This is a genomic window from Rudaea cellulosilytica DSM 22992 (genome assembly GCF_000378125.1).
GTDB classification, from domain to species: domain Bacteria; phylum Pseudomonadota; class Gammaproteobacteria; order Xanthomonadales; family Rhodanobacteraceae; genus Rudaea; species Rudaea cellulosilytica.
The window spans coordinates 57,672-115,342 of record NZ_KB899244.1; the positions used below are offsets into that span (position 1 = coordinate 57,672).

At 63.4% G+C, this 57,671-nt stretch carries 53 protein-coding genes (2 of these 53 cut by a window edge); 24 read left to right on the plus strand and 29 right to left on the minus strand.

The window, feature by feature from the left end; genetic code table 11:
* Window positions 1-2,547 carry the 5' portion of a TonB-dependent receptor gene (locus F455_RS0116825; protein ID WP_018974485.1) on the minus strand. 327 nt of this gene lie to the left of the window's left edge, so 2,547 of the gene's 2,874 nt are visible here — the first part of the coding sequence; it begins with the start codon at window positions 2,545-2,547; its stop codon lies off the left edge, out of view.
* 680 nt (window positions 2,548-3,227) lie between these two features.
* Window positions 3,228-4,121 (minus strand): LysR family transcriptional regulator, encoded by an 894-nt coding sequence (locus tag F455_RS0116830; RefSeq protein ID WP_018974486.1) that lies wholly within the window; start codon window positions 4,119-4,121, stop codon window positions 3,228-3,230.
* Window positions 4,122-4,224: 103 nt separating this feature from the next.
* Between F455_RS0116830 and F455_RS0116835 the strand changes: the two genes are divergently transcribed.
* The 6 genes from F455_RS0116835 (at window position 4,225) to F455_RS0116860 (ending at window position 7,563) form a co-directional block, all read left to right on the plus strand.
* Window positions 4,225-4,551, plus strand: a complete 327-nt coding sequence (locus tag F455_RS0116835; protein ID WP_018974487.1) for a carboxymuconolactone decarboxylase family protein — start codon at window positions 4,225-4,227, stop codon at window positions 4,549-4,551.
* 49 nt (window positions 4,552-4,600) lie between these two features.
* Entirely contained in the window at window positions 4,601-5,638 is a 1,038-nt protein-coding gene (locus tag F455_RS0116840; protein WP_018974488.1) for a zinc-dependent alcohol dehydrogenase family protein, read from the plus strand.
* A complete protein-coding gene (locus tag F455_RS0116845; protein WP_018974489.1) occupies window positions 5,635-6,051 on the plus strand; it encodes a DUF2255 family protein in 417 nt (138 codons plus the stop codon). Before F455_RS0116840 ends, F455_RS0116845 begins: the two co-directional genes overlap by 4 nt.
* A 41-nt stretch (window positions 6,052-6,092) precedes the next feature.
* Window positions 6,093-6,512: a (R)-mandelonitrile lyase gene (locus tag F455_RS0116850; RefSeq protein ID WP_018974490.1), complete on the plus strand. Its 420-nt coding sequence runs from the start codon at window positions 6,093-6,095 to the stop codon at window positions 6,510-6,512.
* Window positions 6,513-6,537: 25 nt separating this feature from the next.
* Window positions 6,538-7,173, plus strand: a complete 636-nt coding sequence (locus tag F455_RS0116855; protein WP_018974491.1) for an NADPH-dependent F420 reductase — start codon at window positions 6,538-6,540, stop codon at window positions 7,171-7,173.
* 90 nt (window positions 7,174-7,263) lie between these two features.
* Window positions 7,264-7,563: a hypothetical protein gene (locus tag F455_RS0116860; protein WP_026293482.1), complete on the plus strand. Its 300-nt coding sequence runs from the start codon at window positions 7,264-7,266 to the stop codon at window positions 7,561-7,563.
* Between the two features lie 189 nt (window positions 7,564-7,752).
* Here the strand turns inward: F455_RS0116860 and aspA are convergent, their stop codons facing one another.
* The 15 genes from aspA to F455_RS0116935 form a co-directional block, all read right to left on the minus strand.
* Window positions 7,753-9,150 carry an aspartate ammonia-lyase gene (aspA, locus tag F455_RS0116865; protein WP_018974493.1) on the minus strand — a complete coding sequence of 466 codons (1,398 nt, stop codon included), beginning with the start codon at window positions 9,148-9,150 and terminating at the stop codon, window positions 7,753-7,755.
* A 7-nt stretch (window positions 9,151-9,157) separates the two neighbouring features.
* On the minus strand, window positions 9,158-10,630 hold the full coding sequence (locus tag F455_RS0116870) for an NAD-dependent succinate-semialdehyde dehydrogenase (RefSeq protein ID WP_018974494.1): 1,473 nt from the start codon (window positions 10,628-10,630) through the stop codon (window positions 9,158-9,160).
* An 82-nt stretch (window positions 10,631-10,712) separates the two neighbouring features.
* Entirely contained in the window at window positions 10,713-11,798 is a 1,086-nt protein-coding gene (locus F455_RS0116875; protein WP_018974495.1) for a tartrate dehydrogenase, read from the minus strand.
* On the minus strand, window positions 11,795-13,435 hold the full coding sequence (locus tag F455_RS0116880) for an ABC transporter ATP-binding protein (RefSeq protein WP_018974496.1): 1,641 nt from the start codon (window positions 13,433-13,435) through the stop codon (window positions 11,795-11,797). Before F455_RS0116880 ends, F455_RS0116875 begins: the two co-directional genes overlap by 4 nt.
* The gene (locus tag F455_RS0116885) at window positions 13,435-14,307 is read right to left on the minus strand and encodes an ABC transporter permease (protein WP_026293483.1); all 873 of its coding nucleotides are present in this window, start codon (window positions 14,305-14,307) and stop codon (window positions 13,435-13,437) included. Before F455_RS0116885 ends, F455_RS0116880 begins: the two co-directional genes overlap by 1 nt.
* The gene (locus F455_RS0116890) at window positions 14,304-15,260 is read right to left on the minus strand and encodes an ABC transporter permease (RefSeq protein WP_018974498.1); all 957 of its coding nucleotides are present in this window, start codon (window positions 15,258-15,260) and stop codon (window positions 14,304-14,306) included. Before F455_RS0116890 ends, F455_RS0116885 begins: the two co-directional genes overlap by 4 nt.
* Window positions 15,257-16,873, minus strand: coding sequence for an ABC transporter substrate-binding protein (locus F455_RS0116895; protein WP_018974499.1), 1,617 nt, complete (start codon window positions 16,871-16,873; stop codon window positions 15,257-15,259). Before F455_RS0116895 ends, F455_RS0116890 begins: the two co-directional genes overlap by 4 nt.
* Window positions 16,874-16,886: 13 nt before the next feature.
* Window positions 16,887-17,552 carry a haloacid dehalogenase type II gene (locus tag F455_RS0116900; RefSeq protein WP_018974500.1) on the minus strand — a complete coding sequence of 222 codons (666 nt, stop codon included), beginning with the start codon at window positions 17,550-17,552 and terminating at the stop codon, window positions 16,887-16,889.
* Window positions 17,553-17,679: 127 nt separating this feature from the next.
* Window positions 17,680-18,432 carry a cupin domain-containing protein gene (locus tag F455_RS0116905; protein WP_051084232.1) on the minus strand — a complete coding sequence of 251 codons (753 nt, stop codon included), beginning with the start codon at window positions 18,430-18,432 and terminating at the stop codon, window positions 17,680-17,682.
* 122 nt (window positions 18,433-18,554) lie between these two features.
* Window positions 18,555-19,880: an NAD(P)/FAD-dependent oxidoreductase gene (locus F455_RS0116910; protein ID WP_026293485.1), complete on the minus strand. Its 1,326-nt coding sequence runs from the start codon at window positions 19,878-19,880 to the stop codon at window positions 18,555-18,557.
* Window positions 19,881-20,146: 266 nt separating this feature from the next.
* Complete coding sequence (locus tag F455_RS0116915) at window positions 20,147-21,424, minus strand: NAD(P)/FAD-dependent oxidoreductase (RefSeq protein WP_020684098.1); 1,278 nt, start codon at window positions 21,422-21,424, stop codon at window positions 20,147-20,149.
* Window positions 21,425-21,485: 61 nt separating this feature from the next.
* Window positions 21,486-22,391, minus strand: a complete 906-nt coding sequence (locus F455_RS0116920; RefSeq protein WP_018974504.1) for a GNAT family N-acetyltransferase — start codon at window positions 22,389-22,391, stop codon at window positions 21,486-21,488.
* A gap of 3 nt (window positions 22,392-22,394) precedes the next feature.
* On the minus strand, window positions 22,395-23,522 hold the full coding sequence (locus tag F455_RS0116925; RefSeq protein ID WP_018974505.1) for an acetyltransferase domain-containing protein: 1,128 nt from the start codon (window positions 23,520-23,522) through the stop codon (window positions 22,395-22,397).
* A gap of 112 nt (window positions 23,523-23,634) precedes the next feature.
* Complete coding sequence (locus F455_RS0116930) at window positions 23,635-24,039, minus strand: RidA family protein (protein ID WP_018974506.1); 405 nt, start codon at window positions 24,037-24,039, stop codon at window positions 23,635-23,637.
* Entirely contained in the window at window positions 24,039-25,220 is a 1,182-nt protein-coding gene (locus F455_RS0116935; protein ID WP_018974507.1) for a DSD1 family PLP-dependent enzyme, read from the minus strand. Before F455_RS0116935 ends, F455_RS0116930 begins: the two co-directional genes overlap by 1 nt.
* 146 nt (window positions 25,221-25,366) lie before the next feature.
* Here F455_RS0116935 and F455_RS0116940 point away from each other — a divergent pair, with 146 nt between their 5' ends.
* The gene (locus F455_RS0116940; protein WP_018974508.1) at window positions 25,367-26,302 is read left to right on the plus strand and encodes a LysR family transcriptional regulator; all 936 of its coding nucleotides are present in this window, start codon (window positions 25,367-25,369) and stop codon (window positions 26,300-26,302) included.
* A 121-nt stretch (window positions 26,303-26,423) separates the two neighbouring features.
* Here the strand turns inward: F455_RS0116940 and F455_RS0116945 are convergent, their stop codons facing one another.
* The 4 genes from F455_RS0116945 to F455_RS0116960 all read right to left on the minus strand — a co-directional run bounded on the left by F455_RS0116945 (window position 26,424) and on the right by F455_RS0116960 (window position 31,874).
* Window positions 26,424-27,881, minus strand: coding sequence for an aldehyde dehydrogenase family protein (locus tag F455_RS0116945; protein ID WP_018974509.1), 1,458 nt, complete (start codon window positions 27,879-27,881; stop codon window positions 26,424-26,426).
* 16 nt (window positions 27,882-27,897) lie between these two features.
* Window positions 27,898-29,112 (minus strand): acetyltransferase domain-containing protein, encoded by a 1,215-nt coding sequence (locus F455_RS0116950; protein WP_018974510.1) that lies wholly within the window; start codon window positions 29,110-29,112, stop codon window positions 27,898-27,900.
* Window positions 29,113-29,208: 96 nt separating this feature from the next.
* On the minus strand, window positions 29,209-31,452 hold the full coding sequence (locus tag F455_RS0116955; RefSeq protein WP_018974511.1) for a TonB-dependent siderophore receptor: 2,244 nt from the start codon (window positions 31,450-31,452) through the stop codon (window positions 29,209-29,211).
* A gap of 221 nt (window positions 31,453-31,673) precedes the next feature.
* A complete protein-coding gene (locus F455_RS0116960; protein ID WP_157578993.1) occupies window positions 31,674-31,874 on the minus strand; it encodes a hypothetical protein in 201 nt (66 codons plus the stop codon).
* Between the two features lie 83 nt (window positions 31,875-31,957).
* Between F455_RS0116960 and F455_RS0116965 the strand changes: the two genes are divergently transcribed.
* The gene (locus tag F455_RS0116965) at window positions 31,958-32,401 is read left to right on the plus strand and encodes a c-type cytochrome (protein ID WP_018974513.1); all 444 of its coding nucleotides are present in this window, start codon (window positions 31,958-31,960) and stop codon (window positions 32,399-32,401) included.
* 6 nt (window positions 32,402-32,407) lie between these two features.
* Here the strand turns inward: F455_RS0116965 and F455_RS0116970 are convergent, their stop codons facing one another.
* The 8 genes from F455_RS0116970 to F455_RS0117005 form a co-directional block, all read right to left on the minus strand.
* Window positions 32,408-33,073 (minus strand): cytochrome b/b6 domain-containing protein, encoded by a 666-nt coding sequence (locus tag F455_RS0116970; protein ID WP_026293489.1) that lies wholly within the window; start codon window positions 33,071-33,073, stop codon window positions 32,408-32,410.
* A 55-nt stretch (window positions 33,074-33,128) separates the two neighbouring features.
* Window positions 33,129-33,737: a hypothetical protein gene (locus F455_RS0116975; protein WP_018974515.1), complete on the minus strand. Its 609-nt coding sequence runs from the start codon at window positions 33,735-33,737 to the stop codon at window positions 33,129-33,131.
* The gene (locus F455_RS21285) at window positions 33,734-34,399 is read right to left on the minus strand and encodes a HupE/UreJ family protein (protein WP_018974516.1); all 666 of its coding nucleotides are present in this window, start codon (window positions 34,397-34,399) and stop codon (window positions 33,734-33,736) included. Before F455_RS21285 ends, F455_RS0116975 begins: the two co-directional genes overlap by 4 nt.
* Window positions 34,400-34,491: 92 nt before the next feature.
* Window positions 34,492-34,860: a hypothetical protein gene (locus F455_RS0116985; RefSeq protein ID WP_018974517.1), complete on the minus strand. Its 369-nt coding sequence runs from the start codon at window positions 34,858-34,860 to the stop codon at window positions 34,492-34,494.
* Window positions 34,861-34,887: 27 nt separating this feature from the next.
* The gene (locus tag F455_RS0116990; protein WP_018974518.1) at window positions 34,888-35,634 is read right to left on the minus strand and encodes a DUF4198 domain-containing protein; all 747 of its coding nucleotides are present in this window, start codon (window positions 35,632-35,634) and stop codon (window positions 34,888-34,890) included.
* 165 nt (window positions 35,635-35,799) lie between these two features.
* Window positions 35,800-37,125 carry an NAD(P)/FAD-dependent oxidoreductase gene (locus F455_RS0116995; RefSeq protein WP_026293490.1) on the minus strand — a complete coding sequence of 442 codons (1,326 nt, stop codon included), beginning with the start codon at window positions 37,123-37,125 and terminating at the stop codon, window positions 35,800-35,802.
* A 14-nt stretch (window positions 37,126-37,139) separates the two neighbouring features.
* The gene (locus F455_RS0117000) at window positions 37,140-38,051 is read right to left on the minus strand and encodes a 2-hydroxyacid dehydrogenase (RefSeq protein ID WP_018974520.1); all 912 of its coding nucleotides are present in this window, start codon (window positions 38,049-38,051) and stop codon (window positions 37,140-37,142) included.
* 100 nt (window positions 38,052-38,151) lie between these two features.
* Entirely contained in the window at window positions 38,152-39,447 is a 1,296-nt protein-coding gene (locus F455_RS0117005; protein WP_018974521.1) for an NAD(P)/FAD-dependent oxidoreductase, read from the minus strand.
* A gap of 447 nt (window positions 39,448-39,894) precedes the next feature.
* Here F455_RS0117005 and F455_RS0117010 point away from each other — a divergent pair, with 447 nt between their 5' ends.
* The 16 genes from F455_RS0117010 to F455_RS0117085 form a co-directional block, all read left to right on the plus strand.
* Window positions 39,895-40,716, plus strand: coding sequence for a GNAT family N-acetyltransferase (locus tag F455_RS0117010; RefSeq protein ID WP_018974522.1), 822 nt, complete (start codon window positions 39,895-39,897; stop codon window positions 40,714-40,716).
* A gap of 228 nt (window positions 40,717-40,944) precedes the next feature.
* Window positions 40,945-42,321 carry an aminotransferase class III-fold pyridoxal phosphate-dependent enzyme gene (locus F455_RS0117015; protein WP_018974523.1) on the plus strand — a complete coding sequence of 459 codons (1,377 nt, stop codon included), beginning with the start codon at window positions 40,945-40,947 and terminating at the stop codon, window positions 42,319-42,321.
* Between the two features lie 78 nt (window positions 42,322-42,399).
* Entirely contained in the window at window positions 42,400-42,894 is a 495-nt protein-coding gene (locus tag F455_RS0117020; protein WP_018974524.1) for an Lrp/AsnC family transcriptional regulator, read from the plus strand.
* Between the two features lie 39 nt (window positions 42,895-42,933).
* Entirely contained in the window at window positions 42,934-44,118 is a 1,185-nt protein-coding gene (locus tag F455_RS0117025; protein ID WP_018974525.1) for a M20 aminoacylase family protein, read from the plus strand.
* Window positions 44,115-44,609, plus strand: coding sequence for a hypothetical protein (locus F455_RS0117030; RefSeq protein ID WP_157578997.1), 495 nt, complete (start codon window positions 44,115-44,117; stop codon window positions 44,607-44,609). Before F455_RS0117025 ends, F455_RS0117030 begins: the two co-directional genes overlap by 4 nt.
* A gap of 88 nt (window positions 44,610-44,697) precedes the next feature.
* Window positions 44,698-45,996: a TolC family protein gene (locus tag F455_RS0117035; protein ID WP_169337371.1), complete on the plus strand. Its 1,299-nt coding sequence runs from the start codon at window positions 44,698-44,700 to the stop codon at window positions 45,994-45,996.
* Window positions 45,993-47,231 carry an efflux RND transporter periplasmic adaptor subunit gene (locus F455_RS0117040; protein ID WP_018974528.1) on the plus strand — a complete coding sequence of 413 codons (1,239 nt, stop codon included), beginning with the start codon at window positions 45,993-45,995 and terminating at the stop codon, window positions 47,229-47,231. Before F455_RS0117035 ends, F455_RS0117040 begins: the two co-directional genes overlap by 4 nt.
* Window positions 47,232-47,241: 10 nt before the next feature.
* Window positions 47,242-50,439, plus strand: coding sequence for an efflux RND transporter permease subunit (locus F455_RS21290; RefSeq protein WP_051084233.1), 3,198 nt, complete (start codon window positions 47,242-47,244; stop codon window positions 50,437-50,439).
* A gap of 24 nt (window positions 50,440-50,463) precedes the next feature.
* Complete coding sequence (locus tag F455_RS0117050) at window positions 50,464-51,516, plus strand: DMT family transporter (RefSeq protein ID WP_157578999.1); 1,053 nt, start codon at window positions 50,464-50,466, stop codon at window positions 51,514-51,516.
* A gap of 45 nt (window positions 51,517-51,561) precedes the next feature.
* Window positions 51,562-51,759 carry a hypothetical protein gene (locus tag F455_RS0117055; RefSeq protein WP_018974531.1) on the plus strand — a complete coding sequence of 66 codons (198 nt, stop codon included), beginning with the start codon at window positions 51,562-51,564 and terminating at the stop codon, window positions 51,757-51,759.
* Between the two features lie 189 nt (window positions 51,760-51,948).
* Window positions 51,949-52,074, plus strand: coding sequence for a type B 50S ribosomal protein L36 (gene ykgO, locus F455_RS0117060; RefSeq protein WP_008215056.1), 126 nt, complete (start codon window positions 51,949-51,951; stop codon window positions 52,072-52,074).
* Between the two features lie 175 nt (window positions 52,075-52,249).
* Window positions 52,250-52,594 carry a hypothetical protein gene (locus F455_RS0117065; RefSeq protein ID WP_018974532.1) on the plus strand — a complete coding sequence of 115 codons (345 nt, stop codon included), beginning with the start codon at window positions 52,250-52,252 and terminating at the stop codon, window positions 52,592-52,594.
* Window positions 52,591-53,625, plus strand: a complete 1,035-nt coding sequence (locus F455_RS0117070) for an agmatine deiminase family protein (RefSeq protein WP_018974533.1) — start codon at window positions 52,591-52,593, stop codon at window positions 53,623-53,625. Before F455_RS0117065 ends, F455_RS0117070 begins: the two co-directional genes overlap by 4 nt.
* Entirely contained in the window at window positions 53,622-54,506 is an 885-nt protein-coding gene (locus F455_RS0117075; RefSeq protein WP_018974534.1) for a carbon-nitrogen hydrolase, read from the plus strand. The genes F455_RS0117070 and F455_RS0117075 overlap by 4 nt, the downstream gene beginning before the upstream one ends.
* A 60-nt stretch (window positions 54,507-54,566) precedes the next feature.
* Complete coding sequence (locus tag F455_RS0117080) at window positions 54,567-55,796, plus strand: TraB/GumN family protein (protein WP_033410485.1); 1,230 nt, start codon at window positions 54,567-54,569, stop codon at window positions 55,794-55,796.
* A protein-coding gene (locus F455_RS0117085; RefSeq protein WP_018974536.1) for a DUF349 domain-containing protein crosses the window boundary here: on the plus strand, window positions 55,793-57,671 show its 5' portion. 596 nt of this gene lie beyond the right edge of the window; 1,879 of the gene's 2,475 nt are visible here — the first part of the coding sequence; the start codon lies at window positions 55,793-55,795; the stop codon falls past the right edge of the window. The genes F455_RS0117080 and F455_RS0117085 overlap by 4 nt, the downstream gene beginning before the upstream one ends.

Here is a 57,671-nt window from a genome sequence, read left to right on the forward strand (position 1 = left end):
GACGTTGAGGGCATTCTTCGACAGGCCATCCGCCGGCAGGTTGCCGAATCCCGAGCCATCGGTATCCAGCGGCACCGCATCGGTCGCGTTCGGCACGTGAGTCTTGCTCTTGATGTAGGTGTAGTTCGCCGACATGCCGAAGCCCTTGATCGGCAGGAAATCGAAGAACTGGTTCCAGCCGATTTCCATGCCATCGATCGTCGCCGTGCCGACATTCACCGGACGCGTGATCAGATAGTTGTAGCTGTTGCCGTCGACGCCCGGATACGCCACCAGTTGCGACTCGCGGCGGAAGTAGTCGCGAATACCCTTGTGGAACAGGTTGATCCACGCCATGCCGCCATGATCCGGATCGAAATACCATTCCAGCGACAGATCGAACTGGTTGGCCTTCATCGGCTTCAGGTACGGGTTGCTGTAGGAATCGCCCGTCAGATCCAGTTCGTCTACCGGCACAGAGGTTGCGCCGGTCGGAGGCGTATAACCGGACTTCACGTTGGCGCTCAGCACCTGATAGGCCTGCATTTGGCTGAAGTCAGGGCGCGCAATCGCCTTGGACACGGCAAAACGCGTGATCCAGTTCGGAGCGAACTCCCACTTCACGTTGAAGCTGGGCAGGACGTCGGTGTAGCTGTTCTTGGCGTTGATCGGAGTGGTCTGGCCCGCGCCCAGATAAGGGGCCAACGGCTGACTTGGAAACACCAGAAAACCTTGGGCGGCGTTTTTGGTGGTTACCGCGCGCACGCCGACGTTGCCGCTCAGATTGGCGTCGTCCAATCCGAATTCGAGCATGCCGTACGCCGCATAGGTTTTCTCGTTCTGCTCATTGGTGTGCGCAGCGTCGAGCACCGTGTTCTGGTACGTACCGGCATAGCAGCAAAGGTAAAACGGATCGGCGGCGCCATGGATGTTCTGGTAACTGGTCGGGTAGCCCAACGCGGTCGACAGCAGCGGCGCATAGAACGCACCCGGTATGTTGGAAGAGCCCCTGTAGAAGTTGTTGAACGTGTCCAGGTGCACCAGGCTGGAGTTGACCGTGCCGTTCAAGTTCAGGCCGGGCAACGGAACGCCGCCGGGCAACGCCCAATATTGCATCCAGGTCTGGAACACCGGCTTCCAGTTGTAGCCGGTATTGATATTCGTGGCATCGCGGTCGGTAATGCGCACGCCCGCCTTCACCGCATGCACAAACGCGCCGTCGAGGCTGTGCTTGATGTCGGCGCGCCAGGCCGTTTCGCTCGCCTCGTTCTGGTCCTGGTGATCCATGGTGAACCCCCAGTAGTAATTCGCGGGGTTCGTGGTGTAGCTGGAATCGACGCCGATGCGCGGCGTGCCACCGCCCAGGGCGATGTCGATGTAGGGCACGTTGACGCCCAACGCCACCGTGGAATCCAGACTCTTGGTCGTGGCCTTGATGTGCTGCAACTCGCTCGTGATTTCCGTGCTCGTACCCAGCACCCACTTCAAGCCAGTGGAGAAGTCCGTGGTCTTGGAGCGGCGGTTCGATGCGCGGATGTCCGTGCCCATCGGCATACCGCCGTCTTGTGTGAGGCGACCGGACTGGAACACGCCGCCATTCACCTGGCTCGGCTGGCTGGCGTCCACCATCACCTTCGTCGGATCGTTCTGCACGAAGATCGCATCCTCGTACCAGACCTCGTGGTACTTGCTCTGGAACGCAGTGGCATAAAGTTCCAGATCGCTGTTGGGGCGCCACTGGAAGGCCATATAAGCACCATCGCGCTTGCGGTCGTATTGCAGCGTGCGCCAGTCGGCGCCGCGCGGCACCCAGACGCCGCTCGGGTTCTTAAAGAACGGACGCACGAACAAGCCGTCGGTGCGCGTGGCCAGTTCGGAATGGGCGACATCGACGAGGAAGCCGATTTCGCCGGCGTTGGTGTCCCAGCGATTGCTATAGAGCGCGGAGACGGACGGCTTGTACTTCTTGACGAAGTCGCCGTAGTTCTCGCTGACCGACGCTGCGATCTTCTGATCCTTGAAGTCGAAGGGCATGAAGGTGCGCAGGTTCACCGAACCGCCCAGACCGCCTTCGATCATGTCGGCCTTCTGATTCTTGTAGACGTCCACACCCGACATCAGCTCGGAAGGCACGTCCTGGAAGCTGAGGCTGCGCCCACCGTTGGCGGAAAAACTGTCGCGGCCATTCAATTCGGAACGCACCTGCGTGAGACCGCGCACCTGCACGCCATTGCCTTCGGCGGAGAAATGCTCCGGGTCGCCCACAGAGAGGAAATGGTCGATGGTGACGCCGGGAATGCGCGATAAGGTTTCGGTGACGCTGCGGTCGGGCAACGCGCCGATGTCGGTTGCATTTACCGAATCGACAAAGGTGTCGGCGTAGCGCTTGGTGTCCTGCGCCTTCTCAACCGACGCGCGGATGCCGGTAACGGTAATGGCTTCGAGGCTTTCCGTCGTCGTGCCGTCGGCCGCCGTCGTCTTCTTCGGCCTGCCGTCATCGTCCTTCGCCGCGTTGTCACTTGTCGAATCCGGCACCGTCTGCGCAATCAGGGGTGCCGAAGACAACATCAAACACATGCCGATTGCAGTCGACAGGCGAGCCAGCTTGAATCGATGGGCGGCGGATGTCCGCGCGCCAGCAAATAGGTTACTCATTGTTGAAGCCCCTCCCAGTTATCAACGGCGTCAGCACGGCTTCGCTCGTTTTTCTTTGCTGGTTGTGTGCTGCTCGGGCTTGGACGTTTTGGCTACGAATCCGAGCTTCGGCACACTTTTTCTCAGTCGTGCTTGACGGTTACAGATGCTGGATTGTCCAGCGCTGTCAGACAATTATGAAAATACCACGCGAGACTAACGTTTCTTCATATGCACTTGCCGCATTGAGCACGAAGTCCGTCCGCGCCAAACGGGGCGTGGCCTGCCGAAGGCATGACGGAAGGGAATGGCCGGTGAACAGCCATGTCGACAGGCGACGCGGCTTCATCGCTGAGAGCAAAGCAGATGCAGGCCCGGCACGGCCGCAACCCCAGCGGAGCGCCTAGCCGCTGGCCGCTAGGGGCCAAGAAGTGGCGCTACGCATGCCCGACGGCACGTGCCAATGCTACGTGAACCGCATATTCTTCGGTCCAACTTGTACTACAACACGGAATCAGCTTCGATGACCGATCACGTTGTGGATTCTCGTTTTCGGACGGCAGAGTTCGGCCCAATAGAGGACATAAACTACTTGAGTCTCGGACCGTCACTAATCAGCCCCGCCATCGAAGCGCCTCGACAAAAAGGGAAAACGCCTGCGAAGCCTGCCGTCGGCTTGGATAGTAAAGGTAGTACCCTGGAAACGGCGGGCACCAATCCTCGAGTACGCGTCGAAGCTTACGCTTCGCGATATACGGTTGCACCAGATCCTCGGGGAGGTAGCAGAGACCGAAGCCATCCAACGCAGCGTTTAGTATCTGCGTCACGCCGTTGAACGTGAGCTGTCCGTCGACGCGCACGTGCAGCTCGCGCTTATTCCTTTCGAACTCCCACGCATAAAGGCCGCCGAGTGTAGGTAGGCGCATGTTGATGCAGATATGCCTGGTGAGATCTTGGGGCATATTCGGCACTCCACGCTTGCTGAAGTACGATGGCGCCCCGATCACAGCCATGCGCAACTCGGGTCCGATCGGCACGCCGATCATGTCGCTCGCTACTTGCTCGCCCATGCGCACGCCCGCGTCATAGCGCTGCGCCACAATGTCCGTTAACGCATACTCGACGACGATCTCTACTTTGATGTCGGGGTACTTCGGCAGGAACTTGGCGAGCTTTGGCCATAGGATCGTGTTCGCCGCATGGTCGCCACTCGTGATCCTGATGGTCCCGCTCGGCGTGTCGCGGAACTCGCTCAAGGCGTCCAGTTCGGATTCGATCTCCTCAAAATGCGGCGTTAGATTGAGCAGCAGCCGTTCGCCCGCCTGTGTGGCGGAAACGCTGCGTGTCGTCCGATTCAGCAAGCGCACACGCAGACGCGTTTCCAAGCCCCGAAGCGTATGGCTGAGCGCAGACGGCGAAACGCCCAACTTAGACGCAGCTCTGGTAAAGCTGCGCTCGCGGGCGACCGTTACGAATGCCAGCAAGTCATTCAAGTTCTCGCGTGCCATTGTTGAATTCCGCTCACAAGTCCATTCGCAATTTACCACCTTATCACCCGGGCCGGTCAGGATTAGATTTGCATCCAACGAATGACTTGCAACGAGTGCCTCCATGTCTACCGAACCCACTGCAGCGCGCAAAACCTTTGGCCAGCTTGCCCCGGCGCTTGCGGACTACACCGACAACATTCTATTCGGCGATGTGTGGGAGCGCCCTGGACTGTCACCGCGCGATCGTAGTTTGATCACCGTGGCCAGCCTGATTTCGCTATACCGCACGAATGAGCTGCCATTCCATCTGAAGAAGGCGCTCGACAACGGCCTGAGCAAGGACGAACTGATTGAAACGATCACGCACCTTGCGTTTTACTCGGGCTGGCCCACCGCGAGTTCTGCCGTGCAGATCGCGCAGCGCATCTTCGATGAGCGCGCCGCGTAATTCGATCACTGACCCCACGATTCCCACTTTCAACTGACCGGAGAAAGTTATGCGCGCAACCGTCATGCATGGCGCGGGCGACGTCCGCATCGAAACTGTTCCCGACGCCTCCATCGTCAATCCTACCGACGCCGTGATCCGTGTCACGCGTGCCTGCATCTGCGGCAGCGATTTGTGGCCATATCAGTCAATGAAGCCGAGCGAAGCTGGGCAACGCATCGGCCATGAGGCAATTGGCGTCGTCGAAGCCATCGGCCGCGATGTGCGCAGCATTAAAGTGGGCGACTTCGTGATCATGCCGTTCGCGTTTTCCGATGGCACCTGCACCTTCTGCCACGAACACTTGTATACCTCGTGCGTACACGGCGGATTCTTCGGCGCTGGTGAAGTCGCTGGCGCGCAGGCCGAAGCGGTACGCGTGCCCTATGCCGACGGAACGCTCTATGCGCTGAAGGTGCACGCCGATGAAACATCGATGGCATCGCTGCTCACGTTGTCCGACGTGATGGGCACCGGCCATCATGCCGCACGCATGGCGCAAGTAGGGCCTGGCAAGATTGCGGCCGTCGTCGGCGACGGCGCCGTCGGGTTGTGCGCTGTGATCGCCGCCAAGCGACTTGGTGCGAAACAAATCATCCTGCTTGGCCGTCATCCGGACCGTATCGCGCTCGGGCGCGCGTTCGGCGTAACCGACGTCGTCAGCGAACGCGGTGAAGAAGCGATCGAGCGCGTAAGAGAACTCACTGGCGGGTTCGGCGCGCACTCGGTGCTTGAGTGCGTGGGTCATGGTGAATCGGCCAACACGGCGATCCTGATTACACGCCCCGGCGGGCACTTGGGCCGTGTGGGTGTGCCGCAGCAGGAAACTCTGCCGTCATCGCTGCCCGCATTCTTCCACAACATCACGATAGGAGGCGGACCAGCACCGGTGCGCGCCTATATCGAAGAACTTCTGCCGGATGTGCTGGAAGGCCGCATCGAACCGGGTCGCGTATTCGACCGCGTGACGAATCTCGACGGCGTGCCGCAAGGGTATCGTGACATGAACGATCGCAAGGCGATCAAGGTGATGGTAAAACCATCATGAAAGCAGTTGCGGAATCAAACGACGACACTCATGCGCGTGGGCGCTGGTGGATGGACGAACTGAGTCGCCTGGCTGCTGCCGACGATCTCCATATTTCTCCGTTACGTGCTGATGGCGTCACCTACGGCACGCCGACGTGGATATGGTCGGTAGTAGTCGACGACGATCTGTATGTGCGTGCCTACCACGGCACGCGCTCCCGCTGGTATCGAGCCGCGCTCGCGCAGCGCGCCGGTCGTATCCGCGCCATTGGCACGACATACGAAGTCACATTCGAACCCGTAGCCGGTTCGAACCAGAGCCGCATCGATGCTGCATATCGGGCGAAATACGGCGACAGTCCTTACCTCGATGCAATGATCGGCGAACAGGCGTGCGCCGCCACCGTCAAGATAACGCCACGCGCCGAATAGTCATTTCATCGGATCGATCTTTTGCATCGGAGGAAACCACAATGGAGTTGAAACGAGCAGGATCACAACCATCCGCGAAAGGGTCCGCAGAATTTTTCACGGGTAGCGTACGCATCGATCCGCTGAACGCGCCGCCGGCGCCGGCCCGCGTTTCGTGCGCCAGCGTGACTTTCGAGCCCGGCGCGCGCACGGCGTGGCACAAGCACCCGCTTGGCCAGACCCTGGTTGTGACTTCCGGTTGCGGCTGGACCCAATGTGAAGGCGAGCCGATCGTCGAGATCCGTGCCGGTGACGTTATCTGGTGTCCGCCCGGGCACAGGCACTGGCACGGCGCGACGCCAACGACGGCGATGACGCACATCGCGATCCAGGAAGCGCTCGACGGAAAGAACGTGGAATGGTTGGAGAAGGTCTCCGACGAGCAATACCTCGCAGGTTCGAAACAGGACACGGCGCAGTAATTCAGAAATTCTTGGAAGGTAAATCATGAAGGTAGGAATTCTCGGATCGAGCGACGTCGCTAAATCCCTGGCCAGTGGCTTTCTCAATGAAGGCCACCAAGTCATGTTGGGCTCGCGGGCGCCAGAGAAGTTGACGTCCTGGGTGAGCGAAAGCGGCAATAGCGCGTCGCGAGGAACGTTCGCTGAGACCGCGCGATTTGGAGAACTCGTGGTCCTCGCCGTTCATGGAACCAAATCCGTGGAAGCGATCCAGACGGCCGGTGCGGAAAATTTCAAGGGTAAGGTCGTTATGGACGCTACCAACCCCCTGGAGATGTCAGAAGGCCTTCCGAAGCTGGTCGGTGGTCTCGGCAGTTCTGCGGGCGAACTCAATCAAAAGGCACTATCTGGCGCCTTTGTCATCAAAGCGTTCAATACCGTGGGTAACGCACATTTCTACAAGCCGCAGTTTGCCGGTGGTCCACCGGACATGTTTCTTTGCGGTGACGATGGGAAAGCAAAAGAACAAGTTTCAGCGATCTGCAGAGCCTTTGGCTGGAACCCGATCGATGTCGGCGGCATTGCGCTTTCGCATTACCTCGAGGCCACTGCGATGATCTGGATCATCACCGCATTCACCGGTGGACACTGGAACCAAGCGTTCAAGCTGCTGAGAAAATAACAGCTATCTGAAGTAACGCCGGCAGCGACTGGCGCGCGACATCCCTCTTCACCGTTTAATCGCAACTCAACTCCAACAGGATATACATCAATGAAACTTCTCTGCCTCGACGTTCCCCAACCCGGCGCCGCGATGGAAAAATACGCGCCACACATGCAGGCCGAGGTGCGCCACACCTGGAAGGCCTACAAAGGCGGCCTGGTGCGCGACATCTACTTCCGCCAGGACCGTCCCGGTGTCGCTATCATCGCCGAGGCCGACTCGGTGGAAGCCGCGAAAGCCACGCTAATGGAGTTTCCGCTGGCGAAGGCTGGCCTCATTGGCTGGGACGTCATCCCGCTGGGAGCGTTCGCCAACTGGGAACTGCTATTCGCTACGAGCAACGCCTGACGGACTTCATCAGTGCGAGTGCTGGCCGCTTGTATTCGGCAGTCTCGGAAGATGACTGGCGATGTCGGTCTCGCAATACGAGCGAGACCAAAAAATAGCGATTTGTGGCGATATGAAACGGGTAAATGGCCGCGCGCAGATTGATTCGGATCAAATCGGCGTTTCTTTCACGCCAAGTTCGCGGATCGCTCAGGGGCCGTGTGGCCGTGCGAGCTTTTCTGGGCTGAGAATTCCTTCCAGCGCTTCTTGCGTCAGTAATCCGCGTTGCAGAACGATGTGGCCGACGCCGGCGCCGGTCGCTTGTGCTTCGACTGCCACTTCCGTCGCCGCCACGTAACCAATATGCGGGTTCAACGCCGTGGCGATGCCGATGGAGTTTTCGACCTGCTGACGCAAGCGATCCTTGTTCGCTGTTATTTCCACCACGCAATTCTTCGCCAGGGTTTCACAGCCGCGGCGAAGGTGAGAAAGGCTGCGGAATAGACTCAACGCAATAATCGGCTCGAACGCATTCAACTGCAGCTGTCCCGACTGGGCGGCAAAAGTGATGGTGACATCGTTGCCGATGACTTCGAAAGCAATCTGGTTGACGACTTCGGGAATCACCGGATTGATCTTGCCCGGCATGATCGACGAACCCGACTGCCGCGGCGGCAGGTTGATCTCGCCGAGTCCCGCGCGCGGCCCCGATGCTAGCAGGCGCAGGTCGTTGCAGATCTTGCCGAGCTTCACCGCGACGCGCTTCAACGCGCCGGACAGATGCACGAACACGCCGCAGTCCTGAGTTGATTCGATCAAATCAGGAGCGGTGATGAGGTCGATGCCGGTCAACTCCGACAGCTTGCGCCGAACGAGGTCTGCGTAACCCGGATGCGAGTTGATGCCCGTGCCGATCGCGGTCGCGCCAAGATTGATCTCGCGCAGGAAGGCCATCGCCTCGACAAGGCGCAGCATGTCCTCGTCCATCATCACCGCATAGGTACCGAATTCTTGGCCGAGCGTCATCGGCACGGCGTCCTGCAGCTGCGTGCGTCCAACCTTGAGCACGTCGGCGAATTCCTCACGCTTGGCGAGGAACGCATTGCGCAATTCGGCCATCGCGACGAGCAGCGCCTGTGCCTGCGCCCACGCGGCAAGCTTCAACGCGGTCGGATAGACGTCGTTCGTGCTCTGGCCAAGGTTGACGTGCTCGTTGGGATGTAGATGACGGAAATCGCCTTTGCTATGCCCCATCCATTCGAGCGCACGGTTGGCGACGACCTCGTTCGCATTCATGTTCGTCGATGTGCCCGCACCACCTTGGATCACGTCGACGACGAACTGGTCGTGCAGCGCGCCGGCGCGGATCTCGGCACAGGCGCGAACAATCGCATCCGTCCGCGGCGCATCGAGCAAACCCAGCTCGTTGTTGGCCAGCGCCGCAGCTTGTTTGATTGCGGCGAGCGCGGCGATCAGCTCAGGGTTGTGGCCGATACGCTCGCCGCTGATCGGAAAATTTTCGATCGCACGCAGCGTATGCACGCCCCAATAGACATCGGCAGGCACCTCGCGATCGCCGAGCAGATCGTGTTCGACTCGAAAGGTCATCGCAGGCTCAGTCCAGGCCGCCCTGGCACAGATATTTGATGTGCATGTATTCGTCGATGCCGTAACGCGAGCCTTCGCGGCCGTAGCCCGACGCCTTGATGCCGCCGAACGGGGCGGCCTCGGCGGCAACGGCGCCCTCGTTGATGCCGATCAGGCCCGACTCGAGCGCTGACGCGAGCCGCGCAATGCGGCGCACATCGCGCGTGTAGAAATACGCGGCCAGTCCGTATGGCGTGCCGTTGGCTTCGGCCACGACCGCGCCTTCGTCGTTGAAACGGGACACGGGCACGACCGGGCCGAACGTTTCTTCGCAGGAACAGTCCATCGTCGCGGTCACTCCGGTCAGCACGGTCGGTTGGAAATAGTTCGGTCCGAGAGCGGGCAATGGTTCACCGCCGCTAACGACCTGCGCGCCTTTGGACAACGCGTCGCGCACGTGGCGCTCGACCTTTTCCACCGCACGCGCATTGATCAGCGGCCCGATCTGCGAAACGGGATCGCTCGCCGGGCCGACCTTGAGCGCAGCCACGCGCTTGACCAGGCGCTGCACGAAGTCGTCGTGCACTGCGTCGTGGACGTAGACGCGGTTCGGACACACGCAGGTCTGTCCGCCATTGCGGAACTTCGACGCCATCAGTCCGTCCACGGCGGCGTCGAGATCGGCGTCCTCGAAAACGATGAACGGCGCGTTGCCGCCGAGCTCCAACGACAGCTTCTTCAGCGTATCGGCGCTGGCGCGCGCGAGATGCCGGCCGACCGGCGTGGAGCCGGTGAAGGTCAGCTTGCGCACGCGCGTATCGGCCAGCCAGACGTCGACGACTTCGGGCGCATGCGCGCGCGAAGCAGTGACGAGGTTGAGCACGCCAGCTGGCACGCCGGCTTCTTCGGCCAGCTTCGCCAATGCGAGCGCGGTCAGTGGCGTGTCCTCGGCCGGCTTGGCGACCACCGTGCAGCCGGCGGCCAGGGCCGGCGCGATCTTGCGCGCGATCATCGCCGCCGGAAAATTCCACGGCGAGATCGCGGCGATCACGCCGACCGGTTCCTTCACCGCGAACATCTGCCGTCCGCGCACCGGCGGCGGGATCACGTCGCCGTAGCTGCGTACCGCCTCGGCGGCGAACCATTCGACGTAGCTGGCGGCGTAGGCGATCTCGCCGATCGCCTCGGCGAGCGGCTTGCCCTGCTCGCGAGAGATCAGCTTGCCGAGATCTTCCTTGTGTTCGAGCAGCAGCGCATTCCAGCGCGCGAGGATGCGCGAGCGATCACGTGCGGGCACGGCGCGCCACGCGGGGAACGCCGCGTGGGCGGATTCGAGCGCAGCGCGTGCGTCGTCTGCGCCGCCATCCGGCACGCTCGCGAACGCCCGTGCGAGCGCGGGATCCTCGACGTCATAGCGCGCGCCACTGGCAGCCTCGCACCAACGACCGCCGATGAAATGCTTGGAGCGCAACAGATCGTCACGTTGCAAAGTCAGAGACATGGTGAATGCCTTAATTGTGAGTCAGTGAAGAATTTCGCTTTGTTCGTCATTCCCACAAAAAGCGGAAATGACACCCCGTTGCTCAGCCCGCCGCAACGAGCCGAGCGATGGCCTCGCCTACTTCGCTCGTGGTTGCATTGCCGCCCAGGTCGGCCGTGCGCGGGCCGTCGCGCAGCACCTGTTCGATCGCGGCGAGGATCGCATCATGCGCGGCGCGGCCTGCACCCTGCCCTTTGCCGAGGAAGTCGAGCATCAGCGCGCCCGACCAGACCATCGCGATCGGGTTGGCGATAGCCTTGCCGGCAATGTCCGGCGCGGACCCGTGCACGGGCTCGAACAGCGAGGGAAACGTACGATCGGGATTGAGATTGGCCGACGGAGCCAGACCGATCGTGCCGGTCGTCGCCGGGCCGAGATCAGAAAGAATGTCGCCGAACAGATTCGATGCGACGACGACATCAAAGCGACCCGGCTGCAGCACGAAGCGTGCGCACAGAATGTCGATGTGCTGCTTGTCCACCGCCACCTGCGGATAGCCGGCGCCGATCGCGTCGGCACGCCCGTCCCACCACGGCATGCTGATCGCGATACCGTTGCTCTTCGTCGCCACGGTGAGGTGTTTGCGCGGACGCGAATTGGCCAGCTCGAACGCATAACGCAGCACACGATCGGCGCCGAAGCGCGAATACACCGACTCCTGGATCACGATCTCGCGCTCGGTGCCGGCATACATGATGCCGCCGAGCGAGGTGTACTCGCCTTCGGTGTTCTCGCGCACCACGTAGTAGTCGATGTCGCCCGGCTTGCGCCCGGCGAGCGGGCACGGCACGCCCTCGAACAGGCGCACCGGCCGCAAGTTGATGTACTGATCGAATTCGCGGCGGAACTTGAGCAGCGAACCCCACAATGACACGTGGTCTGGCACTGTCGCCGGCCAGCCGACGGCGCCGAAATACAGCGCATCCATGCCTTGCAGTTGCGCCTTCCAGTCGTCGGGCATCATCTGCCCGTGCTGTGCGTAGTAGTCGCAGTGTGCCCAGTCGAAATGGACGAAATCCAAATCGATACCGAAGCGCCGTGCGGCGGCCTGGAGCACGCGCATCCCCTCGGGCATGACTTCCTTGCCGATGCCATCGCCAGGCAGGAAGGCAATGCGATATTTGCTCATGGTACGAAAACTCCTGTGGGCGCGGGCCTGGCGGCCAGCACTTCGTCAAGCCAGCCGGTGCGCAATTCGGGAACCGAGCGCGCCAGTTGTTCGTAATAGGGATGGTGAGGACCGCGTGCATAGTCTTCGCGTGCGATCTGCGCGAGCTTGCGCCCGTAGCGCATGACCACGATGGCGTCGCACACCGCACGCACGCTGTGCATGTCGTGGCTGATGAACAGATACGACGCCTTGACTTCGCGCCGCAACTCGCAAATCAGATCGAGAATGGCCGCGGCGACGACGGGGTCGAGCGCGGAAGTCACTTCGTCGCAGAGGATAAGGTCAGGCTGCGCGGCGAGCGCCCGCGCAAGGTTCACGCGTTGCTTCTGGCCGCCGGACAAGCCCACGCAGCTGCGCTCTGCGAGCGTCGCCGGCAGTTTGACCAAGTCGAGTAATTCGGCAACGCGACGCCGACGCGCGTTCGCGTCCATGTCGTGAAAAAAAGCGAGCGGTCGTTCGAGAATCTTCGCCACCGTATGCGCGGGATTGAGCGCGGTGTCGGCATGCTGGAACACGATCTGCACGCGACGCAGCGTCTCGCGGTCGCGCTGCGCCAGCGTCGCGGGCAATGGATGCCCGCCAAAGCGGATCGTGCCGGCAGCGGGCGCGATCAACCCGGCGATGCAGCGCGCCAGCGTCGATTTGCCGGAACCGGATTCGCCGATCACACCGATGGCCTGCCCCGCATACAACTGGATCTCGACGTCTTCGAGCACCGGGTGTTCGCACTTGCCGTCGCGCACGCGGCCATAGCCGGCCGACAGTGCGGTGACTTCGAGCAGCGGCATCGCAGAGGGTTGGGCGGACACGTCCGGCGCGCGCTCGCCGATGCGCGAGGCTGCGAGCAGGCTGCGCGTGTAGTCGTCTGCGGGCGAGGCAAGAATCTGCACCGTGCTGGCACATTCGCGCATGCGGCCATGGCGCAGCACGAGAATACTATCCGCCATCTGCGCGACGACGGCGAGATCGTGGCTGACGTAGATCGCGCTGACGCCACGCTCGCGCATGGCGCGGCGGAATGCGGCGAGCACTTCGACCTGAGTCGTCACATCGAGCGCCGTGGTCGGCTCGTCGAAGATGACGACGTCCGGATCGGCGATCAGGGCCATCGCCGCCATCAACCTCTGCAACTGGCCGCCGGAAACTTCGTGCGGATAACGCTGACCAATCGTCTCGGCATCCGGCAGCGCCAGTTCGCGGAACAACGCGATTGCTTTGCGTTCAGCCGCAGCGCGCTCGAGCACGCCGTGCAGCAGCGCGGGTTCGACCACCTGATCGAGAAGCCGCCGCGAGGGATTGAACGAAGCCGCCGCGCTCTGCGCGATATAGGCGATCTTACGGCCGCGCAGCGCACGCTTGCCCGATTCGGCCAGCGTCAATACATCGACCTCGCCCACCCGCACACGGCCGCTGGCAATACGGCAGCCGCGACGCGCGTAACCCATCAGCGCAAGCGCGATGGTGGTCTTGCCGGAACCGGATTCACCGATCAGTGCCAACACCTGCCCCGGCTCGACCGTGAAGCTGATGTCGTGCACGAGGCCGACGTCGCCCGCGACGATACGCAGGTTCTCCACTTCGATGCGCGCGCCCATCAGCGCACCGCCTTGCGCGCATCGCGCCCGGGCAACGCGTCGACGACAAGATTGACCGCCATCGTGAGCGTGGCGATCGCCAGCGCCGGTGCGACGACGGCGAGGCCGCCTTCCCACAATGCGCCGAGGTTTTCGCGCACCAGCGTGCCCCAATCCGCCGCGGGCGGCTGCACGCCGAGGCCGAGGAAGCTCAGGCTGGCGAGCAGCAGCACGACGTAGACGAAACGCAGGCCGAGGTCGACAAGCATCGGCGCCGCAATATTCGGTAGCACCTCATGCAGCATCAGATACCAGCGCGATTCGCCGCGCGTGCGCGCAACCACCACGTAGTCGAGGGCGGCAACATTCACGGCGAGCGCGCGCGCGATTCGGTACGCGCCGGGCACGTAAATGACGGCCGCGGTCGTCACCAGCAGCGGAACGGACGTGCCAAACGCGGCGACCATGATCAGCGCGAACAGCTTGCTCGGAATCGAAATCAGCGTATCCATGCCGCGGCTCAGCACGGTGTCGAGCCAGCCACCGCTGACCGCGGCGAGCAGCGCGAAACCGGTGCCGACGGCGCTGGCGCCCACCGCGGCGACCAACGCCACGACGACGGTGTAGCGTGCGCCGAGAAGCACACGTGCGAGCATGTCGCGACCGAGATAGTCGGCACCGAGCCAGTGCCCGATTTGCGCCGGCGCAAATACCGGTAATCCGCCGATGTCCTGTGCACCCGCCGATATCCACGACGGGGCCGCAAGTGCGACCAGCAGCCACGCCAGGATGACGAGCAGCCCGAGTGTGCCGGGCACGCCGAGGCCGAACACGCCCGAGCGGCGGCGTGCAGACGCAGCGGAAGCGGACCGGGCAGGAACCGATGCGTTCATCGGGCGTGGCGCAACCGCGGGTTGGCCAGGATGCCGATCACGTCGGCGATCAGCACGAGCAGCAGATAACCGGCACAGAAGATCATCGTGCAGGTCTGCACCAGCGGCATGTCGCGCTGGCTGACGCCGTCGACCATCAGCTTGGCGACGCCGGGATAGTGGAAGATCGTCTCGACGATGATCACGCCGCCGAGCAGGTACGACGTGCTCAGGGCAACGGCATTGGCGATCGGCCCGATCGCATTCGGCATGGCCTCACGCAGGACGAGGCGCAGCGGCGGCACGCCCTTCAGCCGCGCCATTTCGATGTACGGCGCATCGAGTTGGTCGGCAAGCGCCGCGCGCGTCATGCGCATCATCTGCGCAACGACCACGCAGCACAGCGTCAGCACCGGCATCACGAATACGCGCGCGGCGCCGGACAGCGAATCGATGTCGCTGGCATAGGACAGCGCCGGCAGCCAGCCGAGCTTGACCGAAAGCAGCAGCACGGCGAGCGTGGCGATGAGGAATTCCGGCACCGAGACGAGCACGACCGCGCCATTGTTGAGCAAGCGATCGAGCCAGCCGCCGCGGAACACTGCCGCGAGCGTGCCGAGCAGCAGTGCGAGCGGCACTGCGATCACCGCAGTTACCGCCGCGAGCAGCAGCGAGTTCGGCAAGCGGTTGCCGATCAACTCCATCACCGGCGCATCGCTGACCAGCGAACGACCCGGATTGCCGGTGACGAGTCCGCCAAGCCAGTGCAGGTAGCGCAACGGCAGCGGTTGATCGAGGCCCATCTGCGTGCGCAGCGCGGCCAGCGTTTCCGGCGTTGCGTCCTGGCCGAGCAGTTCCTGCGCGGCATCGCCGGGTAGGACCGCGGTGATCAGGAACACGACGACCGACACGAGCAACAGCGAGATCAGCGCGAGCCCGAGACGTTGCAGTATCAGACGCAGCAGCGGGCTCATGCGTCCCACCATACGTGTTCGGCGAACTCGTAGCCCATCAGCCCGCCGACCGGAATCGTCGACAAGCCCTTCAGACGCGCGTTGTGCGCGTCGAGCGAAGAAAGGAACAGCGGAATCGCCACGCCACCCTTTTCGTGGATCATCATCTGCATGTCGGCGTACATCGCCTTGCGCTTGGACTCGTCCACTTCGGAACGTGCGGCCACGAGCAACTGGTCGAACTGCGGATCCTTCCAGTGCGCGTCGTTGTTGACCGCACGGGACTCGAAGAACTCGGTCAATACCGCGTCGGCGTTGGGCCGTGGATTGACATTGCCCCAGCCCACCGCGCTCTTGCCCCAGTAGTGGGACCAATAGCCGTCCGGCGGCATGCGTTGCAATTGCAGATTCATGCCGATGCGATTCGCGCTTTGCTGCAGCGCCAGCGTCATCTCGACGCTGAGATTCGCCACGGGCGAGGCGACGACGGGAATCGGCGTATTGCCCAGGTCGCTGCGCTCGAAGTGATAGCGCGCCTTGTCGAGATCGAGTTCGCGCTGCGGCAGGCCGGCGAAGTAGAAACGGTTGGACGGATGGATCGGCTGATCGTTGGCGACGATGGCATTGCCGAGCGCGACCGACTCGGCGATGCGCGCGCGATCGAACAGCAGCTTGATCGCGATGACGAAATCCGCGTTGCTGCCGGGCGCCATGTCCTGACGCATCGCGAGATCGCTGTACTGGCCCGACGACTGGCGGAACACGGCGAATCCCGGCGCGCCTTCCACGCGCCGCACCGAGCGCGGATCGAGCGCGGCGACGAGATCGAGGTCGCCCGACAGCAGCGCGTTGACGCGCGCGCCTTCGTCGCCTAGGCCGGCAAGTTCGACCTCGTCCACGTACGGGCGACCTTCGCGCCAGTAATCGCGGTTGCGTACCACGATCGAGCGCAGGCCGCGCTTGAATTCCTTGAGCTTGAACGGGCCGGTGCCGATTCCAGAGTTGAAGTCGCGCGTGCCGGCGGGAACGATGGCGAATGGGAACGTCGCCAGCGTCGCCGGCAGGTCGGCGTTGGACTGGTGCAGCAGGACTTCGACTTCGCCGGGCGCGGACGCGCGCACGCTGTCGATCTGGTCGGCGAGCACTTTTGCGCGCGAAATCGTTGCCGGATCCTTATGCCGCATCAGCGAGAACACGACGTCCTCCGCGCGCAGCGCGCGACCGTCGTGAAAATGCACGCCGCCGCGCAGCTTGAACGTCCAGCGCTTCGCATCGTCGCTGTCGAAACGCTCGGCCAGCGCGGGCTGCGGAGCGAGACTGGCATCGAAGCTCGTCAGGCAGTTGTAGAGCATGCGCGAACGCGCATAGTCGGTCTGATTCGAGAGGCGTGCAGGATCGAGCGTATCGGCGATCGACGAGGCAGCGCTGGCTACGCGCACACGGCCGCCGTAGCGCGGCTGTGCCGCCGCGACGCCTTGCGCAAGCGCGGCGATGCGATGCGACGCGGCCAGCGCCATGCCGGCACCGGCCAGCATCTTCAACACATCGCGACGCGAAGCGCCGCGCGCGAGCGCATCGAGGACACGACCACTGTCGGCCGTTCCGAGAAGATCGCGCAGGCGTGGATCGCTCATGCGCCGGCGCCGTTTACAGGCCGACGAGCGCGGCCAAACCGCCGGCGTCGGCGATCTCGGTGTAGCCGTATTCGGGATTGCCGGGGCCATGGCCGCGGTTGATCCAGGCCTTGTCGCGAATGCCGATGTCGAACGCAGTCATCAAGTCGTAGCGCAGGCTCGAGGACACGTGCAGCATGTCTTCCGGATTGCAGCCGAGCGCATCGATCATATACTCGAACGGGCGCATGCGCGGCTTGTACGCCTGCGCCTGCTCGGCGGTGTAGACGCGATGGAACGGCACGCCGAGCAACTTCACGTTTTTCAGAATGTCTTTATCGTCGGCGTTGGACAAGATCACGAGCGGAATCTTGTCGGCGATCTTGGCCAGACCCGCTACGACATCCGGATGCGGCCCCCAGGTCGGCACCGCGTCGCAGATGCGCTGCGCTTCGGCGTCGATGTACTGAAATTTCCATTTGCGCGTGAGCCGGCGCAGCGAGTTTTTCAACACGTCGCCGAGCGGCTGCCACGCACCGAGCACTTCGTCGAGACGATAGGCGGTGAAGTCGACGAGGAATCGCGGCATGTCCTCCGCCTTGACGCGGTCGGCGAAGATCTCGCGCGCCATATCGTTCGGCTTGTAGTTGATCAGCGTGCCGTAGCAGTCGAAGGAGATGTACTTGGGCCTGAAGGTCATCGCAGCGCACCTGTCGCGAGTTGGAATCGGAATTTCTGAGATTGAAGCATGCGCCCAGTCGCGCGTCATCGCGTTGTCGAGGCCGGCCTCGTCGAAAACTGCGGTTTGGCCCCCTGCGCTCAGCAGATCAAGCTGGCCGGTAGATCGCGTAGACCTTCTTTACGTATTCCCGGCTCTCCCAACTGCACTGCGCCCCCTGCTCGACGAGGAAGATGTCGCCCTTCTTGAACGTGCCTTCGCGGCCTGCGCCATCCACGAACGTCACGCTGCCAGCCAACAGGTACATCAGTTCGAAATGACGGTAAGGCATGGCCAGGCGATGATAGGGAGTCGAATCCCAGGTTCCGCAGACGAATTCGCCATCGGGCGAACGGTAGTCGCTGTAGTTGCGGCAGCTCGGCGTCGGCCCCACCAGCAACTCGGCTAGCGGTGCGCCGGACGGCGTGAGCTGTGGGCTTCCCTCGACTGGGATCATGGCCGCCTTGTCGTCCGGGCCGCCGCTGCGACGCAGGAAGATAAGAGTGACCGCCTCATCGGCCGACCAGGCAATGCTCGCGCCACGGGTCAGCACGACACTGGCGTCAGGCTCCAGCGCTAGCGCACGCCCATCCGCTTCCAGCGTCACCCTGCCCTTGTGCACGATCAGGAATTCATCCGCCGGCATCGAGGCGACCTTACCCCAACCTGGCGGCAGCTGCAGCACCCCGACTGTCACCGGTCCTTCCGTCGTGGGAAGCAGGCTGCGGCAGACGAGAAAAGGATCTTCGCCTCCTGCCAGGGCAACCGGCACTGTCGCTGCTTCGCTGTCCGCAAACGCACGAAGATCGACGAAGGATCGCACCACGGGCGCCGCTTTCGGAACAGGTTGAGGACTGCTCATTGCTTGGATTCTCCTCTATGAAATCGGATTCGATCATCAAGATGGTTTTCGACCGAACTCGCCGCTCGTCATTCCTGCCTAGAGCATGCGCGAATGACCAGCGAGAGCACGGCGACGCAATATCAAAACTCCGACACCTTGCCCCATTGCGATTTGTCGAAGCGGGACAGGCGGTATTGCGAGGTTTCGGCGATGGGCTTGCGCCCCAGCACCAAATCGGCGACGAGGTGCCCGGCACCGGGACCAATGCCGAAGCCGTGTCCGGAAAAACCCGCCGCCAGAAGCAGCCCTTTCACGCCGATATCACCGTCGATCACCGGAATGCCGTCCGGAGTGGAATCGATATAGCCGGCCCATTCCGCCTGCACCGGTACGTTTTGCAATTCCGGCAGCAAGGCGCGTGCACGTTTCAAGATCAAGTCGAGCGTATTGCGCGAGGGTCGCGGATCGAGGATGCGCATGGCTTCCATCGGTGTCGGACGATCCATCGCCCAGCGTTGGCGCGTTTCGAAACCGGCTTGCCATGCCTGCAATCCACCCGGGGAAAGTAGCCGCCAGCGTTTGGCGAACATCGGCAGGAAATGTTTCGCGGCGCCAATCATGCCCGGAGTGGGATCGACTTTGCCGAAACCGGAAATGGCCAAGGTATGCGCGCCGTCACTGCGACGCGTCACGGAGACGGCCGATGTGTGCAGTGCCGCGGGCAGCCCTTTTGCACCGGGTGCGACGGACAATATCGAACTGCGTATCGCCGCCTGTGGAAACGCGATGCCGAGCTGACGCAGGAAACTCGCTGCCCATGCCCCGCCCGACAGGACGACCTGCCGCGTGCGGATGACGCCGCGCTCGGTGATCACGCCACAAACCGAGCCCGCTTGTCGTTCGATGCCGCGCGCGGCGCAGTTCTGCACGATCATGCCGCCGTGCTTGAGCACGCCCCGTGCGATCGTCGGAGCGGCGCTCGACGGGTCCGCGGTCCCGTCGGTCGGTGACCACACGCCGCCCCTCCATGGTTTGCCCGTTGCCGCACCGCGTTCAGTGGCCTCCGCCGCGCTCAGCATGTACGTGACGACGCCTTCGCCGCGGGCGAACTTTCCCCAGGCCGCCCAGGTTTCGATCTCCTTCTCGTCGTTGGACAGGTAGAGAAGACCGCAACGCGAGAATCCGGGATTTTCACCGATGTCCGCGGCCATCTCCTCCCATAGCGCAAGGCTTCTGGTAGAAAGCGGCAATTCGCGCGCGTCGCGGTTCTGCTGGCGGCACCAGCCCCAGTTGCGGCTCGATTGTTCCGCGCCGACGCGGCCTTTTTCGAGCAGGACGACGCGCTGGCCCGCGCGAGCCAGCCAATAGGCCGTACTCGTTCCGACGATGCCGGCACCGATCACCACGGTATCGGCACTGGCCGGCAGCGCATCGGCGGTAACGACGGTCATCAACGGGGGAGACATCGATTTTCCTGTTCTCAACAATCTTGGTTCGCGCATGTTTGGCCGAGCGCGGCGTGGCTATGGATATCGCGTCGCACAGGGAGTTGCAGTTGCTCTTTCAACCCGAGCCGTGCCGGTGAAACTAAGGGGAAAATGGCGGCATAGGGTTCTGCATCCGCGCTGCAAATGATGTTGCGCAATTGCGAAGCGGATGACCACGACAGTAAATGCCGCCGCATGCCTCCCTACCGCTGATCTGCCCGAAGTCGGCCACACGCCTCTCCGCGTCAATGCAGCATGTCCTGCAGTTTGTAATAGGCGCCCACGAGCGGAAGAAACCAGGTCGGGCCGAAATGACCTGGAATGGCCGGCCAGTCGAAGTCCTTCCAGGGGTTCAGAGAGATGTTGCCGTCCATCACTTCGGCCATGACCTTGCCCATATAGGTCGACATCTGGGTGCCGTGCCCGCTGTACCCCATCGAGTAGAACAGGCCGTCGTGCTCGCCGGCGCGCGGCAGGCGATCGGCAGTCATGTCGACCATGCCGCCCCAGCAATAGTCGATGCGCACGTTCGTAAGCGAGGGGAAAACTTGCAACATCGAGCGTTGCAGAATCTTGCCGCTCTTGATGTCCGATCGGGCGCCGGACTTGGCAAAGCGGGCACGGCCGCCGAACAGCAGGCGGTTGTCGGGCGTGACGCGGAAGTAGCTGACGAAGTTCATCGTGTCGGCTGCGTTGCGGCGGCGAGGCAGAAGCCGATCGAGCAGGTCGATCGGCAGCGGCTCGGTGACGATGAGGAATGCCCCCACCGGCACGATGCGGCGCCGGTAGTACGAGAGCGGACCCACGGCCGAAGTGCCGGTGGCCAGCAATACCTGGCGCGCGCGGACAACGCCCTGCGGCGTCGACAGCTCGTGCGCATGGCCGTTCAGCCGTTTCAACCCTGTGACCGGCGCCGATTCGTGAATCTTCACCCCGCGCCGCGTGGCAGCGGTGGCAAGGCCATGGACGAACTTGCCCATGTGCATGGCCGCGCTTTTTTTGAAGATCATGCCGCCGAAATAACGATCCGAGCCGAGTTCGGAAGCCAGTTCCTGTCGTGAAACCATGTAGGTTTCGGGGTCGGCGCCGCGCGCGAGCATTTCCTGCGAACGCGCCAGCTTGTCGTAGTGGGCGGGTTTGGCGGCGAGCTTGAGCTTGCCCACGCGATGGAAATCGCAATCGATTCCTTCTTCGCGAATGATGGTTTCGACCGTATCGACTGCCGTGTCGAAGCTCTGATAAAGCCTTTTCGCCACAGTCTCGCCAAACCGGTTCGCCATGCCGAAGTAATCCTGGGCGAAACCGTTGTTGCACATGCCGCCGTTGCGGCCCGACGCGCAGCCGCCCACCATTCCCGCTTCCAACAGCATGACGCTCGCACCTTTTTTGGCCAGGGCGATCGAGGCGGACAAGCCAGTGAAACCGCCGCCGACAACGGCGACGCCGACTTCGCCTTCGACGGGGCCTTTCGCGCCGTCGCTGAAGCGCGGCGCCGTATCCAACCAATAGGGAGTCAGTTTCATGAGGTTGTTTTTTCGAATCGGATGAAGGTTGCCGAATGCGTCGTCGCGGAATGTTTCATCGCTAGCCGAGAGATTGGCTGGCCAGCGCAAACATGCGCGCTGCGGTTGAAGGATCGGGTCTATGCCCGCGGATCATCGTCGTGACGCTTCCGACCTCGGCAAGGCCGACAGCCGCCAACCACGAAGACAAACCGCTATCGCCCGGCGTATCGACGCGCAGGAATTCTCCGGCCTTGCGTCGCATGAAGTGAAGTATCAGGGCTTTCGCATCGTCGACGCTTTTTGCTGCGACGGGTCCGATCGTGTACCCGAGACCGAAGCGGCGGCAGACGGCAAAGCCCTGGATGTTCCCGTTGCGCTCGATTACCGCGGTTGCACCCACCCTGGTGAGTTCCGTGAGCAGCGACCGGCGAACGACAGCGGAAGTGCACCGATCGAGTTCGAGTATCGCGCGCAGGTCGAACGGAGCCGCCGGCCTGATGTCGCCGACCTCGCTCATCGAAACGGCCGTATCCGCCGACGTCGTTGCCTGATGCTGGTGAACGGTTCCGACACTTTCGAACCCGAGCGCCTCGTAAAGACGGAGCCCTTCCCGTGTGGAATTCAGCAGGATGGTTCGCTCGCCCATGTCGCGCAGCAGATTCGTCGTCAATGCGCGTCCCAATCCACGGCGCTGCATCGAAGAGGAGACGATGATCATGCCGCAGGTCGCGAACGCGTCGCCATACGGCCACCACAGGGCCGATGCGACGAGGCGCCCTGCGCATTCCGCGACGATTCCGTGCCCCAGATCCAGCGCAAAGCGCCAGTCCTCGCTTCGATAAGGCCAGCCCATTTCGGCTGACAGTGCGGTGGCGCGGTCGGCATCGGCATCGCTCATCGCACGCAGCGAAATGGGCCGAATGGCTGCGATGTCGTCACCCTCCCCGACAATGTTTCCCTGGAAATCGGCGCGCTTCATTTCCATGCCTCAGAAATACTTCAGCCAGCCAATGTCGCGACGGCGCTTCTTCAGCCGCGAGAACCAGACCGTCGGAATGTAGAGCGGTACGATCAGTGCGACATACCAGACCAGCACCCAGGCATAGCTGTCGACTCCGAAGGTCGGCCCGTGATTTGGGCCCCAGATTGCCAGCGCGCTGTGATAAAGGATCCGCAGCAGACTCAGGTGGAAAAGGTAGAAGAACATCGGCGCGCCGCCAAAGACCGCCAAAGCAGCAGCGAGGCCCGACCCCTGGATCCGATCGAACAAGACGAGCAACAGCGCACCAAGGCCCAATGTCGGCAGCAGGAACAACAGCGACGGAGGATATTTGGTCATCGAGATGAAACTGTAGAAGCTACGCAGCGCATCGCCATCGACCACGAACCAGGGCTTGTCGCCGTAGATGTTGAGCGCGCGCAGCACAACGAAAGCGATCAGCATGCCGCAACCCAGCACGAGCAGACGACGCTGCCGCGTCTTGGGTGCCACGGAAGGCAGAAACCAGGGACCGATGCCATAGCCGAGCAAGATGACGCCGATCCAGGCCAGGATCGGATAGGTCGTCTTCACCGTCACGCCGAACGGCAACGTGAATGAGCCACGCTGGTGTATTTCCGCCCATAGCGGAAACAGGGGATCGCCCGTCTGAAGCTGGATCGGATCGAGCAGGTTGTGGCCGCAGACGATTACCAAACCGATCGCGACAAGCATGTAATGCGGCAACCGGATGAGTCCTGCCAGCACGATCATGCACACGCCGATGCACCAGATGACCTGGAGCCACAGAGTCAGCGGCGCAAAACCCCAGTAAAGCGGCGACAGGAAAAGGACCTCGATCGCCATCAGCAGCAGGCCGCGTTTCAGCAGATACGATGTAGCTTCCCGAAGCGTATGGTTGCTGCGGAACAGAAATACGCCGAGCCCGGTCAGCGCCACGAAGATCGGGGCGCAAAGGCTCACTGCGAATCGCGCAAGGATCAGCGCAGGCATGGCCGTTCGCGCATCGACAGGATCGGAGACCCCGACATAGACAAACCATGTCTCCCGAACATGATCGAGCAGCATGAGGACCATTACGAATCCGCGCAGCGCATCGATCGCGGTCAATCTCATTCGCGTCTTCGCTTGGTCCGTGGAGGAAGACAGAGTTTTCGCAGGTGCCTGCTGTCGATATGCAACGCTTGCCATGATTGCTCCCTCACGTGGAGCGGAGTTGCAGTAAAGGTCAGTCGGAATTGCTTGCCGCGATGGCGTCGATTTCGATCAGGCAGCCGTAGTGGAGTTCGGGGACTGGAACCACGGAACGGGCCGGCCGCGCGTCGCCCAGCGCCGCGGTGTAAATCGCGTTGAACTTCGGCCAGTTTTCGATGCCGACGATATAGGCCGTCACTTTCAGCAGCCGCTGCGGATCGCTGTTCGCCGCACGCAAGATGGCGAACAGGCTGTCCAGCGCCATCTTCGCTTGCTCTTCAAAGTTGGCGTCGATCTTGTGCGTTCCGTCTGGACTCAGCGGAAGCTGCCCGGACACATAAATCAAGCCGCCGTGCCGGATCGCCTGCGAATAGTGACCCTTAGGAGTGGGCGCACCCTTCGTCGAAATGCTCTCGATGACTGCCCCATCCGCGTCCATCACCAACCTCCGAAACGATGCCATTCTGCTTCGACGATGTCGGATGCACCGCGAACCACGTGATAGCTCCCATGCTGCGCGCCCGTGGCGCAGGCATGGTTGGGCAGGATGCGCACGCGATCGCCGATCGCGAGATCCGGCAACTTGTCATTCGAACCAGGGCGAAGCGCGATGATGCCGTGCTCCTGGTTGGCGTCGGCGACGATCAGGTCCGCATACGGATTTCCGGCCATGTCGCACACGACGCCATAGCCGTGATTCACGTCCTGCTTCGAGGTTCCGCGGTCCTGCGACATTGCCATCCAGCCGGCATCGACGAGGATCCAACCCTTGTCGCGCTGGTGCCCGATCACGGTAGCCAGTACCGACAGAGCAATATCTTCGATGCGGCACACACCGACGCCGGCCATGAACAGGTCGAAGAATACGAAGACGCCGGCACGCACTTCGGTCACACCCGTGAGGTCGACCGCGTTGTGCGCGGTCGGCGTGGAACCGACGCTGACGACGGGACAGGCAAACCCCGCTTCACGCAGAACGGCGGCGGCTTCGACCACGCTGCGCCGTTCGACTTCCGCGCATTGCCTGAGCGCATCGCTGCCGCGCGCGGCATAGCTCGCGCCGGCATGGGTCATCACGCCGCGCAGCTCCGCGCCGTCCGCGAGGCGGCGGCCGATGTCGATCAGGCGGTCCCTGTCGGTGGGAGCGGCGCCGGAACGATGGCCGTCGCAGTCGATTTCGATCAGCGCCGGAATGCGCACTCCTGCGTTGCGCGATGCGTCCGCTACCGCCTGCGCCTGCTCCGCCGTATCGAGGATCACGGCGATGTCCACGCCCTGTGCACGCAGCTCGAGAACGCGCGCCAGCTTCGCAGGCGCAATGCCGACGGCATAGAGAATATCGCGCACGCCCGCTTCCGCGAACCGGGATGCTTCCTGCAACGTCGAGACGGTCGCGGGTCCGGCAGGCGAGGCCATGACGCGCCGCGCCACCTCGACGCACTTGGTCGTTTTCAGATGCGGGCGCAATGAAACGCCGAGGTGATCGAGCCGCGTCCGCAATCGCGCGATGTTGCGCTGCATGCGCTCGGCATCAAGGATCAGGCAAGGCGTGGCCAGTTCGCCTAGCTTCGACGCACCCGTTGCCGATGCGCGCTGTTCGATGAAAGGTTCTTTGTCCACTCACCGTATCTCCGTAGCCGTACCGCCTGGGTTTCTCCCGTACCGGTAGCGGGAATCGCACTCGATCAGGATTGGCTTGCATCTTGAGCGATAGTTATGAAGACTACAATTAATCTGAGATGCATATTTTCTTAAGGTATACATTAATGATTACGTCGGAAGATCTGTTGTTCTTCAACGTGGTGGCCAACTCGATGTCGCTTGCGGAAAGCGCACGCAAACTTGACGTCACACCACCGGCCGTGACCCAACGCTTGCGCGCGTTGGAGAAACGCGTGGGCATGCGCCTCGTCGATCGTTCCGGCCGCGGGCTGAGCCTCACCGACGAGGGCGCGCTGGTCGCAGCGCACGGCATGGCAGTGGTCGATGCGATCGAAACTCTCTCCGATACGCTGGCGAGCCGCAGGAACGCCGTCAGCGGTCACCTGCGTATCGTCGCTCCACACGGTTTCGGTCGTCTGCACGTAGCACCCGTGGTGGATGCCTTCGCCAAGGCGCATCCCGGCGTCACGGTCACGCTGGATCTGTCCGACAACCCAGCTGCGGGAATGCTCGAGAGCAGCGACGTCACCGTCCACATCGGGCCGCTTGGTCCGCTGGACCAGATCGTGACCACGCTCGCTCCCAACCGTCGGATTCTCTGCGCCAGTCCCGAGTATCTGGCCGGGGTTTCCCCTCTCCGTTCACCTGCCGATCTGATGCGGCATCGCTGCCTCGTCGTGCGCGAGAACGCGGAAGACGTGACGCTTTGGCGGTTCCGCCACGCGTCCCGGGGTCAGACCACTGTACGCATCCATCCCACGATGTCGAGCAACGACGGCGCCGTCGTGCGCGAATGGGTCATCGCCGGCCAGGGCATCGCGATCCGATCGGAATGGGACGTCGCCGGTGATCTAGCGCGTGGCCGGCTGAAACAAGTGCTGCCGAGCTGGGAGCCGCCTGCCGCCGCCGTGGTGGCGATGCTGGGGACGCGCCACGGAAGAAGCGCACGGACCACGGCATTCCTGACCAGCCTGCGACAGTCACTCACTCCCCCACCGTGGCGGCAGAGAGATTTCGCAGAGCCATCGAGGAAACGCTGAAAACTCTTTATCAACGCGCTTGCGGCGACGGGCGAAGCATGAACAGCGACGCAGCCCGAACGACGCGCGCGCAGTCAAGCCAAGGGGAAATTGTTTTGCTTCGCCTCAAAGGATTGAAGGGCTAGCCGAAACCAAGAATTGCTTTGGTCTCGAGAAACTCGCCGAGTCCGTGCTCGCCGTATTCGCGTCCGTTGCCGGAGCGCTTGTAGCCGCCGAACGGCGCCTGCGGGTCCCACGCGGGGTGGTTGAGATGGACCTGTCCGCTGCGGATGCGCAACGCGACGGCACGCGCTTGTTCGATATCCGCGCCCTGCACGTGTCCGCCGAGGCCATAGAGCGTGTCGTTCGCGATCTCGACCGCCTCGTCCACGCTGTCGTAGGGCAGGATGCACAGCACAGGGCCGAAAATTTCTTCCTGCGCGATGCGCATGGACGTGGTCACTTCAGAGAAGATCGTCGGCCGCGCATAGAAACCACGAGTCAGACCGGCAGGCCGCCCCTGGCCACCGCACAAAAGCTTCGCGCCTTCGCCGATGCCGACTTCGATCATCATCTGCACGCGCTCATACTGTGCGCGATTGGCGAGCGGCCCAAGTATCGTTTTCTCTTCACGTGGATCGCCGACGACAATCGCGCGCGCTGTTGCTGCCGCGATCCGTTCTATTTCATCCAAATGCGCTCTCGGCACGAGCATGCGCGTCGGCGCGCTGCACGACTGGCCGACGTTGCGGAATGCGGTCATCACGCCGAGCGGAACGACGCGGGCGAAGTCGGCATCGGGCAACAGCACGTTGGGCGACTTGCCGCCGAGTTCCTGGGTCACGCGTTTGACCGTCGGCGCCGCCGCCTGCGCGACGAGCACGCCGGCGCGGTTCGAGCCGGTGATCGAAATCATATCGACACCCGGATGTGTCGCCATCGCTTCGCCGACCTCGGGGCCGGTGCCGTTGACCAGGTTGAACACCCCGGCCGGCAAGCCGGCATCGTGCAGCACCTCGGCGAAGAGCAACGCGCTGAGCGGCGACAGCTCGCTCGGCTTGAGCACGATCGTGCAACCCGCGGCGAGCGCCGGCGCGACCTTGGCGGTGATCTGGTAGAGCGGCCAGTTCCACGGCGTGATCAGCGCGCAAACGCCGATCGGTTCGCGCACGATGGCCGTCGTGCCCTTCTTCGTCAGGAACGGATAGTCCGCAAGCAGATCGCGCGCGACGCGCACGTGTTCGACGGCGAGCGGCACCTGCGCGCTGCGCGCGTAGCTTATCGCCGCTCCCATCTCGCGCGAGATCGCCTGCGCGAAAATTTCCGCGCGTTCCAGTATGAGCGTGCGGATGCGATCGAGGAAAGCAGCACGCTGCTCGACGGGCAGTGCCGAGAAAGCCGGAAACGCGGCGCGTGCCGCGGCGACCGCGCGATCGACATCGCTCGCGCTGCCTGCGGCGATTTCACCGATCATCGTCTCGCTCGCCGGATCGATGATCGACAGCATGGCACCGTCCACGGAAATCCATTCGCCGTTGATGTAGGCGCTGCGCCGGATCTGTGGATCCGCGAGAAGCTGGTCGAGCCGGTCTGGCGTCATGGTATGCGAGGCGAGATTAGAAATACTTCACCCAGCCGATCGTCGTACGGCGCTTGAAATCGCCGAACCACTTTGTCGGGGCGTACAGAACGAACCACAAGGCGATCGTGACCACCCATACCGCCCAGAACTGGTCGGGGCCGACGCCGAAGCGTTGCACACCGGTCGGGCCGGTTTGATTTGCGCCGAAGATCGCGAGCAGAAGTTTGTAGCCGAAGATCAGCACCGCGAGATGAACGAGGTAGTAGAACATCGGCGCGCCACCGAACGTCGACAGCACGCGCGTGAATGTGTTGTTCGCCGTATCCAACGTCGCAAGTACGAAGAAGCCGCCGCCGAGCGTCATCAGCAGGAAGTCGAGCGAGGGCGGATATTTGGTGTAGTTGAGAAAATCCATCAGCGTCTGGATCGGCGTCGCCTGTTGCGTCCACGACGCGTTCTCGCCGTAGATGTTGAAGCCGCGCAGGATCAGCAGCGCGAGCCAGCAACCGATGCCGAACATCACGAGCAGCTTGCGCCGACGCGCGCCGTCGAAATCGCGCGCGAATATCGGCCCGCTGTACCAGCCGAGCAGGATCACGCCGACCCACGGCAGCGCCGGATAGGTCACGCGCACTTGCGGCATCGTGTCGAACAACACACCACGATGCAGGAACATTGTCCACAGTGCGTACAGCGGATGCTCGCGCGGCAGGTCGATGCCGGCGAGCGCGTTGTGTCCGCAGACGATGACGAGGCCGGCCACGAGCAGCCATTTGCGCGGCAGGCTCGATGTGAACGCCAGCACGACCATCGAAAAGCCGATCGCCCACAGCACCTGCAGCCAGATCACTTTGGGCAGTTCACCCACCCAAAGAAAACTCATCAGGGTGATTTCGAGGAAGATCAGCAGCGCGCCGCGCTTGAGCAGGAAGTCGCGCGCCGAGCGTGGCGCCGAATCCGGCGGGTTGGCATAGAGCCAGGCGCCCAAGCCGGTCAGGAACACAAAAATCGGCGCGCAGAAATGCGCGGCCAGGCGCGTGAAGAACAAGCTCGGCGGGGTGTCGGCGATGTTCATCGGGTCGGTGACCTGATGATGCAGGTACAGCGTCTCGCGCACGTGGTCCATCATCATGATGCACATGACCAGGCCGCGCAGCGCGTCGATGGAATAAATGCGCTTGCTGTGCGCCGCGGCGGCGGAGGCGGAGGCGGAGCCGATACCGGAAAGAGATTGGACGCTGCTCGACATGTGAGACCCTGCGCGAACGGTAAATCTTAGGATGCAAAAAACCGGCGGCCCCTACAAAACGCTAGCGCGGCCGCCGGGTCCCATCCATGCGGCACGTCAAAGCGAAAGGCGCGCCGTCAGTGTGACCTTGCGCTCGGTGCCCGGGAACACCCAGTACTGGCTGTAGGAACTGACGTAGTAAGTCTTGTTGAACAGATTTTGCACGTCGAACGAGAAGCTGAGTTTCTTGTTAAACTGCCAGGAGCCGAGCAGCGAGGCGACCGTGTAGGACGGCAGCGTGAATAGATCGCTCTGCACGAACGGCGCGACTTCGCCCTCGCGGCTGCCGGTGTATTGGAAGCCGCCGCCGAATGTCGCGGTGCGGCCGGCGAGTTGGAATTCCTTGATCAGCAGCAGACTGGCAGCGTTCTTCGGCACGTCGGCCGTTTGCTTGCCGATCAGGCTGACGCCGGTCAGCGCGGAGTTGTCCTTCGTCACCTTGGCATCGGTATACGCATAGGACGCGGAAACGCGCAGGCCGGGGACGATCTGTCCGTTGATGTCCAGTTCCACGCCCTTGCTCTCGACCTCGCCGGCGGCGCGGTTGTAGTTGCTCGGATCGAGCGGATCGGGAGTGAGCACGTTGTTCTTCTTCAGCTTGTACAACGCCAGTGTCGTGGTCAGGCGATTGTCGAAGCTGTCGAGCTTGGCGCCGATCTCGTAGGACTTGCCTTTCTCCGGAGAGAATGCATGTTGGACGCCGCTGGCGTCCGGACGACTGGCGCCGCTGTTCGGGCGGAAGCTGGTCGCCGTCGTCGCGTAGAGGGCCAGTTCGGGAATCGGTTCGTAAACCAGGCCGACGCGCGGACTGGTCGCGCCCAGCGTCTGGCCGATCTGATTGCTGGAGAGGTAATTATTTACCGTCTGCTCGTAGTGATCGCGGCGAACGCCTACGAGCGCCTTCCATTTCTCGCCCAGATCGATTTGATCCTGCGCGTAATACGACCACGAGTCCTGAGTCTCGAAGGTATTGATCGACGTAGATCCCTTTGGCTTGGGTGCGCCATAGACCGGGTCGAGCAGATTGATGCCGTAGATGCCGCCGGCCGGATTGGCGGCGGTTTGGAAGCGCCAATTATTGAATTTGTAGCCATCGACGCCGAACAACAGATTGTGCGTCAGGCTGCCCGTCATCACCTTGCCGAGAACTTCGAAACGGCCGCTGCGATCCAGCGCGTGATAGCTGCGATCGATCAAACGCCGTCGCAGCGTCTGGCCGTCGCTGAGCAACGCCGAGTACGGCCGAACCTCGGTGCCGGCTCCCTCCATCGAACTCTCGCGATAGGTCACGCCGGACTGCACCGACCAGTTCTCGTTGAAGTAGTGGGTGAAGAAAACCTGATGCCCCACCGATTTGGTCTCGGTGTTGCCGTCGTTGGGCTCGCCGTAGAAATTGCTGGTAGGCACCACGTTGAGTTTGCCGTTGACTGCAACCACGCCGCGGTCGAACGGCTGCCTCTGGTTCACGATCTCGGCTTCATACGAGAGCGTCGTGTCGGGATTGATCATCCACAGGAACGACGGCGTGATCAGCGTGCGCTGGAAATGGATCTGGTCGCGGAAGCTGTCGCCTTCCGAATAGGCCGCGTTGAGGCGATAAGCGACGGTCTGTGTGATCGGGCCGGTCAGGTCGATCGCGCTGCGCATCGAATTGAAGCTGCCACCGGAAAGTTCGGCGCTGAAAGCCGGCAGGAACAACGGCTTCTTGGTCGTGATGTTGACGATGCCGCCGGGCTCGCCGCGGCCGTACAGCGCTGACGACGGGCCTTTGAGGATTTCGACCGACTGCGTGTCGGCGTTGTCGCGCAGGCCGTTGTAACCGCGGCTCGCGTTGAAGCCGTTGACCATGAAGTCCGAGCCGAAGTTCGGATCGCCGGTGAAGCCGCGCATCGCATAACTGTCCCACATGCCGCCGAAATTACTCTGCCGCGACGTGCTGCTGGACAGATCGAGCGCGGTGGCGAGACTGGTCGATCCGGCATCCTTCAAAAGGTCGGCGCCGATGATCTGAATGTTCTGGGGGGTGTCGTGGATCAGCGCTTCCGTCTTGGTCGCGCCGGTCACGCTGAGGTTGCGATAGGGGCGCTTCTGGTCGCGCACCTCGACGGTTCCCATCTCCTGCGTCTTGTCCTTGTCGGCGGAAGACTTGGCAGCATCCGGCTGATTCGCGTCGGTATTGGTGGCGGCACTGGCCGTCGCATCGACGGCTGCGGATTCGGCCGCATCCGCGGCGAAAGCGAGCTGGATGGAGCAAGCCAGGCAGGTGGGAATCAGCAGACGAGAAACGGAGCGACGGAGCATAGACGGTTCCTGCAACGATTGGGTTGGCATCGGGAAGGGCTTGCAACGCACGATTACATGACTGCCGGAATCTATCGAGTTGCTCCGGATGTCTTGTGCGAGACATATTGCCGTCATCGGAACGACATTAGCCGCCGTTCCATGCTTCCCCGCCAGTTCATTTCTGCTGTGATTTGCGCGGCGCCGGTAGATCACGCTGTCGCCTATTGACGTCGAGTTTGTCAGCCGGCGGCTTTCTGTGTGAGGCGCGCAGTTGTCAAACCGGGTGAATCTCTACGGTCTTCAGTTGAAGTTCTGCGCAGCGTGCCCTTGCGCGCCGCCGAGCACTCCAGCGAAGCAGGCGTTTCGTCGGAACCGCCCTCGAAAAACAGAATGATGTGCGGAAAATAAAGGCCGATGTGCAGGTTGATTTTCTTCTTCACGGCAGCGCTGCCGCCGCCGCTACCGGGGTTATCGCTGTTGATAAACTCGCACCACGATTTCGCCAACCGCAATTGAAGCCCCCATGCTCAAATCCCGCCTGCTTCTCGCCGCTTCCGCCCTCACTCTTTCTGTCGCCGCCTTTGGCCACGGCAAGAAAGACGCTGTCGATTATCGTCAAAGCCTGATGACCATGATCGGCTGGGACTTCGGCCATCTCAGCGACATGGTCAAGGAAAAGAAACCATTCGACGCAACGGAATTCTCAATGCGGGCCAACCGTGTCGCCGCCATGAGCGACCAGCTCGGCGAAGGCTTCCCGAAGGACTCGATGCGCCAGGAAAGCTACGCCAAAGCAGAGATCTGGACGGACTGGGACGACTTCCAGTCCAAAGCCAAGGATTTCACCGCGCAGGCCAAGCTGCTCGCTGACATCGCCAAGGTGAACGACGCGGCAAAGAACAAAGAGCAGTTCAAGAAGGTCGCGGCGACCTGCAAGGCCTGCCACGACAAATACACCCGGGATTGATCGCGCCTAATCGCCGAACCGACTCAACACGGCGACGACAGCCGCCACGAGCGCGAACCAGATCAGCGCACGCCAGCTGCTGACGAAACGCAACGGCGCGGACGCGTCGCTCTGTTTGCGCCCCGTGATCATCGCGCCGATCAAGTTGTCGCGTTTGAGCAGCCAGTGCAGCAGCACTGCGACGACATGCAATGCGATCAGCGCGAGCAGCACGGTCTCGCCGAGATGATGCAGCTTCGTCGCGAACCTGACCGTCGCCGCTGACACCGAACCAACGAACGGCCCTTCCTCGTCGATGTCGTCCGTCGTGAACAGGCCGCTGAGCGCCTGCACGAGCACGCACACGAGCATCGCGATTACCGACCAGCCGCCGAGCGGATTGTGGCCGAGCTGCGTCTGCGGCTTCTTTGCCATCGCCGCGACGTAACGCGCAACGGCTGCCGGGCCGCGCACGAACTCGGCGAAGCGGCTGGTCTGCGAACCGGCGAAGCCCCAGACGATGCGGAATGCGATCAGCGCAATCGTCGCCCAGCCGAAGCGGGCGTGCCATTGCATCGAAAGAAAGCCGAACTCGGCCGTCGCGAATTGCAGTGCAATCAGCGCGACGAGTGTCCAGTGGAACAGGCGCGTCGGCAAATCCCACACGCGTGTCGAAGAGGATTGGTCCTGCATGTCGTTGTCCTCGCCGGTCAATATACGGCGACAGTTCCGAATTGACTCTGTTGCGCTAGTGCTTCGGCTCGAACAGATCTTCGTAAAAGCCCCAGGTTTTTACTTTCACGGTCAGCGGTACTTCCCCTTGGTTGCGAAAATACCAGCCGTGAGTGCCTTCGAACGGTGCGGTCAGCGCGCCGCGGTCCTCGCTCAAGCCCTTCTCTTTCCAATACTGGGTGAAGTCGCCGCTAGTGTCGCCTTTCTTCTCGCCGTGCATGTCGGCCTTGACCGGCGCGCTGGCCGTCCAGGTGTAAATGAAGTGATCGCCCGTCTTCATGTGCGCTTTGATTTCCAAGCCCTCGTGCGGCGCAATCGTGATCTCCTTTTCGTCGCTGCGGAACGGTGTGGTCTTGACGATGGATTCCTTGGTCTGCGCCGGTACCGCGTAGGCCGCGACTTCCGACGACGACGTCGCCTTGGGCGTGTCGTCGACAGTGTCCTCGCCTCGCGCCATCTGAGTCAGCCCGATGCGCTTGCCGAGTCCGGTGAGATCGATGCCCCGCTCCGCCGGCAGGACGAACAACACGAGAATGACGATCGCGACGGCGAAGGCCATCGCCGATACCTTGACGAGGACGGGCGCCGACACCTGATACGGCGTAACCGATGCAATGCTGCTCATGTGGATGTGACCTGTAACAAACCCGACAATTGATAGCCGATAAGAATGAAGCCCGCGCACATCAGTGCGCCGTTGGCGAAGACCGCGCTGCGGCCGAACGATGTCGTCTGCCGCCAGAACGTCATCGCGATGAGGATCATCGACAGCGCCAGGAACTGGCCGATTTCGACGCCGACATTGAAGCTGATCAGATTGCCCAGGAGCCCTTCGCGCGAGAAAGCCAGTTCCTGGATCTTGGTCGCCAGACCGAAGCCATGGAAAAACCCGAAGATGAGGACAGCCGCCTGCGGATTGGGCTCGAATCCGAGCAGGCGTTGGAAACCACCCAGATTGTCGAAGCCCTTGTAGACGACCGACAGACCGATGATTGCGTCGACGATGTACGGACTGGCGTGGAGGTTGAGCAGCACGCCGAGCAGCAGCGTGACCGAGTGGCCCACGGCGAACAGGGTCACGTAGCGCACCACATCCTTCAGCCGGTAGAGGAAGAAGATCACCCCGAACAAGAACAGCAGATGATCGTATCCGGTCACCATGTGTTTGGCGCCCAGATACGCATACGGCAGCGCATGCACTCCCGATACCGACTGGATGTAGAGCTTGTCCTTGTCGGATACGCCGTGAGCGAACGCCTCCGGCGCTGCCAGGGCGAGCGCGGCCATTACAACGACCGTGCCGAGAATCCAGGCCGCGCGCGACCAATCCCGCCTCGACGGCGGACACCGGGTGCTCATACGTATCTCCGGAAAGCTGCTTACTTCAGCGTGTAGGTCGTGAACGTCTTGCTGCCGTTCTTGTACTTCACCACGACGCCGACACTCGCTCCCTTCGACAACGTCGTCTGCGCGACGAAGCCGTTGTTCGCCCCCGCGCTCATCGGCACATCGGTCTCTTTCCCGCCAACGGTGATCACGAGATTCGCGGTCGCGTCCGCAGGCGCGACGGCATCGTCGTCCTCGCTGACGTACAACTCGACGGAAGCTGGCTTCACGACGAGTTCGAAAACCGTCTCGCCCGACATCTGCACGATGCCGCCGTGCTGCGGTTTCATGTTGCCGTGGGCGAAGCTCGCCGCGGGAACCAGGGCAAGCATCGCGATCAGGGCCAGAGCGAATTTACGCATGGGAATATCTCCGGATTTTCACGACGGTCATTCGGGCTTGTGCGGCAGCGCGAACGACAGCGTCGCGCGATATTCGATCTTGTCGTACTTCGCCTTGTCGTCGGTGGGACCGACATAGATCGCGGCGAGTACATTCGGACCCTGATTGCGGATATTCACTGTCACCGTACCGTCGGCGGCGGTGACTTGCGGCGTCTGATCGGGATCGTTGACGTAGTCGTGCATGATCTGCACGCCGGCCTGCGGTTTGCCGTTGAACAACACCTTGAACTTGCCCGGTTTGCCCATCTGATCCGGGATCGGGCCGATCGGCACCAATTGCAAAGTCTGTCCGGCCAGCGCGGGCACCGTCGCCGTCAGCGAATTCAGGTACACACCGAATTTGTAGTTGTGCTCGACCATGACGGCGTCGGGCATTTCCACGCGCGTTTTCTTGTAGAACTCGCCGTCCTTGGCCCGCGCCCAGACGCCGTAATCCATCACTGCGGTGACCGCCGTCAGAGGGACCTCGCTGTCGACCGTCACGATGGGGCCGTTGGCCTTGAACGAGACCGGAACCTCTTTCCATGCCGCGTCGTAGCCTTTCGACGCATTGATCAACGGCAGGCGCTTGACCGCATCCAGATCGTCGGCACCCACGCCGTAGATCAAGGCCAACTGCTTAGAGCGCTGGGCAAACCAGATCGCATGCGCGGAAGCGTCGACCGATGCGAGCAGAACACATCCCGCCGCGACGGCGGTGATTGCTGAAACGAACAACTTCGAAGCTTTCATACGCCGGCTCTCTGCATGGATTGAACGTATTGGAACGCTAACACGGACATTCCGCCGAAACAGGACGAAAGGCGCGCCGCGCGCAGGCGTTAATACGGAATTGCACTGGCGTTTCAGCACAAAACCCAAAGCGCGCGTTCAACCATGACCGCGCGCGGCCAAGCATCAGAACTCCGACACCTTGCCCCATTGCGCCTGCCCGAAACGCGACAGTCGATACTGCGACACGTCCGTGATCGGCTCGCGGCCAAGCATCAGGTCGGCCACCAGATGACCGGCGCCCGGGCCGATGCCGAAGCCGTGTCCGGAAAAACCCGCCGCGAGGAACAAACCCTGCAGGCCGATGTTGCCGTCGATCACCGGGACGCCGTCCGGCGTCGAATCGACATAGCTCGCCCACTCGGCCTGCACTGGCACCTCGCGCAATCCGGGCAGCAGGTTGCGTGCACGTTGCAGCGTCAGGTCCAGCGCCTTGCGCGAAGGACGCGGATCGAGGATGCGCATCGCTTCCATCGGTGTCGGCCGATCCATCGCCCAACGCTTGCGCGTCTCGAAACCCGCCTGCCACGCCTGCAAGCCTCCGAGGGAAAGCAAGCGCCAGCGCTTGGCGAACATCGGCACGAAATGCTTCGCGCCATAGATCGCACCCGGCGTGGGGTCGAGCTGGGCGAAACGGGAAATTGCCAGGGTGTAACCGCCGTCGGCCCGGCGCGTCACCGAAGCGGCAGATGTGTGCAGCGCCGCTGGAAGGCCGCGCGCACCCGGCGCCACGGACAGAATGGAGCCGCGTACCGAAGCCTGCGGAAACCCGATGCCCATCTGATACAGGAAACTCGCCGACCAGGCGCCGCCCGACAGAACCACCTGGCGCGTGCGGATCACGCCGCGCTCGGTGATGACGCCGCACACGGCTCCCGCCTGCCGCTCGATACCACGCGCGGCGCAGTTCTGAATGACCATGCCGCCGTGTTTGAGTACACCCTTGGCTATCGTGGGGGCCGCGCGCGAAGGATCCGCGGTTCCGTCGGTCGGCGACCATACGCCGCCTTTCCACGGCTTGCCCGTTGCCGCGCCGCGTTCAGTCGCCTCCGCAGCGCTCAGCATGTCGGTGACGATTCCCTCGCCGCGAGCGAACTTTCCCCACGCCGCCCAGGTGTCGATCTCCTGCTCGTCGTCGGACAGATACAGCAGGCCGCAGCGCGAGAACCCCATATCCTCGCCGATGTCCGCAGTCATCTCTTCCCAGAGCGCAAGGCTCTTGGTGGACAGCGGCAATTCGCGCGCGTCGCGATTCTGCTGACGACACCAGCCCCAGTTGCGACTGGATTGTTCGGCGCCGATCAACCCCTTTTCGAGCAATACGACGCGCCGACCGGCGCGTGCCAGCCAGTACGCCGCGCTGACTCCGACGATGCCGGCGCCAATCACGACGCAGTCGGCACTCGCCGGCAGGGTATCGGGCGTTTCCATCCTCAACAGAGGCGCAGGCATAAGTTCTCCAATTCCTAATAACCGCGTTCGCGCGCGACCAGGCCCGGAATCGGCCGGCCTTCGCGCACCGCACGAATCACAGCCAGCGCATGCATCGCGCCCTCGCGCGCATCGGTCTGCGCGGCGACGTGCGGGGTGATGACGATGCGCGGATCGTTCCAGAACGGATGTTCCGCAGGCAGAGGCTCCGGCTCGGTCACATCGAGAATCGCCGAGGCCAGTTGTCCGTCGTCGAGCGCACGTGCAAGCGCGGTCATGTCGAGATGGCCGCCGCGCCCGGCGTGAACGAGGCGTGCGCCGCGCGGAAGTTTGCCGAACAGCGCATCGCCGAGAATGCCGCGCGTCCGTTCGGTGAGCGGCAGCAAGCAGACGAGGATGTCGACGCCAGCCAGGAAGACGTCGAGATCGTCGGCGGCAAACATCTCGATGTCGTCGACCGTCGCACCGGACAAGCTCCAGCCACGCACGCGAAAGCCAAGCGCGAGAAGGCTGACCGCAGCCAACCGCCCGATTCGCCCCATGCCCAAGATGCCGACCGTACGCTTGCCGGTCGCCGCGACACTGCCCGCCTTCCACACACCCTGGCGGGCCTGGGCGATGTACATCGGCATGTCCCGGTGCGACATCAGCGTCGCCATCACGACCCAGTCCCGCATCATGGCCTCGAGGCCGGGAGCGATCGTGCGCGACAGAGCAATGCCCTCGGGCAACGCCGGCAGATGATCGACGCCGGCGCCGACCGAGATGAGGGTCTTGAGCTGGGTGTAGACCGATAAATCTTTCGGCGGATACCAGCAGGCAATGTGTTCGATCGCAGATGGATCATGTACCGCCTGTTCGCCGACGAGGATGTCCTCGCCGGCTTCGGCAAAGACGCGTGGCCAAATCTTGCCCCGTTCCGGCGTCGACAGAAGAAGTAGTGTCATCGTCGGATCTCCGGCCGTTTTCCCAATGACGGTGTCGTTTCAATCATGAGCAGGCCGCGGCATCCAGCATTCGCAATGCAGATCGGACGGACTGCCGATCTCACGAAAACCGGTCCTTGGCCCGGTAGTACGCACCGACCAAAGGCAGGAACCACGGCGGGCCGAAGTGACCTGGAATCGCCGGCCAGGGACGGCCGCCCCAGGGATTCGGCACCGCTTCGCCGGCGATGAGCCGCGCCATGATCTGGCCCATGTGCACCGACATCTGCGTGCCGTGGCCGCTGTAGCCGGTGCTATACCACACGCCATTGCGCTCGCCGGCCTGCGGCAGGCGGTCGCGCGTCATGTCGACGACGCCGCCCCAGCAGTAGTCGATTTCGACATCGGCCAACTGCGGAAAAATGCCGAGCATCCCTTCGCGCAAAATCGGCGCGCTGCGCGCATCCGAAGTCGGTGAGGACACGCCGAAATGCGCACGCCCGCCGAGGATCAAACGATCGTCGTCGGTGAGACGAAAATAATGATGGATATTGGCGACCGTGGTGCATGTGCGCCGTCGAGCGATCAGGCTTTGCGCGCGCTCGCGCCCGAGCGGCGCGGTGGCGAGGATGAAACTGCCGACCGGCACCATGCGTCGCCGCAGCCAACCGAATTCGCGATAGCTGCCGTGGCGCCCCGCGCCATTGGCGAGCAGCACCTGGCTGGCGCGCAGTGGGCCGCGCGTCGTGTGCAGGGTCGAAGGCTTGCCGCTGCCGCTACGTTCGATGCGCTCGACGGTGGATTGCAAAAAAATCTTTCCACCGTGCCGTTCGACCGCGGCGGCGAGGCCGTTGGCGAACCGCCCCATGTGCATCTGCGCGCTGCGTTTGTAGACGAGGCCGCCGGCGAAACGTTCGCTCGCGATTTCTTCCTCGCGCACGCGTCCGCGATCGAGCAGTTCGATGTCGGCGTCCACGCCGTCGCTGCGCAGGCGCTCGGCGCTGCGCGCGAGCGCGTCGTAGTGCGCGGGTTTCGTCGCGAGCTTGAGCTTGCCGTTGCGCGCGAAACCGCAGTCGATCGCCTCCTCGCGCACGATTCGCTCAACAGTGTCGACTGCAGCATCGTAGGCGCCATACCACGCACGCGCCTGTTCGACGCCGACCTTGTCGGCAAGTTCGCCATAGTCATGGGCGAGACCGTTGTTGACGTGACCGCCGTTGCGCCCCGAGGCCTCGAAGGCAACGCGATCGCCGGCCTCGAGCACCGCAACCTGCGCGCCGCGCGCGGCCAGCGCCAGCGCGGCCGACAACCCGGTGAAGCCCGCGCCGACGACGGCGACATCTACGGCCGTCGGCCATTCGCCGGCCTGCGGCGCGTAGCGCGGCACGGTGTCCGTCCAGTACGACTGCAGCTTCATCGCCCCACCTTCACAGCACCTCGATTCGTGATTCGAAACAGATTGGAACATACGTCCCGATCGACGACATCCGCGAATGACCGCGCCGACGAGGCGCGCGTGCCTTTTTTGCTCACATCCGCAGCACACCATGCCGCGGGCGCGCGCAGACGATTTGCTCAGAGACGCAGAGCCGTATCGGAAAATGTCATCCGCATACTAAGCGGCAGTAGTCGGGATTTGCTTCGTTTACTCCCCACTGACGGCGCAGCAAATTCCGCTCCACCCCCCGCTCGCAGCGGAAGCTGCTGCTTTTTGGTGCAATCAGTAGAGAACAAGATTGCACTGGAGATTGCAGCGTATATTTGCGCCGGAATCGAACCCACACCGTCAGACCGACTTGTTTTCACAATGAGCACAATACGCAAAACCTCCATACCGACAGAACAAGGCGTCGCATACCGAGCCATGAAATCCAGCGACCTCGATGCGGCTTGGGACCTGTCGATGGATCAGCACTGGCCACACCGTCCGGGCGACTGGACATTTGCGTTTTCTCTTGGTGAAGGCATCGTCGCCGAAGCCGACGGCCAGCTCGTCGGTACGGCAATGCGCTGGCTTTGGGGTAAGACGCATGCCACCGTGGGCTTGGTCATCGTCTCCGAAGTCATGCGCGGGCGGCGCATCGGCAGTGAACTCATGAACCGCATCCTCGCGGGCCTGGAAGGCCGCAGCGTCTCGCTGCACGCCACCGAAGTCGGGCGCGGCCTGTACGAACGCCTTGGCTTTGTGCGTACCGGCGAGATCCGCCAGCACCAGGGCATCGCGGCAAACGCGCCGCTGGTCGCACTCGACGAAGGCTGGCGCCTGCGCCCGTTCGATCGCAGCGACGAGGCGGCTGTCATCGACCTCGACGCGCGCGCGCGCGGCTGGTCGCGCAGCAAAATGCTGCGGCGATGGATCGACAGCGCCGAGCGCGTGATGGTCCTCGATCACAGCGGCGCGCTCGATGGTTATGCCATCCTGCGTCGCTTCGGCCGTGGCGTGGTCGTCGGGCCGGTCATTGCTTCGAACGATATCGGCGCGCGTGCGCTGATCGCTCACCTCGTCAGCCTGGCCGCAGGACGTTTCGTGCGCATCGATCTCGATTTCGACTCGGGCCTGACCACTTGGCTCGAAGAACTGCAACTGCACCGCGTCGGCACGGTGACCGCGATGACACGCGGCAGCGTGGCCGCCGTTGACGAAGGCCCGCGCCTGTTCGCACTGGCAACGCAGGCGATGGGCTGAGCGCGAAACGGTTCGCATAACGCTACGGTGCCGCAGCTTCAGCGCATCTTCTTCCGGCACAGACGCAACAACGGCATGCGCCGGCGCGAACGACCGCCGCGACGGCATCTAACGCGGCGGGCTCGCGCCTAGACTGATTTCCCCTTCGCTATCCGATTCGGCGCCATGCAATCTCTTTCCTCCGTCGCATCCGACGCGGCAGAATCCGCCCAATCCACGAACTCCTCCTTGAGCCTGTCTTCGCTGCGCAAGCAGGACCGCGAGCATCTGATCCACCCGGTCTCGGCCTGGCGTGCGCACGAGCACCGCGGCGTGACCATCCTCGACTCGGGCCACGGCTGCACGCTGCGCGATGCCGACGGCAACGAGTTGCTCGATGTCTTCGCCGGCTTGTGGTGCGTCAATGTCGGCTATGGTCAGCAGAGCGTGGTCGATGCCGCGGTCAAGCAGTTGAACAAGCTGCCCTATGCGACGGGATATTTTTCCTTCGGCAGCGAACCGGCGATCCGGCTCGCCGAAAAGCTTGTGGAGATCAGCCCCGCCTCGCTGCGCCATGTCTATTTCAGCGGCGGCGGTTCGGACGCGGTCGATGCCGCGGTGCGCTTGATCGTGCAGTACTGGAACAGCGTCGGCCGCCCGCACAAGAAACACTTCATCACGCTCGAGCGCGGCTACCACGGCTCGTCGTCGACCGGCGCGGGCCTGACCGCGCTGCCCGCGTTCCACCGCGGCTTCGACCTGCCGCTGCCGACGCAGCATTACCTGCCTTCGCCGAATCCGTACCGCAGCGCGAACGGCAATCCGCAGGCGATCATCGACGCCTCGGTCGCGGCGCTGCGCGCGAAGGTCGCCGGACTGGGCGCAGACAACGTCGCCGCGTTCTTCTGCGAACCGATCCAGGGCTCCGGCGGCGTCATCATTCCGCCGAAAGGCTGGCTCAAGGCGATGCAGGATACGGCGCGTGAACTGGATGTCCTGTTCGTCGTCGACGAAGTCATCACCGGTTTCGGCCGCACCGGCCCGATGTTCGCCTGCGATTCCGAAGGCGTGGAGCCGGACTTGATGACCTTGGCCAAGGGCCTGACTTCGGGTTACATCCCGATGGGTGCGACGCTGCTTTCGGAAAAGGTCTATGCTGGCATCGCCGACAACACGCCCGCCGGCGCGGTCGTCGGCCACGGCGCCACTTACTCGGGGCATCCAGTCGCTGCAGCCGTGGCGCTCGAGGTGATTCGATTGTATGAAGGCGGCTTGCTCGAGCACGGCCAAGCAGTGGCGAAACACTTCGCCGCAGCGCTCGATGGCCTCGCCGATCATCCGCTCGTCGGCGATGTGCGTTATCGTGGCCTGCTCGCGGCGATCGAACTGGTCAGCGACAAGGCGGCGAAGCGCGGCTTCGATCCGAAACTCGGCCTCGCCGACAAGATCAGCGCGATCGCCTATGCGAACAAACTGGTGTTCCGCTCGTTCTCCGACCAGATCCTCGGCTTCGCGCCGGCGCTGTGCATTACCGAGGCGGAGTGCCAGCTGTTCGGTCAGCGCCTGCGCAAGACGCTGGACGAGGTACTGGCGCTGCCTGAAGTGCGCTCCGCAATGGCTGCATGAGGCGGCTGTACAGAAGACATTGACCCGCTGCGTCCGCTTCCACAGAATCCAGAAGGTCCATCCATCCAGGCAATCACCGTGGTCACTCCCTTCAAACTAGACCGCATCGACCTGCGTATCCTGGCCCATCTGCAGAAGAACGGGCGGATCACCAACGTCGAACTCTCCAACGCCGTGTGCCTGTCGCCGAGCCCGTGTCTCGTGCGGGTCAAGCGGCTGGAACAGGCCGGCTACATCACCAGTTATTCGGCGCAGATCGACCTGGCCAAACTCGGCGACGTCCTTACCGTGTTTACCGAAGTCACCCTGTCTGATCACCACGCCGAGGATTTCAGCCGCTTCGAGAAGGCGATCCGCCAGGTCGACGAGATCATCGAATGCCACCTGGTCAGCGGCGGCTACGACTACCTGCTCAAGTTCGTCGCACGCGGCGTCAACCACTACCAGTCGCTGATGGAAGGGCTGCTCGAACGCAACATCGGCATCGAAAAATATTTCAGCTACATCGTCATCAAGACGCCCTTCATCAAGAACCACCTGCCGATCGAGCAGTTGTTCAGCCAGCATCTCTAATCGGCAGCGCTTCTTTTCGACAACGCCTCGCCATCCATTGTGACCGCCACCCTCACTGCCGTCGCCGACCTGCTTCCCGACCTGCAAACGCTGCGGCGTGATCTGCATGCGCATCCCGAACTTGCATTTGCCGAGCATCGTACGTCGATCCTAGTCGCCGACACGATGCGGGATCTCGGTCTGGAGGTCGCGACCGGCATCGGCGGCACCGGGGTCGTGGCGACGCTGCGCCACGGCGGTGGCATGGGCAGCATCGGACTGCGTGCGGACATGGATGCATTGCCTATCGTCGAGACCAGCGGACTTACGTACGCCAGCAAACACCGCGGCGTTCATCACGGCTGCGGCCACGACGGCCACACTGCGGCGCTGATCGGCGCCGCGCGTCATCTGGTGCGCACGTGCAATTTCGACGGCACCGTGCACTTCATCTTCCAACCTGCGGAAGAGGGTCAAGGCGGTGCGGCCGCGATGATTCGTGATGGCTTGTTCGAGCGCTTCCCGTGCGACGAGGTCTACGCGCTGCACAACTGGCCGGCCTTGCCTCTGGGCTCGGCGCAGACGCGAGCGGGACCGATCATGGCTGCGGCCGATCGTTTCGAGATCGAAATCCATGGTCGCGGCGGACATGCCGCATTCCCTCAACTGACGCCCGATGCGATCCTTGCCGCCAGTCATTTGGTGTTGCAGCTGAACACCATCGTTGCGCGCGACATCGATCCGAACGAATCGGCAGTGCTGTCGGTGACAAAGATCGAGGGCGGCCACGCGCACAACGTACTACCCACAAAAGTCGTCGTCGTCGGCACCGTGCGTAGTTTCAATCCGCAGGTGCAAGACCGCATCGAGGCGCGCTTGCGCGAAGTCGTTGCGGGCGTCGCTTCTTCCACCGGCACGCGCATGACCATCGATTATCTGCGTTACTACCCCGCCACGATCAACAGCCGCGATGAAGCTGCGGTTGCACTGGCTGCCGCCAAAATCGCGGGACTGCATGCAATGGAGGCACCCGCGCCCGCATTCACTTCCGAGGATTTCGCTTTCATGCTGCAGGCGCGGCCGGGCGCTTATCTGTGGCTCGGTCAGGGGCGCGCCGATCCGGGAGCGGATGGCGAGCGGCCACTGCATCATCCCAGTTACGATTTCAACGACGCCGCGCTGCCGTATGCCATCGCCTGGTTCGCGGCATTGGTCGAGCGACAATTGCCCGCCTCCACTCGATGACGGTGGCACAAACGATCGTGTTCTCGCGGGAGCGTTTGCTTACTGCGTCCACGCCGACTACCATTTCGACGATGTCCTCCGGCGCTCGCCAGCACTCGCCCTTCTCTGCACCGCTTTCTTGCGTATGTGGTTGGCTCGTGGCGTTCTTTGTGGTGATGACCGGCGGGTTCGGCGTCGCCGACTTCGCCAACGACTCGCAGCCCCGTTCGATGGTTGTCGCCGCGCAGGCAAGTCCGTCACTGATGGCCATCCCTGCTCCAACGGCGCAAGAACTGGACGAAATCCGCAACCACGGCCACCATCACAGCGGCAACCCGCTGGAAGATCTGCTTACGTTGGGCCATGCACATTTCGGCTGCCAATGCGCCAGTCTGTCCGTGGACATCTTTGCGCTTGCCGTCGTACCCAACGCCGCCTTCGTCGTGATGCGCAAACCACAGCGCGAACACGACAGCCCGCCGAACAACCCCTTCCGACCTCCGATCGTTTGATCGACGACGCTAGCCGCGCCTGACGCGGCTTTTCGTGCTGCACGCCACTGGCGTGCAGTGGCTTGTCCGTCGATCGGAGGATTCTTCCGTGTTTCGTCATTCTTTTCTGGCGCTGGCCCTCGCGGCCATGACGCCAATCGTGGCTGTTGCCGAAGCGCCACAGCCCGGTAATTCTGCCGTACCGGCAACACCGTCTTCGCTCACGCTCACCGACGCCGTGGACCGCGTACTCCGCAACAACCCGGCGTTGCAAGCCGCCGTGTATTCGCTGCGCGCTCAGGAGGCGCGACGCGACCAGGCCGCCCTCAAGCCGGCCTGGCATGCAACCCTCGAAGCCGAGAATTTTCTCGGCAGCGGCAGCTTGCGCAACGGCCGCGGACTCGAAACGACGTTGCGTCTGGGCACCGTCATCGAGCGCGGCGACAAGCGCACGCGCCGCATCGATGAATCCGACAGCGAGCGTGCTTTGCTCGTCGCCGACCAGGACGTGGCTCGCCTGGATCTGCTCGCCGAAGTCGCGCGCCGCTTCATTCACGTCGTTTCGGATCAGGAAAGCATCGCGCTGACCGAGCGTGCGACCGCGCTCGCCCGACGCAGTGTCGAGCTGGTCGAGCAACGCGTGCGCGCGGCAAAGGCTGGCGATGCCGAACTCGGCAAAACGCGCGTCACGCTGGCGCGCGCGGAGATCGCCGCCGAACACGCAGAGCACGAACTCAAAAGTTCGCGCATCGCGCTTGCAGCTACCTGGAACGCGCGCGAGGCAGGCTTCGACCGCGTCGACGCTGCGTTCTACACGTTGCCCGAACCGGAATCGTTCGACGCGCTGATCGCCGGGCTCGAGCGTAATCCGAACCTCGCCCGCTTCGCCTCCGCGCAGCGCCTCGAAGACGCACGCATCGCCGTCGCTCGCGCCAATCGCAGCGCCGATATCAGCTTCAATGCCGGCATCCGTCGGGTCGAAGCGCAGAGCGATCAGGCCTTCGTGCTCAGTGTGACCGTGCCGTTCGGCTCCGCCTCGCGTGCTGCCCCATTCGAACGTGAGGCAGAACAGCGCCGCGAAGCCGTCGACGCCGAAGCGAGCGGCGTGCGCACCGATCTTTACCGCACTTTGTACGCGGTCTATCAGGAACTGCTGCACGCACGCACCCAGGCCGACACCTTGCGCACGCGCGTGATTCCCGAATCCGAACGCACACTGAAACTCACCGAGCAGGGATTCGCCGTCGGTCGCTATTCCTATCTCGAACTGGTCGACGCGCAGCAGCAACTGCTGACTGTGCAGCGCGAAGCGATCGATGCCGCGCGCGAATACCACTTGCTCTACGTCGAGCTCGAACGCCTGGTCGGCCGCAGCGTCGACACCGCCGCCATGGAGAAAAATTCATGAACCGTCTGTATTCCTTTCTGCGCCTGTCGGCGCTCTTCGTTTTCGCCGCGGTGGCGTGGCATACACCGCTTTCCCATGCTGCCGAAAGCGAGGCGGCGAAAGAAGAATTCGAACGCGGTCCGCATCGCGGCCGCCTGCTGCGCGACGGCGATTTTGCGCTCGAAGTGACGATCTTCGAAACCGGCGTGCCGCCGCAGTTTCGCCTCTACACCTACGCGAAAGACAAGCCGCTTGCCACCACAGACTTGCAGGCCACGATCGAAGTTGCGCGCCTCGGCGGAGTCGTCGACCGCTTTGCGTTCGTGGCGCAGGCCGATCACCTGCAGGCGAATGCAACCGTGCACGAGCCGCATTCGTTCGACGTCAAGGTCAGTGCGACGGCGAACGGAAAATCACACCAGTGGAGCTACGCCTCCTACGAAGGCCGCACCACGATTCCGGCAGCGACCGCCGAAACGGCCGGCATCAAGACTGCCGTCGCCGGGCCGGCGACGATCCGAGATCGCGTGCATCTGCTCGGCGTGGTCGCGGTCGACGAGAACCGCCTCGCCAAGGTGCGCGCGCGCTTTCCGGGACCGGTGCGCGAAGTGCGCGCCGGCCTCGGCGACACGGTCACGGCCGGTCAGGTGCTCGCTGTCGTCGAGAGCAACGAAAGCCTTAAGTCCTACGCGGTAACGGCGCCGATCGGTGGTGTCGTCACCGCGCGCGCAACCAACGTCGGCGACGTTGCCGGCGAGTCGGCGCTGTTCGAGATCGCCGATCTCTCGAATGTATGGATCGATCTGCATGCGTTCGGCGCCGGCGCAGCCAGGCTCAAGCCGGGGCAGCCGGTCACTGTGCGCTCGACATTCAATGAGACGAGCGCAGACGCCGCGCTCGATCGCCTGCTGCCGATCGCCGCAGTCGACAGCCAGAGCGTGGTCGCGCGCGTGCGCCTGCCGAATCCCGACGGCGCCTGGCGGCCCGGCCTCGCGGTCAGCGCCGACGTGACCGTGGCTACGCACGAAGTGCCGCTCGCGGTCGACGTGGCCGGCTTGCAGCGGTTTCGCGATTTCACCGTCGTCTTCGCCCAGGCCGCCGACACCTACGAGGTGCGCATGCTCGAACTCGGCGCGCGCGACGAGAAGATGGTCGAAGTACAGGAAGGCTTGGCGCCCGGTACACGCTACGTGACCGAGCAGAGCTTCCTGATCAAGGCCGACATCGAAAAGTCGGGCGCAAGCCACGACCACTGAGAGGCCGATCATGCTCGAATCCATTATTCGCTTCGCGATCCGACATCGCTGGCTCATGGTGCTGGTCGCGCTCGGCCTCGCCGCGCTCGGTGCGTGGAACTACACCCGCCTGCCGATCGATGCGACCCCCGACATCACCAACGTGCAGGTGCAGATCAACACCGAAGGCCCCGGCTATTCGCCGCTGGAGGCCGAGCAACGTCTCACCTATCCGGTCGAGACCGCACTGTTCGGCCTGCCCAATCTCGACTACACGCGTTCGATCTCGCGCTACGGCCTGTCGCAAGTCACCGTTGCGTTCAAAGACGGCACCGATCTCTACTTCGCCCGACAACTCGTCGCCGAACGCCTGCAGCAAGTGAAGAGCCAGCTCCCGACCGGCGTCGAGCCGCAGATGGGGCCGATCGCCACGGGTCTCGGCGAGATCTTCATGTACACCGTCGAATCCGAACCCGGCGCGAAACGCCCCGACGGCCGACCCTGGGACGCGATGGACATGCGCACCCTGCAGGACTGGGTCGTGCGTCCGCAGATGCGCCACATCGACGGCGTCACCGAGGTCAATACGATCGGCGGTTACGTGCGCCAGTTCCACATCACGCCTGATCCGGCCAAGCTCGCCGCCTACGGCCTCACCCTGCGCGATATGCTCGACGCGGTCGCGCGCAACAACGCCAACGTCGGCGCGGGCTATATCGAGCGCTCGGGCGAGCAATATCTCGTGCGCGTGCCCGGCCAAGTCGGCGACATCGCCGGCCTGCGCGACATCCTCATCGCGCATCGCGACAGCCTGCCGGTACGCGTGGGCGACCTCGCCGAGGTCGTCGAAGGTCACGAGTTGCGTTCAGGCGCGGCGACCGAGAACGGCCGCGAGGTCGTACTCGGCACGGTGTTCATGCTGGTCGGCGAGAACAGCCGCGCGGTCTCGCGCCGCGCCGCGGACAGGCTCGCCGAAGCCAACCGCAGCCTGCCCACAGGCGTGCAGGCGCGCACGCTGTACGATCGCACTACGCTCGTCGACCGTACGATTGCCACCGTGCAAAAAAATTTGCTCGAAGGCGCCCTGCTCGTCATCGCCGTGCTGTTCCTCTTGCTCGGCAATGTGCGCGCGGCGCTGATCACCGCCGCGGTGATTCCGCTGGCGATGCTGATGACGATCAGCGGCATGGTGCAACACCGCGTCTCCGGCAATTTGATGAGCCTCGGTGCGCTCGACTTCGGCCTGATCGTCGACGGCGCGGTGATCATCGTCGAGAACTGCCTGCGCCGATTCGGCGAAGCGCAGCATCGGCTCGGCCGCCTGCTCACGCGCGAGGAACGCTTCGAGACCGTAGCGACCGCGACCACCGAGGTGATCACGCCGAGCCTGTTCGGCGTCTTCATCATCACCGCGGTGTACCTGCCGATCTTTTCGCTCAGCGGCGTCGAAGGCAAGATGTTCCATCCGATGGCGATCACCGTGGTGTTCGCGCTGCTCGCGGCGATGCTGCTGTCATTAACCCTCGTGCCCGCCGCCGTCGCATTGTTCGTCAGCGGACGCGTTGCGGAAAAGGAGAACCGCATTGTCATCGGCATCAAGCGCTTGTATGCGCCGGCTCTCGAACGCGTGCTCGCCGCGCGCGTCGTCGTCGTCGCCGCGGCGGCAGCATTCGTCTTCGCCTGCGGGTTGCTGGCAACGCGTCTGGGCACCGAGTTCATCCCCAATCTCGACGAAGGCGATATCGCGTTACATGCGCTGCGCATTCCGGGTACGAGCCTGACCCAGGCGGTCGGCATGCAGACGGCGCTCGAGGCGCGGATCAAGCAGTTTCCCGAGGTCGACAAGGTCGTGGCCAAGATCGGCACCGCCGAGATCGCGACCGACCCGATGCCGCCCTCGGTCGCCGACACCTTCATCCTGATGAAGGATCGCGCCGACTGGCCCGACCCGCGCAGACCGAAAGCGCAGCTCGTCGCCGAACTCGAAGCCGCGGTCAAAACGATTCCCGGCAACAACTACGAGTTCACCCAGCCGATCCAGATGCGCATGAACGAACTGATCGCGGGCGTGCGCGCCGATGTCGCGATCAAAGTTTACGGCGACGATCTCGACCAGTTGCTCGAACTCGGCAAGAAAGTCGAGGCAGTAACCAAGAAGGTATCAGGCGCAGCCGACGTCAAGCTCGAACAGGCGACCGGCCTGCCGGTGCTCTCGGTGTTGCCCGACCGCGCGGCGCTCGCGCGCTACGGACTGGCGATGGCGGATTTGCAGCAGACCGTCGCGATAGCGTTCGGCGGCGAGGTAGCTGGCCAGGTGTTCGAGGGCGATCGTCGCTTCGATATCGTCGTGCGTCTGCCCGAGGCCTTGCGCACAAATCTCGACGGACTGGCCGCGCTGCCGGTGCCGCTGCCGCGCGAGGCGCGCAGCGATGACGCTCACGGTGATGCCACACGCATCGCCGCGCGCTCGGCGGCGTACATCCCGCTCGGCGAGGTCGCCAAGATCGAAGTCGCTCTCGGTCCGAACCAAATCAGCCGCGAGAACGGCAAACGGCGCGTCGTCGTGACGGCAAATGTGCGCGGTCGCGATCTCGGCTCGTTCGTCACCGAATTGCGTACACGCGTCGGCGATCAGGTCGGTTTGCCGGAAGGATATTGGCTCGAATACGGCGGCACGTTCGAGCAGCTCATTTCGGCGAGTCAGCGCTTGCAGATTGTCGTGCCGGTGGTGCTGGCATTGATCTTAGGCCTGCTGTTCATGGCGTTCGGCTCGGCCCGCGACGCAGCGATCGTGTTCAGCGGCGTGCCGCTCGCGCTGACCGGCGGCGTGCTTGCGCTGTGGCTGCGTGGCATTCCGTTCTCGATCTCCGCCGCGGTCGGATTCATCGCCTTGTCCGGCGTCGCCGTGCTCAACGGCGTCGTGCTGATCAGTTTCGTGCGCAGCCTGCGCGCGGCCGGCGACCGGCTCGAGGACGCGATCCGCGACGGCGCGCTGATTCGCCTGCGCCCAGTGCTGATGACTGCGTTGGTCGCGTCGCTCGGTTTCGTGCCGATGGCGCTCAACGTCGGCACCGGTGCGGAAGTGCAGCGTCCGCTCGCAACCGTGGTGATCGGCGGCATCGTCTCCTCGACCTTGCTAACCTTGCTCGTGCTGCCGGCGCTGTATCGTCTGCTGTATCGCGACGACGACGGGCCGAACGGTGTCGGCAATGCCGCTGCAGCGTCGTAGAAGTCATCGATGTCGGAGAACCTGATGGACGCGTCCCGAGGGGTGCTGTACGCAATCGCCGCCGCCGTTCTGTTCGGCGCCAGCACGCCATTCGCCAAAGGGTTGTTGGGCAGCATCGACCCGGTCCTGCTCGCCGGCTTGTTGTACGCGGGATCGGGAATCGGCCTCGGCGTGTGGCTGTTGCTGCGCAGACTGGCAGGGCCTCGATCGACAGAAGCTGCTTTGCAGAATCGCGACCTGCCCTGGCTCGCCGGTGCCGTAGCGTTCGGCGGCGTTCTCGGGCCGATGCTGTTGATGCTCGGCCTGCGCAACACGCCGGCGTCATCGGCGTCGCTGTTGCTCAATCTCGAAAGCGTGTTGACGGCGGTGCTGGCGTGGACCGTGTTCCGCGAGAACGTCGATCGCCGGGTGTTCCTGGGTATGGTCGCGATCGTGGCCGGCGGCGTGGTGCTGTCGTGGCAGCAGCAAACTGCCGCGGGAGTGCCATGGAGCGCGCTCGCCATCGCCGGCGCCTGCTTGTGCTGGGCGATCGACAACAACCTGACGCGAGTCGTTTCGAGCGGCGACCCGATCCACATCGCGGCGATCAAAGGCGGCGCGGCCGGCGCGGTCAACATCTGCATCGCCTTGAGTCTCGGCAGTCATTTTCCGGCTGCGAGCGCAGCGCTCGCGGCCGGCGCGATCGGCTTGGCGGGATACGGCGTCAGCCTGGTCTGTTTCGTGCTCGCCTTGCGCCATCTCGGTACGGCGCGCACCGGCGCGTATTTCTCGACAGCACCATTCGTCGGCGCCGCTTTATCGCTGCTGTTGTTTGCCGAACGACCCGACCCGGCGTTCTGGATTGCCGGCAGCCTGATGGCGATCGGCATCTGGCTGCACCTGAGCGAACGCCACGAGCACACGCACGAGCATGAAGCGCTCGAGCACGAGCATCGGCATCGTCACGACGAGCATCACCAACACGGGCACGATTTCCCGTGGGACAGTGAGGAGCCGCACAGCCATCCGCACAAACACGACGCGGTCGTGCACTCGCATCCGCACTTCCCCGATATCCATCACCGGCACGGCCATTGAAGCGCACATTCTCAATTTCCTTGACGGTCGGGTTCGCCTCGCGGCGTGAACGTCGCCGCGGCTGCGCGGCGACAGACGCGAAAGCGGCTGGACAAGTCCAGCAGCGACAAAGCCAAGGCCATGCCGAACGGGTGGTTGAGCAGCCGGTTCCGCGATCCCGAATTGCCACGTATCCTAGCCGCGGTGACCGCCACCAATCATGCCGCCGTCGAGGCAGCCCTGACGCGCTGGGCCGATACCTAGGTGTCTGTCGGCCGGTCAACGGCGTGTCTGGCTGATGAGCCGCGACCGTCGGACTGACCCGCGCGGCGGCCGAGCACCATACGGGGCCCGTGTACGGATAATTGCTCAAGGGGCTATACAAATGTGGCGGGTTTCGGTTAAAATCGGCGGCTGAATTTATTTACAGCCCTGATAAATACGGAAATTCCCATGAAAGTCCTGTCCTCGCTCAAATCCGCCAAGCAGCGTCATCGCGACTGCAAAGTCGTGCGCCGCCGCGGCAAAGTGTTCGTGATCTGCAAGAGCAACCCGCGTTTCAAGGCGCGTCAGCGCTGAGCCGGTCGCTCGGCTTCGCTAGCCGATCGTTGCTGTGAAGGCCGCCTTGGGGCGGCCTTCACGTTTTTGGACCGATCGATTTCCCAACCGCGCCGTTTGCCGTGTGCAATCTTGCAACGGTCATGCTGCCTTGGCACCATCGACTGCGTAGATTCGCCAACTTGGAGAATGAGCCATGCCGCTGCACCGTTCTTCGCTCGCCGCCGCGTCCGCCCTGCTCGCCCTTGGCGCGCTCGGCAGCGCACACGCCGATACCTTGCTGATCGATCGCGTCCAGCAGGAGCGTAGCCACGCCACGCCAGCACGCGGCCTGTCGATGGCGCAGGTCGAAAGACAGTACGGCGCGCCACTGAGCAAACTGTCGCCGGCCGGCGGCGATTCCCGCTGGCATCCGACGATCAACCGCTGGGCCTACCCGAACTACACCGTGTATTTCGAACGCGACCGGGTAATCGACACGGTGATCAATCGCGTTTCGGCGGACGAGATCGGGCCCAAGGGCGCCGCGCCGAACCGATGACGCCGTCCATCTTCCGCCTGCCCGCGGAGTGGGAAGCACAGGATGGCGTACTGCTCGCGTGGCCGCACGCCGAAACTGACTGGGCACCGCGGCTCGAACAGGTTGAAGCCACCTGTGCCGCGCTGATTTCCGCGATTTCCCGCCATGAACGCGTCGTGCTCTGCGTCGCCGGCGAGTCCGTCCGGGCGCACGCCGAGCGACAGCTACATATTGCCGGGGCACATGCCGAGAACGTGCACTTCGTCGCCGTCGAATACGACGACACCTGGTTGCGCGATTCCGGGCCGATCACCCTCGCCGACGGCAAGCGTTTTCGCCTGACCGACTTCCGTTTCACCGGTTGGGGGGGCAAGTTCGGCGCGAGTCGCGACGATGCGCTGATCGGCAATCTGATCGTTCGCGACGTATTCGCGCCCGCCGAGCATGCACGCGTCGACTGGGCGCTCGAAGGCGGAGCGATTGAATCGGATGGCAAGGGCACGATCCTGACGACCTGGCGCTGCCTGCACCAGCGCCATCCGGAACAGAGCCGCGAGGAAATGTCGCAACTGCTGCGCGACAAGCTAGCCGCGCAGCGCGTGCTGTGGCTCGAACACGGCTATCTGCAGGGCGACGACACCGACGCACACATCGACACGCTCGCGCGCTTCGCGCCGGACGATGCGATCGTGTTCCAGGCCTGCGACGACGCAAGCGACACCCATTACGGCGAACTCGCGCGCATGCGCGACGAACTTGCTGCACTGCGCACGATCGACGGCCGGCCGTATCGCCTGCATGCCCTGCCCTGGGCCAAACCGATTCTCGACGATGGCCGCCGCCTGGCCGCGTCGTACGCGAACTATCTGATCGTCGACGGCGCCGTACTGGTGCCGGCCTACGGCGATGCCGCCGATTCGGAAGCTGCGCAAATCATCGGCGCCGCGCATCCGGGTCGCGAAGTCATACCCATCCCTTGCCGCCCGCTGATCTGGCAGAACGGCAGTCTGCACTGCATGACCATGCAGTTGCCGCGAGGAGTGCTGAAGTGAGCAAGACACTGCGGGTTGCATTGCTGCAGGAAACCGACCGCGGCAGCCGCGAGGCAAATCTCGACGCGATCGAGGCCGGTTTGCGCGAAGCAGCCAAGGCCGGTGCCGCACTCGTGCTGCTGCAGGAACTGCACAACGGGCCGTATTTCTGCCAGCACGAAAGCGTCGCCGAATTCGATCGCGCCGAACCGATTCCGGGGCCGAGCACCGAGCGCCTCGGCGCGCTCGCGGCCGAACTCAAGCTCGTCGTCGTCGCTTCGCTATTCGAGCGGCGTGCGGCCGGCCTTTACCACAACACCGCTGTCGTCTTCGATGCTGCAAAGGATATTTGTGGAAAATACCGCAAAATGCACATCCCAGACGATCCGGCGTTCTACGAAAAGTTCTACTTCACGCCCGGCGACCTCGGCTTCGAGCCGATCCAGACCTCGGTCGGCAAGCTCGGCCTGCTCGTCTGCTGGGACCAGTGGTATCCGGAGGGTGCGCGCCTGATGGCGCTGGCCGGCGCCGACTTGCTGCTCTACCCGACCGCGATCGGCTGGGATCCGGGCGACGACGACGCAGAGAAATCGCGCCAGCGCGACGCCTGGATCACCGTGCAGCGCGGCCACGCCGTAGCCAACGGCCTGCCGCTGCTCGCCTGCAATCGCACCGGCTTCGAGGCCGCTCCCGACGCCGCGCGCGGAATCCAATTCTGGGGATCGAGCTTCGTCGCCGGCCCGCAGGGCGAATTCCTCGCGCAGGCATCGACCGACAAACGCGAGTTGCTGATCGTCGACATCGACATGCAGCGCAGCGAAAACGTGCGTCGCATCTGGCCGTTCCTGCGCGACCGACGCATCGATGCCTATGCGGATCTGCTCAAGCGTTTCCGCGACTGAACCATTCTTTCGTCGTTTCGGCGGTTGAAAGCCGCGCGAATGGCGACAAAAAAGCAAGCAATGAACGATCTGGCTTCCCTCACTCCGTCTGTCACCGACCAGCCGCTCGCACGCATTACCCGCGACGGCGTCGAATACACCCTGCTTGGCACCGCGCACGTCTCGCGCGCCTCAGTCGCTGCCGTGCGCGAACTGATCGAATCGGAAAATTTCGACGCGATCGCGGTCGAACTCTGCGACACGCGTTACCGCGCGCTGCGTGACCGCGAGGCCTGGCGCAATCTCGATCTGCTGCAGATCATCCGCCAGGGCAAGGCCGGCATGGTCGCGGCCAATCTCGCGTTGTCGGCCTATCAGCGCCGCCTCGCCGAGCAATTTGGCATCGAGCCTGGCGCGGAGATGAAGACCGCCGCGGAACTCGCCGAGGCGCAGCACAAGCCGGTGTGGCTGATCGATCGCGAAGTGGCGACGACGCTCAAGCGCGCCTATCGCAGCGTCGGTTTCCTGCAGCGCTTCGGCCTGCTCGGCGGTCTCGTGGCGAGTCTGTTCGAGCGCGGCGAAGTCGCCGAGGCCGACATCGAGAAGCTCAAACAGGGCGACATGCTGCAAAGCGCGTTCAGCGAATTCGCCGAGCAATCGGAGCCGTTGTTCCGCAGCCTGATCGCCGAGCGCGACAGTTTCATGTCCGCGCGGCTGCGCGAGGAAAGCGCGAAGGCGCAGGTGCTCGGCGCACCGGTCAAGCGCGTGCTTGCGGTGATCGGCGCCGGGCACCTCGCCGGCATGACCCGCGAAATCGAAGCGCAGCATGACGATCCGGCTACGCTCACGCAATCGCTCAACGCGTCGCCGCCGGCGTCTTCACTGCCGAAGTGGATCGGTTTCGGCGTGCTCGCCGTCATCATCGGTGCGATCGCCTATACGTTCACGCGCGGCGCGCACTTCGGCGTCGAGGCGATCAAGGTGTGGGTATTGTTCACCGGAGGATTCGCCGCGCTCGGCGTGCTGCTCGGCGGCGGCCATATTCTGAGCGCGCTGACCGCATTCGTGGTCGGGCCGCTCAAACCGTTCCGTCCGTTCGTGCCGGTCGGCGCGGTCGCAGCGGCGGTCGAAATGTCCCTACGTCGGCCGCGCGTAGCCGATTTCGAATCGCTGCGCGACGATGTGATCGACTGGCGCGGCTGGTGGAAGAACCGCGTCTCGCGCACCCTGCTGGTCTTCCTGCTGGGTAATTTCGGCATGATCCTCGGCGAATACCTCGCCGGTATCCGCATTCTGAGCAAGCTCCTATGAATCTCGCGCGTCTGCTGTTCAAACCCAAGTGGCAGGACAAGAAGGCCGAGGTGCGCCGCGCTACTGTCGCTTCCGCCGATGATGCCGAACTGATCGCCGCGCTGCCGCAGCTCGTGCGCGCCGATGCCGATGCAAGCGTGCGCCTGGCCGCGCTCAAGCGCCTCGGCGATTACGAGGCCTGGCGCGAACGCTCGACCGGCGACGCCGATGCCGGGGTGCGCCGCGCGGCCCGCGATGCTTACCTCGCCCTACTCTGTTCCAACAATGCGCGCGTGCCCGCATTGTCGCGGCGCATTGCCGAACTCGAGACGCTGAGCGCGGACGAACTCGAACGGGTTGCCAGCCAAGCGGCCGACCGCGATCTGCGCGCCAGCGCGCTCGCGCAAGCTAGCCGCCCGGCCCTGCTTGCCGAGCGCGCGGTCGCCGATCCTGATGGCGCGATCCGCCTCGCAGCGCTCGAACGCGTCGTCGACATTGCGACTCTCGAGCGCATCGCCGAACGCGCGCGCAAAACCGACAAGGCCATCAGCCGGCGCGCGCGCGAATTGATCGAGGCACGTCGCATTGGCAGCGGCGACGCAACCGCCGTCGCGCAAAAGGCCCGCGTCCTGTGCGAACGCATGGAGGCACTGGTGCGCGCGCCCAGCGGCGACGACACGGTTTACGATGCGATCGTGCGCGATTGGAATGCGCTGGGCAGCGCGGTGCCGACCCATCTGCTCGCCCGCTATTGCGGCGCCGATGCGCTCGTGCGGCAGACAAAGATCAACGCTCAGAATCCGGCGCCTCGCGTGACCGCAGCCGACACCAAGGAAGCCGAGCCTGAAGCGCATGTCGCCATATCCGCCGCAGCGAGCGCCGAAATGTTGGCATCGCAGGCACGTTTCGACGCTGCGCTCGCGAACGCGGCCAGCGAAGCGCAACGCGAGCGCGAGCTACGCCGCGCGCATCTGCACGAAATGGAACAGACCCTGCCGCGCTACGCCGCCGCACTCGAAGCCGGCACGGTTTCGGCAGCGCATGCGCTGCATGATCGACTGCTCAATCTGGGCGCGATGGTCGTGCCATTGCCGGCTGCACTTGAAGCCAAGCTGGCGCCGCTGCACGCGCATTACGCCGCGCTCAAGCAACAGCAGACCTGGGCCAACCGGCGGCGGCGCGAGATGCTCTGCGACGACGTCGAGCAACTGGCCCAATCCGGCTTGCATCCCGACGCGCTTGCGCTGCGCGTGCGCGAGGCGCGAGAGGAATGGCAGCGCCTCGATGCCGCCGAGGGCATTTCCGGCAACGCCGAAGCGGGGCCGACGCGGCGCTTTCACGCCCTCTGCCATCGCGTGCTGAAGCCAGCGAAGGTGTATTTCGACAAGCGCGACGAGGTGCGCAAGTCGCACGCCGGCGAGATCGACAAACTGCTGCAGGAGACCGCCGCACTAGCGGATGAGATCGTCGATTGGAAAGCGATCGGACAACTGCGCCAAAAGCTCGGCGATGCGCTGCGTTCGCTCGACGGCGTCGATCCACGCACGCGCACGGCGCTTGCCAAGCAACTCAAGGCGGCGATCGATCGGCTCGCACTGCGCCTCGACGCACATGCGGATGAAGTCGAAGCGGTCAAGCGACGTTTGATCACGCGCGCCACGGCCTTGCAGCAGCACAGCGACGGTCGCGCTGTTGCGCGTGACGCGCGTGAACTGCAGGCGCAATGGACCGCGCTGGGCCAGGGTCGCCGCGGCAGCGACCAGCGCCTCTGGAAAGAATTCCGCGCTGCTCTAGATGCCGCGTTCGGCCAGCTCGACGCAGCACGCAAGCAGCGCGACGAACAGTCGTCGGCGACGCGCACGCAGGCAGAAAATCTGCTCGCCGAAATCGAAACCT

Coding starts and splice junctions, on each gene's coding strand:
- F455_RS0116840 (WP_018974488.1), top strand. CDS start 4,601: ATGCGCGCAACCGTCATGCATGGCGCGGGCGACGTCCGCATCGAAACT.
- F455_RS0116940 (WP_018974508.1), top strand. CDS start 25,367: ATGATTACGTCGGAAGATCTGTTGTTCTTCAACGTGGTGGCCAACTCG.
- F455_RS0116945 (WP_018974509.1), bottom strand. CDS start 27,881: ATGACGCCAGACCGGCTCGACCAGCTTCTCGCGGATCCACAGATCCGG.
- F455_RS0116880 (WP_018974496.1), bottom strand. CDS start 13,435: ATGGGCGCGCGCATCGAAGTGGAGAACCTGCGTATCGTCGCGGGCGAC.
- F455_RS0116870 (WP_018974494.1), bottom strand. CDS start 10,630: ATGTCTCTGACTTTGCAACGTGACGATCTGTTGCGCTCCAAGCATTTC.
- F455_RS0116850 (WP_018974490.1), top strand. CDS start 6,093: ATGGAGTTGAAACGAGCAGGATCACAACCATCCGCGAAAGGGTCCGCA.
- F455_RS0116950 (WP_018974510.1), bottom strand. CDS start 29,112: ATGTCGAGCAGCGTCCAATCTCTTTCCGGTATCGGCTCCGCCTCCGCC.
- F455_RS0116920 (WP_018974504.1), bottom strand. CDS start 22,391: ATGGAAATGAAGCGCGCCGATTTCCAGGGAAACATTGTCGGGGAGGGT.
- F455_RS0116910 (WP_026293485.1), bottom strand. CDS start 19,880: ATGTCTCCCCCGTTGATGACCGTCGTTACCGCCGATGCGCTGCCGGCC.
- F455_RS0116915 (WP_020684098.1), bottom strand. CDS start 21,424: ATGAAACTGACTCCCTATTGGTTGGATACGGCGCCGCGCTTCAGCGAC.
- F455_RS0116990 (WP_018974518.1), bottom strand. CDS start 35,634: ATGAAAGCTTCGAAGTTGTTCGTTTCAGCAATCACCGCCGTCGCGGCG.
- F455_RS0116855 (WP_018974491.1), top strand. CDS start 6,538: ATGAAGGTAGGAATTCTCGGATCGAGCGACGTCGCTAAATCCCTGGCC.
- F455_RS0116965 (WP_018974513.1), top strand. CDS start 31,958: ATGCTCAAATCCCGCCTGCTTCTCGCCGCTTCCGCCCTCACTCTTTCT.
- F455_RS0117010 (WP_018974522.1), top strand. CDS start 39,895: ATGAAATCCAGCGACCTCGATGCGGCTTGGGACCTGTCGATGGATCAG.
- F455_RS21285 (WP_018974516.1), bottom strand. CDS start 34,399: ATGGCCGCGCTCGCCCTGGCAGCGCCGGAGGCGTTCGCTCACGGCGTA.
- F455_RS0116975 (WP_018974515.1), bottom strand. CDS start 33,737: ATGAGCAGCATTGCATCGGTTACGCCGTATCAGGTGTCGGCGCCCGTC.
- F455_RS0117080 (WP_033410485.1), top strand. CDS start 54,567: ATGAACGATCTGGCTTCCCTCACTCCGTCTGTCACCGACCAGCCGCTC.
- F455_RS0116895 (WP_018974499.1), bottom strand. CDS start 16,873: ATGAGCGATCCACGCCTGCGCGATCTTCTCGGAACGGCCGACAGTGGT.
- F455_RS0117050 (WP_157578999.1), top strand. CDS start 50,464: ATGGACGCGTCCCGAGGGGTGCTGTACGCAATCGCCGCCGCCGTTCTG.
- F455_RS0117005 (WP_018974521.1), bottom strand. CDS start 39,447: ATGAAGCTGCAGTCGTACTGGACGGACACCGTGCCGCGCTACGCGCCG.
- F455_RS0116970 (WP_026293489.1), bottom strand. CDS start 33,073: ATGCAGGACCAATCCTCTTCGACACGCGTGTGGGATTTGCCGACGCGC.
- F455_RS0116860 (WP_026293482.1), top strand. CDS start 7,264: ATGAAACTTCTCTGCCTCGACGTTCCCCAACCCGGCGCCGCGATGGAA.
- F455_RS0117000 (WP_018974520.1), bottom strand. CDS start 38,051: ATGACACTACTTCTTCTGTCGACGCCGGAACGGGGCAAGATTTGGCCA.
- F455_RS0116900 (WP_018974500.1), bottom strand. CDS start 17,552: ATGACCTTCAGGCCCAAGTACATCTCCTTCGACTGCTACGGCACGCTG.
- F455_RS0116930 (WP_018974506.1), bottom strand. CDS start 24,039: ATGGACGCGGATGGGGCAGTCATCGAGAGCATTTCGACGAAGGGTGCG.
- F455_RS0117065 (WP_018974532.1), top strand. CDS start 52,250: ATGCCGCTGCACCGTTCTTCGCTCGCCGCCGCGTCCGCCCTGCTCGCC.
- F455_RS0116845 (WP_018974489.1), top strand. CDS start 5,635: ATGAAAGCAGTTGCGGAATCAAACGACGACACTCATGCGCGTGGGCGC.
- F455_RS0117070 (WP_018974533.1), top strand. CDS start 52,591: ATGACGCCGTCCATCTTCCGCCTGCCCGCGGAGTGGGAAGCACAGGAT.
- F455_RS0116830 (WP_018974486.1), bottom strand. CDS start 4,121: ATGGCACGCGAGAACTTGAATGACTTGCTGGCATTCGTAACGGTCGCC.
- F455_RS0116835 (WP_018974487.1), top strand. CDS start 4,225: ATGTCTACCGAACCCACTGCAGCGCGCAAAACCTTTGGCCAGCTTGCC.
- F455_RS0116985 (WP_018974517.1), bottom strand. CDS start 34,860: ATGCGTAAATTCGCTCTGGCCCTGATCGCGATGCTTGCCCTGGTTCCC.
- F455_RS0117040 (WP_018974528.1), top strand. CDS start 45,993: ATGAACCGTCTGTATTCCTTTCTGCGCCTGTCGGCGCTCTTCGTTTTC.
- F455_RS0116905 (WP_051084232.1), bottom strand. CDS start 18,432: ATGAGCAGTCCTCAACCTGTTCCGAAAGCGGCGCCCGTGGTGCGATCC.
- F455_RS0116955 (WP_018974511.1), bottom strand. CDS start 31,452: ATGCTCCGTCGCTCCGTTTCTCGTCTGCTGATTCCCACCTGCCTGGCT.
- F455_RS0116875 (WP_018974495.1), bottom strand. CDS start 11,798: ATGAGCAAATATCGCATTGCCTTCCTGCCTGGCGATGGCATCGGCAAG.
- F455_RS0116890 (WP_018974498.1), bottom strand. CDS start 15,260: ATGAGCCCGCTGCTGCGTCTGATACTGCAACGTCTCGGGCTCGCGCTG.
- F455_RS21290 (WP_051084233.1), top strand. CDS start 47,242: ATGCTCGAATCCATTATTCGCTTCGCGATCCGACATCGCTGGCTCATG.
- F455_RS0116925 (WP_018974505.1), bottom strand. CDS start 23,522: ATGAGATTGACCGCGATCGATGCGCTGCGCGGATTCGTAATGGTCCTC.
- F455_RS0117030 (WP_157578997.1), top strand. CDS start 44,115: ATGACGGTGGCACAAACGATCGTGTTCTCGCGGGAGCGTTTGCTTACT.
- F455_RS0116995 (WP_026293490.1), bottom strand. CDS start 37,125: ATGCCTGCGCCTCTGTTGAGGATGGAAACGCCCGATACCCTGCCGGCG.
- aspA (WP_018974493.1), bottom strand. CDS start 9,150: ATGACCTTTCGAGTCGAACACGATCTGCTCGGCGATCGCGAGGTGCCT.
- F455_RS0116885 (WP_026293483.1), bottom strand. CDS start 14,307: ATGAACGCATCGGTTCCTGCCCGGTCCGCTTCCGCTGCGTCTGCACGC.
- ykgO (WP_008215056.1), top strand. CDS start 51,949: ATGAAAGTCCTGTCCTCGCTCAAATCCGCCAAGCAGCGTCATCGCGAC.